We start from the raw sequence: 57,671 nt of genomic DNA, 5'->3' as shown, positions 1-57,671 counted from the left end.
AAGGACTCTCCGCGGTAGGAATACACGCCCGTAGCCAGCAGCATCAGGTTGGCACCGTGGCCAAAGGCCATCATGCCCAACACGATGCGTACCAGGCCGCGCTGCTGGATGAGATAGACAGCACTGCCGATGAGCAAAGCAATAGTCAATGCAAGGATCATTACTTCTCCCCTCCCCGGATAGCAGCGGAGCGCTTATTCTTCCTCTTCGTCTTTGCTTCCGAAGGCGTCAGCAAGGCCAACGGATCGGTCGAAGGGTTGATCGGGTCTGGGTACGGATCGTCGACGTCTTCAAGCGAAATGCGTGGAGTCGTCGGCAGCGCGGAATCATCATCATGAACCCATGGCAAGAATTCACGCTCCGTTCCTGGGCGCAGGTAGCCGCCCAATGCGTTAATCGCCATAGTCAACATACCCAGCACCGCTAAGTAGATGCCCAAGTCGAAGATGAGAGAGGTGGTCCAGTGTTGGCCAAAGGCTTCGGCATGGATTGCAGCCAGGAAGCCACCATTGCCAATGCCGTGGTGCAAGTAGCCTACAAAGCCGGCGATCAAGGCGGTGATGATGCCGATACCGGTCAGGCGAATCGGAGTCATGCGGCCGAAAACAATTTCATCAGAGCCACGGGACAGATAGATAAGCCCGATTGCTGCACCCATGATCAGCGCCGCGGGGAAGCCGCCGCCGGAGGCATTGTGCCCGCGGAAGAAAACGATGACGGACATAATGACCAACAGCGGGATGACAACGTGCACGCCCTTGCGCAATGGCACGGAGTTCAGCTGGGACTGGCCAAACGGTGCTGGGCGTGTACCCGACTTGAACGGGAATCGCGGCAACGTCGTAGTGATGGCTGCAATAACCACCGCAGCCATACCCAGAACGGAAAGCTCGCCCAAGGTATCGAGTGCACGGAATTCCACGATAATCGTAGCGACAACATTGTCGCCGCCGGTGATATCCGGAGCATTGTCCAGGTACCATATGGCCAAATCGGAGCGCTCGTGGCGGCCCATGAGTCCCCACACGCCCAGGAACGCAGCCACACCGGCCAAGACCGCAATGACGATGGAGCCGGTCTTGCGGGATTTGTTCTTCACCGGATGGAAGGTTTCTGGCAGGTAGCGCAGCACCATCATCATGACGATGACAGACAGGGCTTCCACCATAAACTGAGTGAGGGCCACGTCAGGTGCGCCTAGCAGGAACATCTGCAGCGTCACGCCCGAGCCGGCAATGCCAATCATGATGGCACCGGTCAAGCGGTTCTGGGTGCGCACCAGCCCAAACATCGCTAGGGCGATGATGCCCAGTGGCAGCAGGTCCCATGGGTTATCCAGACCATCCACCCGTGGCTGCAGTGCTACCCCGTCAACGCCATCGCGGATGAGAGTGGTAGCAGCCAGCACGATGATCAAAATGACAATCGGCAGCATGTGGCGGGATGGATTATGCGAGTCGGACATCTTGCCCAGAACGCGCCCCAACTGGGAGCAGCCCTTCATCAAGGAATACAGCAAATCATTGCCGCTGCGCGGCATGAACTCGTGAGCTTCAAAGCTTGCCCACATCTTCTTGCGGGCAAAGATACCGGCAATACCGAGGATGAGGACTACTAGCGAGATAAGGAAAGGAACGTTGAGCCCGTGCCAGAGGGCAAGGTGCGAATGATGCTCCAATCCCACGGCAGCCACTGCATCATCGATCGGGGCATCAAAGAGCCCGAGCACAAATACCAGCGGCAGAGACATAAAGCCCGGCAAAGCTGCGGGCAGCCACAGCGACACTGGGGCTTCATGGACATCTCCCATGTCGCGAGGTCCATCGAAGAAGGCGCCGAAGACAATCTTTGCGGAGTAAGTAAAGGTAAAGAAGGCACCGATACCAGCAACGATGAGTAGGATTACCTGGCCCGCGCCGCCAATCGGGGCGTCCTCAAACGCGGTGAGCATTCCTTCCTTGGACACAAAGCCCAGAAGCGGTGGCACCGCAGCCATCGAGGCTGCACCAATTACTACGGAACCAAAAGTCCACGGCATCTTATTCCACAGTGGTCCAAGGCGGCGAATATCGCGCGACCCAGCCTCGTGGTCGATAACGCCAATGAGCATAAACAGCGAGGACTTAAACAGCGCGTGGGCCAGAGTATGGACCAACGCGGCGGCGATAGCGAACGGGGTGCCCACACCGATGGTGGCAACGATCCAACCCAGATGGGAGACGGTGGAATAGGCCGTAAGCTTCTTCAAATCCGTCTTCTGCACTGCAAATACCGCGGACATCACCGCGGTGCCCATGCCTACGACGATGAGCAACCAATTCCACACCGCCACATCGTGGAAGATGGTGGAAAAACGAATAAGCAGGTACACACCGGCCTTGACCACTGCTGCTGCGTGAAGGAAGGCCGATACCGGGGTGGCGGCGGCCATAGCCTCTGGCAACCAGAAATGGAATGGGAACTGTGCCGCCTTAGTAAAGGCGGACACCGCAATCAACACTGCTACGGCTGCCGTTATCCCTGGGCGTTCCGTCCATACAGGGGACGCCAAGATATCAGAAACGGTAGTCGATCCGGTCACCGTCGCGGCAATACCCAAGCCGGTCAGCAGGGTCAATCCGCCAATGAAGGTCAGGATCAGTGTCCGCTGCGAACCAGCCTCGCCGCCGGAACCGGAGCGAGCGATCAACATAAACGAAGCCAAGGAGACTAGCTCCCAGGCAAGGAACAAAACCACAACGTCGTTGGCCAGAACCAGCAACAAGATGGACAGCGTGAACGCTGTCATCAAGGTATAAAAGCTGGTGTTGCCCTCATTCTTGGGCAGATAGGCCGCCGAATACGTGAAAACGACGGCGCCAATGACCAGCGCCAACATAGCGAAGAAGATGCTCAACGCGTCCCCGCGGAGAGCAAAACTTACGTCGACGCCTGGTGCGATGAAATCACGCACCCAAGTGGCGTGGAAACTTAATTCCTCCCCGGCTGCAATGGCAGGAAATTCCTTGGCGATAAGGACCGCTGCAATAAGAAAAAGGCCAGCTAGTGGATAGCCTGCCTTTCGGTCAATAACCTTTACGGTTACCGGTGCCAAGATCACTGCCAGCGCCGCGAGGAGGACTGCATAAAGTAGCGTCACGAAATACTTGCCTCACGAACCTTGATCTAGGTTTAATGCGAATCTCGCATTAAATACAGCCCTTTCAGGCTACCATTCCCGCCAAGGTCAAACCACATTGCAGCACTCCCCTACGCTTCATAAAAGGCAAGCACAACCGCCACAATTACGCTCACAAGCAGAGAATTCACAGACGCTCAGCAGGACTTATTCCCGCGCCAATTGCATACGCTTTTTGCATAGTCTGTGAAAAGACGGAGAGATGAAAGCGAAAAGAATTCCCGAGACTGCTGCACGCTGCACCGAGACTATGAAAACGACAAGCCCCCCAGCACACCGTGGCGCACGTACGTGGCACCCGGTATGCAGGGGGGAGTTTCAAGGTTAGCTACTACTTCTCACCCAACAGGGCGTCGACGAAGCCTTCAACCTCGAATGGTGCGAGATCATCGGCGCCTTCGCCCAAGCCCACAAGCTTGACTGGAACACCCAATTCTTCTTGTACCTGGAAGACGATTCCGCCCTTGGCGGTGCCGTCCAGCTTGGTGAGAACCACACCGGTGATATCTACTACCTCGCGGAAGATTCGTGCCTGCGTAAGGCCATTTTGCCCCACCGTGGCATCCAATACCAGCAGGACCTCGTCCACATCGGTCTTCTTTTCTACCACGCGCTTGACCTTGCCTAGCTGGTCCATCAAGTCCGTGGAGGTATGGAGGCGGCCTGCGGTGTCGACCAAGACCACATCTACTTGCTGTTCCACGCCGGTTGCTACCGCATCGAAGGCTACCGATGCGGGGTCTGCGCCTTCCTTGCCGCGCACGGTATCGGCGCCAACGCGGCGGCCCCACGTCTCAAGCTGATCAGCGGCCGCAGCTCGGAAAGTATCGGCCGCGCCCAAAAGGACCTTGTGGCCCATGGCTACCAGCACGCGAGCAAGCTTGCCGGTGGTTGTGGTCTTGCCGGTGCCATTGACACCGACGACCATTACGATTGCTGGCTTGCCCTCATTCGGCATGGCCTTAATGGAGCGATCCATCTCTGGGTGGCCAGCTTCAATCAGGCATTCGCGCAGCATGGCACGTGCCTCATCCTCGCTGGAAACGCCGCGCTCAGCGATCTTCTCGCGCAGGGAATCGGTCACCTTCATCGTGGACTTGGTACCCAAATCCGCCATGATGAGCGTGTCTTCGACTTCCTCCCAGGCGTCTTCATCCAGATCGCCTGCGGACAAAATTCCCATGAGCCCCTGGCCGATGGCATTTTGCGAGCGCGAAAGGCGCCCACGCAAACGGCCAAGACGCCCACCGGCGGGTGCAATATTATCCTGCGGAGCTGGCGCTGGAGCAGGTTCTCCCTCTGGAGCCTCGGTCTGTTCCTTGGCAGCTTCAGCTGCACCGGTTTGCGCCTCGGCAGCGGCTGCGGCTTCTTCGGCTTCCTCGCGGTCGTCCACCCGCTCCTCGATGTCTTCGGCATCATTGTCTTCAACAACCTCGTCGAAGACTGGGGACTCCTCTTCTACCTCAGCATTTTCCACGGAGACGACGTCTTCTGGCTCTTCTGCCTTGGGTGCAGCTTCTGGCTGCTCAGCCTTTTCTGGGGCACGGTCCGCGTGCGATTCTTCGCTTTCCGACGCCGCAGTTGCCGCGCCCGCTAATCCAGCCGCGCCAGCAGTCGCTGCCGCGGCGGCAGCGCCAGTTCCCTTGGACTGTGTTTTGTCTGCCTTATCAGCGGAAGATTCTGCCGCTTGCTTCTTCTCCTCCGCTGGCGCTTGGGCCTGGGCCTGCTTAGAAGGCTCTGCCGGTTTGTCGGTCTTCGCCGGCTTCCCCTGCTGTGGTGCCGGCTTAGTTTCTGGTTCCTCTGCCACAGGCTTGTCTGCCAAAGGCTTGTCGGCCACGGGCTTGTTTGCCGCGGCATCAGTCGTGGGCTGGGCAGGCTGTGGCTTATCAGCCTGCGCTTGCGGTTTAGCCTGCGCCTGCGGCTTTTCCTTCGACTGTGGGGTCTTGCCGCTGAGCTGCTCGTTGGCGATGTCGGTAGCATTCGGCTCTGCCTTAGCGGCCTGCTGCGGCTGAGCCTGCTTTTCTGGGGCTGGCTTGTTCGCAGCGGGTTTATCCGCCTGAACCGGGGCTTTCTGCGCTTCCTTAGCGCCGCCGGCAGGAGCGAAGTTAAAGCCGGACTTAGCTTGATAGTTGCCGGACTTTTGCTCCTGGGTCAGCTGCTTCGGTTCTTCCTCAGCGGGCTTATCAAAGGACACCTTCTTGGCGTCGCCGCGCTTTTTGCCGATTACCACGAGAAGAATAATCAGCACGATCACGACGATCGCAATGCCGATCCATAACCATAAAGAATTCATGCCTCTATAGTGCCAGTCTTCTCAGCTCGCGGCACGCCAAACCCCCTCCTATAGCGGAAGGCGTCCTGCGGGAAGTCGACGAACCCAGGCTACTTCCCCACCTCGTCACCGCGAGGAGCATCTACGCCCAAACGAGTGGCATCCTCGCTGGCTTGCTCCGTTCCAGGGGCGCTGCCTGCGGGATTCATGCGCTGCGAAATTACGCGAGTAACACCATCGCCGCGCATGGTTACGCCATAGAGGACGTTGGCGACATCCATCGTCGGCTTTTGGTGCGTAATCACGATGAGCTGCGAGTCTTTACGCAGCTCCTCAAAGAGGGCAATGAGGCGGCGCAGGTTGACGTCATCAAGCGCTGCCTCAACCTCGTCCATGACATAGAACGGGCTGGGGCGGGCGCGGAAGATAGCTACCAGCATCGCAAGCGCAGTAAGCGACTTCTCGCCACCAGATAGCAAGGAGAGTCGCTTGACCTTCTTGCCCGGTGGTCGCGCTTCCACCTCGATGCCGGTGGTGAGCATATCGTCCGGCTCTGTGAGGATAAGGCGCCCCTCGCCACCGGGGAAAAGGGTCTGGAAAACCTTGGGAAATTCTGCTTCGACGTCGTGCCATGCATCGGTAAACAGTTGCAAGATCTGCGCGTCTACATCCTCGATAACGCCCGCAAGATCCTTGCGGGCTTGAATGACATCCTCCAACTGGGTGGAAAGGAAGGAATAGCGCTCCTCCAAAGCCTTGTATTCCTCCAGTGCGAGCGGATTGACCTTGCCTAGTGAATTGAGGTCCTTTTCTGCTTGCTTCAAGCGCGCGTTTTCCGCCCCGCGGTCGAAATCTTCGCCTGGAGTGTAGTCCTGCAGGAGATCCGAAATCGCAATGCCCAGCTGTTCCACAATCTTGGCTTCTGCTTCGTCCACACGCACCTGCGCCTGGGAGCGAGCAATTTCCGAGTCATGGGCGCGGTTGGTCAGCCGGTCCAGCTGCTGCCGCGCGGCCGAGACGTGTTGCTTGACCTGCTGCAGCTGCGAGTTGAGGGAGGTGCGCTGCGCAAAGTAGTCATCGCGCTCAGAGGTAGCGCGCTCAAGCAGCTGCGTGGCGCGCGCGGCCAGATCGCGTGAATGCTTGGCTACCGCACCGGCCAAATCTCCCTGGGCCTTGCGCCGCGCCATGGCTTGCTCATGGCGGGCCTTGGCTTGGCGTTCATGCTGCGCTTGGCGACGCAACGCCTCCCCCTTCCCCGCTACCTGACCCACGTGGTCTTGGGCCGAGCGGGCCGCCACCTGCGCCTCCATTTCCATGGACTTGACCTGCTCTAATGCTGCGGAGGCCTCGTCGCGCTCTGCCGAAGATGGCTCGTCGGGCTGCTCGTCCGCATCGACGCGGGCGAGCCTATCGCGGGCGTCGGCAAGCTGCGTGCGGGCCTCGGTGAGCTTGACCTCGATCTCGGTCGCCCGCGCCGCGGCCTTCTCGTGCTCGTTCTTATTGGCCTCGTACTGCTTGAGAAGGCGCTGGTGATCGCGTTTCCACGCATCAACTTCAGTATCATGCTCGCGCAAGGCAGCCTTCGCCGAGGCTGCAGTCACCCGGGCATCCTCCGCCGCGATCTTCGCGCCCTCAAGCGTGCCGGAGAGTTCTTCCAGCTCCTGCGTGGCAGATTCCAACTGCTCCTCTGCCTCCGCGATGCGGGCGGAAACCTCGACGGTGGATGAGGCACCGGTGCCTACTTCTACCCAACCTTCACCCAACACCACGCCGGATTCGGTGACCGCACGCAGGCGGGGGTCCTCGGCCACCAACTTTTTCGCCTCCGCGACATCGGAGACGAGCACGACATCCGCAAGGAGGCGGTGCAGCGCTGCGGAAACTTCCGGGACCACCACAATGTGGTCGAGCAACCACGAGGTTCCTGCGGGCAAAGTCGCATCCACGCGCCAGGAAGTGGCGGGGGCAGCCGCGGAGACGTCGATAAGCGCGGAGCGCGTGCCCTTTTCTAAGTCCGCAATCAGCTGGGCAGAGATCTCGCCGGCCTGGGCCTCTGCAAAAGCACCCAACGCGGCTGCTACCGCGGTCTCGTACTTGGTGGTAATGAAATCGGCCAACGGTTGGAAATGCTCGCCTACCTCAATCTTTTCCGGCGCAGTCTGAGCCAAGGTATCGATGCGGGAACGCAAGGTATAGACAGCGCGCTCACGCTCGCGCTGCTCATCGCGGAGCTGCTCCAAACGCTTATCGGCCGCACCCGATTCACTGGCCGCCCGCACATGGGCTTCCTCCAGCGGCTCACGCTCGCCGGCCAAAGACTGCAACTTATCCGCTACCTCATCGGCCTCCGCCTGGGCAGCTTGGGTGCGCTGCTTGGTAGAAGTCAGGGTTTCCTCTTGGCGCGCCAGCTCCTCTTCTGCCGAAGTAACCTGGCCTGCCGCCTTTTCCTCTGCGGCGATGAGGCGGACGACACCCTCGCGCCTATCCGCAATGGCACGCAGCTGAGCCATGTGCTCGCGCTCAGCGGCCTCGAATGCCTCACGGCGCTCTGCTACCTCTTCACGAATCGCTTCCAAGCGCTCCGCAGCTTCCTCCGCTGCGGCGAGAAGCTCTGCATGTTCTTCGTCCGCGCGGGCAGCCCTTGCCTCTAGGTCATCCGGATCCTGGCCGGAATAGGCCACTTGCGCGCCGGCATTGGCCGCTCGTTCCTCCGCGATGCGCTGGGTCGCGGAAATGCGCTCGGACAGCGTGGACAGGTCGAACCACAGCTTTTGAGCCGACTCCGCCTTGGGGTTTACCTCTTCCAGCTGGGCTTCCACTTCTAACTGAGAAGCCGTTGCTTCTTCCAGCTGCGCGGTAACTTCTTCAACCTGCTCGGCCAAAACCTCGGCCGCGCGCTCGGCCTCCTGAAACTTGCTGCGCAGGCGCACCACCCTATCACCAGCCAGCCGCAGGCGGGCATCACGCAAATCAGCCTGCACAGTGGCGGCGCGCTGCGCGGCCTCAGCCTGGCGAGCCAAAGGCTTGAGCTGCTTGCCCAACTCATCAGTAAGGTCCTGCAGGCGATCCAAATTGGCCTGCATGCCGGTGAGCTTGCGCTGCGCTTTTTCCTTGCGGCGGCGGTGCTTAAGCACACCCGCGGCCTCTTCGATATACGAGCGCCGATCCTCGGGCCGCGATTCTAGGATCTCAGAAAGCTTGCCCTGGCCGACGATAATGTGCATCTCGCGGCCAATACCGGAATCAGAAAGCAGCTCCTGAATATCCATCAGGCGCGCTTTGGAGCCATTGATTTCGTATTCGCTGGCGCCATCGCGGAACATGCGGCGGGTGACCGATACTTCCGAGTATTCGATTGGCAGCGCACCGTCCGCATTATCGATGGTGAGGGTGACTTCGGCGCGCCCCAAAGCCTTGCGGTCGCCGGCGCCGGCGAAGATGACGTCCTGCATCTTTCCGCCGCGCAGCGTCTTGGCGCTTCCCTCACCCATAACCCAGGCCAGGGCGTCCACCACATTGGACTTGCCGGAGCCATTTGGCCCGACGACGGCGCAAATTCCTGGCTCAAATTTCAGAGACGTCGCCGACGCGAATGATTTGAAGCCTTTCAGCGTCAGCGATTTCAGGTGCATTTGGGTAAGTTTAGCAAGCCTTGAACGCAGCTGCCCAGCCGAGCCTCGGGGTTCGCTCGAGTGGGCTTGTGCTGCGAGTTAACGTTCGATGAAACCAGATTCGCCCTTAGGGGCAGCCCACTGTTCGACAACCAGATCCACCGTTCCCGGGCGGCGGGTCGTGCTCGGCTGCTCATTGAGGAGTCCCAGCAATTCTTCGCACTTCTCCCGCGGGCCTTCTGCTACCACCTGCACCCGGCCATCTCTCAGATTGGTGGCATGCCCGCTCAAACCGAGCTCCAAGGCACGGGAGCGCGTCCACCAACGAAAGCCCACGCCTTGGACGTTCCCGTGGACAAAAGCGGTCATTCTTTCCAGTGCCATGCTGCCTTCCTAATTTCTAATAGCGGTCGTGGTGTCCCTTATCGCGCAGCACGCGGCGATCCTCCTCGCTGCGGCGAGTGACAGGATCCGATCCGTCCCAGCACTCTACGCCCTTCAGCTCCGGCATCATATCGCGGTGGAATACCGGATCGATGCCGTGGCTGCGCTGCTCGTTGTAATTCTTGAGCAGCTTAATCGCCACACCGGATAGTGGCACGATGGCGATGATATTTAGGATCACCATGGTTGCCGCACCGGTATCGGCCAAAGCAAAGACCAGCGGCAGGGAACCCACTGCGCCGAACCAGACAAAGAAAAGCACGACGAGGCGGAAAATTACCAGCGCAGGCTTGCTTTGGGTGAGGTACTCCAGGTTAGATTCCGCCAAGTAATAATTGCCCAGGATAGAGGAGAAAGCCAGGAAAAAGAGGATGAAGCTGACGAAGTGGATTCCCCACTCGCCCACCTCAGAAGACAAAGCCGCCTGGGTCAAGGAGACGCCCTCTGCTTCAGCACCGTAGGCAATCTCCGGCCCCAGCAAGATGATGAAGGCGGTGATGGTACACACCACCAAGGTGTCAAAGTACACGCCGAGGGTCTGGACCAGCCCCTGCTTGACCGGGTGGGACACTGCCGCGGTAGCCGCTGCGTTCGGAGCAGAGCCTTCACCGGCCTCATTAGAGAACAGTCCGCGCTGAATGCCCTTCATCATGGCCGCGCCGAGACCCGCGCCTGCGATTTCCTTAATGCCTAGCGCGTGACCGACAATATCGCCAATCATTCCCGGCACCTTGTCAAAGTTGGTGATGACTACAAAGCCGCCGATAAGCAGGTAGGCCACCGCCATAAAAGGCACGATGATCTGGGTGATATTGGCAATGCGGTTCACGCCGCCAAAGATGATGAGGCCCGCAACCACGGCAATAACAACACCGATAATGGAGCGGAACATGGTGTCATCGCGGTCAAAGGAGAAGGACACCGCATCTGCAATGGCGTTGGTCTGAAAGGCGTTGTAGACCAAACCAAAGGTAAAGGCGATAGCGATGGAGAAAAGCGCGCCAAGCGGGCCCCAGCCCAAGCCGCGTTTCATGTAGTACGCCGGGCCGCCGCGGTACCCGTCGCCATCGCGCACTTTCCACAGCTGCGCCAGGGTGGACTCGATAAATGCAGTTGCACCACCAAGGATGGCGATGAGCCACATCCAAAAGACAGCACCTGGGCCGCCCACGGAAATAGCCACGGCCACGCCGGCCACGTTACCGGTGCCAACGCGGGAAGCGGCCGAAATAGTGAAGGCCTTGAAAGCAGAGATGCCGCCATAGTCCTCGTCCTCATCGCGCCCTTCCCCCTTGGGTCGCTCGACGACGGCGCGGAACATGTCCGGCACCATGCGCACCTGCACCAACGCGGTACGGATGCCGAAGAATAGGCCCGCAGCGATGAGCAGCCAGGGCAGAATCCACGACCAGACGCCGTCATTAAATGTCGTTACGACATTTTCAAGAAAATCCATGCAGAATAATTTACTGCCTTGAGGTTCACAACGTGAACCCCATGCGCCATAACTTATTGACAATGGGGGCAGAAATGGGTGGAACGTCCTGAAATTACGCAGCGCTCCAAGGGCGTTCCGCAGCGCTGACAGGGCTGGCCAGCCCGCCCATACGCGGCCAGGGAACGCGAGAAGTATCCCGATTCACCATTCACGTTGACGTACAAGGAATCAAAGCTCGTGCCACCCACTTTTAGGGCGGCGGCCATGACCTCCTGGGCCGCTTCGAGCAGGGCAACGGCATCCTTTTGCCGCAACGTCGATGCCCTTTTGCGGGGCGGAATCTGTGCCGCCCACAGGGATTCATCGGCATAGATATTGCCGATTCCAGAAGCCAAGGTTTGATCCAAGAGTGCGGTCTTTACTGCAGTCTTCTTTGTCCGCAGGCGCCGGGCGGTTGCCACAATGTCGAAATCTGGTTCCAACGGGTCAATGCCTATGTGCGAGATCTTCGCCCACGGTGCATAGAGCCAATATCCAAAGGTGCGCTGGTCTACAAAGCTAAGCTCTACCCTACCGCTTAGCTGAGCGCTAATGCGCAGATGCGGCGAATCGGTCGCACCGATTCGAACCTGGCCCGACATGCCTAAGTGGATGAAGAGGACGTCGCGGTGGGGATCCATGGAATCTTCGCCCACAAATTCCAGCCACATAAACTTTCCCCGCCGAGCCACAGCAGCGATCTCTTTACCGACAAGAAGACCGGGAAGTGGCTCATCTTGGCCACGGTTGGCACGCGGGTGCAGGACGTGCACAGACTCAAAAGTCCGCCCCACCACGTGGGGCTCAAGACCCCGGCGGACGGACTCGACTTCCGGCAGTTCCGGCATACTTAGCCTTCTTTATGCGCGGTGCCCTGCACCAAAAGCGGGGTTTCGCGGAGGGTCTGGCACGCCTCTTGAGCTGCTTGCTGCTCGGCCAGCTTCTTATTGTGTCCCACTCCATTGCCCACGGTCAGACCAGCAACGGTGGCTACCGCGTTAAAGGTCTGGTCATGTTCTGGGCCGGTGGAGGTAGCCGAGTAGACCGGCATTGGTGCCTTAAGCTCGGCGCACAGCTCCTGCAAAGTGGTCTTCCAATCTAGGTGGCGACCGCTCACAGTGGCGTTGTCGATCTTTTCTGCAAATAGGCGCAGGATGACATCTCGCGCAGTTTCGAATCCATGCTCGCGGTAGATAGCGCCAAAGATTGCCTCGGTGGTATCGGCAAGGATGGAATCCTTATCGCGGCCACCGGTCGACTGCTCGCCCTTGCCCAGCAAAATGTGCGGGCCGAGGTTTATCTCACGGGCGATATCCGATAGTCCGTAACGCGAGACGATCGAGGCACGCATCTTGGAAATATCCGATTCCGGACGAGAAGGATAAGTGATGTAGAGCTGAGAGGCCACCGACAGGCCCAGCACCGCATCGCCCAAAAACTCCAAGCGCTCGTTATTAGGCAAATGCCCATTCTCATTGGCAAAAGAGCGGTGAGTAAGCGCCAAACGCAGGTGCTCCGGCTTCAACTCCACGCCGAGCGATTCCAACAATGGGGTGTGGTCTACTGCAGCAAATTCGGCTGCCAGTGCCTCTTCCCCGGTTAGCTTCTTTTTGCGGCTCATAGGAACTTCTCCAAACCAGCCCAGCGGGGATCGACCTTATCTTCCTCTTCTTCGCCAGAGGTACCGGTGGTCACCCCTTCAGGCGTGTCAATCTCACAGCCGTCCTCACACACCGGCGCGAAGGGAAGGTTGAGGCCTGCCTCATCGATCACGGCCTGCAAAAGGTCCAGCTCATCATCCTCGATCTCCGGAATCTCATCTCCGGAACCTTCATCATCGGTTGCAGGATCATCGCCAGAGACGAAGGATTCATCGGCAGCAAAGACCTGCGTGACATGCAAGTCCAGCTCTGGGTGCAGTTCCTTCAAGCACCGAGAGCATTCCCCTGTCAGCCGTCCAGATACGTTGGCATCCACCAAGACACCTGCACCTAGAGGGGTCAAGGTGGCCTCTACAGTCAGCTCCTCGCCCTTCGGAATGGCGATCATCTCGACGCCGATCCTCTCAGGTGCGGGGCCGGTCTGGGTGCGTTGCTCCGGCAGTGCGTCAGCGCCTTGGGCGTTCAACAATTCGCCCACATCGAACTTCAATGGTGATGTCATAACACTAGGTAGTCTACCTTGCCCCGCAAACTCCGCCTAGCGGCCAGCACAGGCAAACTTTCTGTCAAGAGTCTGTCGTTTAAAGTAAAAGGGCCTATGCCTTTCCGGAGTAGCCTTTTCCCAAGCCAAAGCCGTCTTTAGTGTGGAGACATGACTTACCACTTGGCGCTAGCCTCCCCGGATCCACGCAGCATCGCACTCGGATTCGTCATGTTCAGCTGCCTTCCTGCCGCGGTATTAACCATTTCCGGCACGCTCGTACACGCCACTCCACAGCCGGACCGTTCAGGCATCTATGGCGCTAGTGGGATTCGCCTTTTTACTGCACTCATCTGCAGCATCGTTGCTGGTTTAATTGCTGGCACCATCCTGGTATTGCCCACTGGCATGGATCTTTCGGTGCTTACCGGCGCACTCATCTTTTCCCTAAGCGCAGGCGCCATTACCTGGTTCTCACGGGAGACCATTCCTACCGCGCTTATTTCTGTAGGCACCATGCTAGTTGCCACAGGTGCGCTAGTGAGTATGTGCGCGGTGTGCTTTCCGCAGAACTTTAGTGATAGTTCTTTGACGTCACTGTCTTCCTATTTCTTTACCGCACTCGTTGCATTCCTTTTCCCTGGCTTAGTGACCGCAGTCATTGCAGCATGTATGGCCGTCCAATCCGCCGCGCCTGCGCAACTCACCTCGGGGAAGGAAGGCGGCGCCATGTCCGCACACACGCCGTTAACAGCTGCTTCCTATGCAACGAATACGGCAGTGCCCACCGCACAGCCTCGCTCCCGCGCAACTTCCTGAACTGCCCGCACTGGTAGGAAAACATAAAGACCCTGGTGGGTGGGCAGACGGTGTACGACAAACCGTCTGCCCACCCACCAGGGTCTTTGGCCGTGCCTGATGTATGGGACTAAACCATCCCTCACCCCTTAAGTTCCCCAGCCCGGGTACCTCCGGGAAATGAAACTTGAGGGCAGAAAGAATTTAAAGGCTTAGCGCTCGTTATAGCGACGCTCGTAGGCCTCGCCTTCTGCGTAACGGGAGCCGCCCGCAACGCCACCGGCACGACCCGAGGACTGGTAGTCGCCGCCACGGGAACGGACTCCGGCACCGCCGCGCAGTGCAGAGCGGTCGGAGCTTACGGTGCGCAGTAGTCCATTGAGAGTGGTTTCAAATTCGCTTAGCTTGCCGTCTACAAACTCGTCGCATTCACTACGCAGACGGTTGGACTCGGTGTGGGCGGACTCCACGATGCGGTGTGCTTCCTCATCAGCGCGGCGCACAACTTCAGATTCCGAAACCATACGCTCTTGCTCGGCACGGCCTTCTGCCACGGAACGCTCATATTCATCATTGGCCTGAGCGATGGTGCGGTCTGCTTCCGCGCGGGCCTGTTCCACCATGGACTGAGCGCGAGCTTCAGCATCAGCCACTAGCTTGGCGGCATGCTGTTCTGCGTGGGACACCGTGGCATCCGCCTCCTCGCGAGCATGGCCCACGATGTCGTCGGCCTGCGCATTAGCATCATTGATGGTCTGGTCCGCGCGCTCTTCGGCGCCGTGGAGGATTTCATCCTGCTTATCCAAGACATCCTGCGCGTCATCAATTTCAACGGGCAGGGCGTTTCGGAGGTCGTCGAGAAGCGCGAGCATTTCATGGCGCGGAACCATGCAATTAGAGGTCATGGGGAGGCTATGGGCCTCTTCCAAGTGCTGGACTAGTTCATCTAGGGACTCAAAGACACGGTACATGCTGCGAATTTTACATGCCCTCACGCGCCAGACGTGGAGGCCACGCACCGAGTGTGTACTGCGGATTTACCCTCCAGTGCCGACAATCGCCTTGCAACCGCCCACTCACGCAATCTATGGCGCGTATTTACAGCACAAGCTCCCCTTCTCCACTACACAAAGGCAGCACAGAAGGGGGACTTGAAAGAAGAAGTGAGCAGCTAGATAACGCCCTGTGCCAGCATGGCGTCCGCTACCTTCTTGAAGCCAGCAATATTTGCACCGGCAACGTAATCGCCTTCACGGTCATATTCCTTAGCCGTGCTATCGATGTTTTTAAAGATATTGGACATGATCGCATGGAGGCGATCATCGGTGTACTCAAAGGACCAGGAGTCACGGGATGCGTTTTGCTGCATTTCTAGCGCGGAGGTAGCAACGCCACCAGCGTTGGCGGCCTTGCCCGGCGCGAAATTGATCTTAGATTCTTGGAAGATGTGGACCGCCTCTGGGGTAGACGGCATATTGGCACCTTCGGCTACGTAGCGCACGCCGCCGTCAACGAGCTTCTTTGCGGATTCGCCATCGAGCTCATTTTGGGTGGCACACGGCAGAGCCACGTCTGCCTGTACTTCCCAGATATTTCCGCCTTTGTGGAATTCCACTCCGTTTCCAGCCTCTTCGGCGTAGGTGGAAATACGTTCACGGCGGGTTTCCTTTACATCCTTGAGCAGTTCAATGTCCACTCCATTCGGGGTGGTGATGTAGCCGGAGGAATCAGACATCGCAACTACGGTGGCGCCGAGCTCTTGGGCCTTAGCGGCAGCGTAGATGGCCACATTGCCAGAACCGGAGACGATAACCTTGGCGCCGTCGAAAGACTCGCCGTGCGTCTTCATCATCTCATTGGTGAGGTAGACCGTGCCAAAGCCCGTGGCCTCAGTACGAACCAGGGAGCCACCCCAGGTCAACCCCTTGCCGGTGAGGATGCCGGATTCGTGCTGGGTGGTCAGGCGACGGTACTGACCAAAGAGAAAGCCGATCTCACGGCCGCCGACGCCAATGTCACCGGCCGGCACGTCGCGGTATTCACCGATGTGGCGGTGCAGCTCCGTCATAAAGGACTGGCAAAAGCGCATGACCTCTACCTCGGACTTGCCCTTAGGATCAAAGTCAGAACCGCCCTTGCCGCCACCAATGGGCAGGCCGGTCAGGGAGTTTTTGAAGATCTGCTCGAAGCCAAGGAACTTGATAATGCCCAGGTTGACCGAGGGGTGGAATCGCAGGCCACCCTTGTAGGGGCCGAGCGCGGAGTTGAACTGGACGCGGAAGCCGCGGTTGACCTGGATTTCGCCATTATCGTCGATCCATGGCACCCGAAAGATGAGCTGGCGTTCAGGCTCGCACAGGCGCTCCACCAGGCCGTAGTCCGCGTACTGCGGGTCTTTTTCTAGGACAATTTTCAGCGAATCCAGGACCTCAGAAACAGCTTGGTGGAATTCTGGTTCTCCCGCATTGCGCTTGAGCAATTTGTCGTAGTACTCAGAGATTTGGCTATCTACTGACATGGTGTGCATTCCATTCTGTGGACTTGTAAGAACAGATACCAGCTTCCTATCAAACTACCGATAATGCAAGCAGGTTCGAGGGTTCAGGTAGATACATACCCCCTTTACCAGCCACGTTAAAGATGGATATTTTCTGTAGTCCGTTCGAATCCTAAGCCGCGCCGTGCCCCAGCGCGGGCGGGCTTTATAATCACGGGCATGCATATTGTTGTCGCCCCAGACTCGTTTAAAGGCACCGCCTCCGCGCCCGAGGCCGCAGCCAGCATTGCTATGGGAGTGCGCCAGGCGCTTCCCGACGCCACGGTGACCACCCTGCCCATGGCTGATGGCGGCGAGGGCACCGCCGCTGTCCTTGCACAGGCGGCAGCGGCCGGTGGACAATCCGCCGAGACCATCACCCTGCCCACTACCGACGCCAATGGCCGCTTGACTCAGGCGAGCTATGTTCTCGCCGGAACCACGGCATTCATTGACGCCGCCTCTGCCACCGGGTTGCCCGCTGTGCAGGACAGCCTGGATCCGCTCCACGCCGATTCCTATGGCACCGGGGTGCTGATCGCGGACGCAGAAACACGTGGCGCTACCTCGATCGTGCTGGGATTAGGCGGCACCGCCAGCATTGACGCCGGGATGGGCATCCTCACCGCACTCGGCGCCGCCGCACACGACGCCCGCGGCTATGCCCTGCCCAAGGGCGGCGCTCCCCTCGTTCAGCTGGACCACATCGACACCGCGCAGCTCAATATCAAGGCGGGCATGCTCGACTTCACACTGCTGGCAGATACCCGCGCTACCCCAGTGCAGGCGGCAACCATGTACGGCCCCCAAAAGGGAGCTCAAGGCGAACAAGTAGCGCTGCTGGCCGGCGCCATGCTCCGAGCCTGCGAGGTTACCGGCACCGATGCAGATTCTGCCTACTATGGCGCCGCGGGTGGCCTTCCCATTGGCCTGTCCTGGCTCTCACGCACCCTTTGGGGTTCAGAGGAACACGTGCGCGTCCTGTCCGGCGGCACGCACGTGGCCGCAGCACTGGGCCTTCCGGAAAAGATCGCTTCGGCCGATCTCGTCCTTACCGGCGAGGGCCGCTTTGATGAACAGTCTCTGACCGGCAAGGCAGTCGGAACCATCACGGATCTCGCCCGGCAAGCCGGAACACCGGTGGGCATTGTCGCCGGCTCCTTCGAGCATGACACCGACGCCTACTGCGCTCCCCTTAGCCAAGAAGGCTCGTTGGCCCAGCAGCTAGCGGCGGCCGCCGGGGACATCGTCAAGCAGCTCTAAGGCCGAATGGACAGCGACCACGGGAAGATGGCGGGCCGCTCATGTGCCAGCTCATCTTCTAGCAATACGTGGTCCTTGGGCAGCACTGCATGCGGGGTTAGAAGGCGCGAGAGCACCATGCCCAGCTGGTTGACCGAGCCACTCACGCCCGCCACCGCAATGTCATAGCGGTGCACGCTCGCGTCCGCAAGGTCACGGTCCTCATGCTCGTCGCGATAATTTTTCCGCAGCTGCTCCTCCAGCCCCTCTGGAAACTGCGGTGCCTTGGGGTGAGTAACGTCAGCGGAAGAAAGCGAACCGCTCTCCACCAGCTTGTCGGTGGCGGTGGTAAAGATTTCCGCGACGCGCTCTGCTTGCCCGTTGGGAACCAAAACATCAAATTGAATAACCGGCATAGCGCCAACCCTACCCAATCCCTAAGGTGTGAAACCATGTCTGATTCTGCCCGCATCGCCCAGCTCGTCACGTCCCAGGAAGCCGACCTGGGGTGGCAGCAGGACTTTTACGAAGACCTGCACCGCCACCCCGAGCTTTCGCATGAAGAAGAGCGCACCGCCGGTCGTATCCGCGCCAAGCTCGCCGATTTTGACTGCGAGGTAGTAGAAAACATCGGCGGCTTTGGTATGGTCGCTATCTTCCGCAACGGCGATGGTCCCACTGCTTTGCTGCGCGCAGACTTCGATGGGTTGCCTGTCGAGGAAGCCACGGGCGTGTCCTATTCCGCCACTAATGGAAAGATGCACGCCTGCGGGCACGATATGCACACCACGGCGCTGCTGGGTGCCTGCGCGCTTCTCGACGCCTCCCGGAGCTCCTGGTCCGGCACCTTCCTCGCCCTTTTCCAACCGGCCGAAGAATCCTCCGTGGGGGCTAAGGACATGTTGGCCGATAACCTCATCGAGCGCGTGCCGCGTCCCGATATTTGCCTTGGCCAACACATCATGCCCGGCCGAGCTGGCACTGTGCGCCACACCGCAGGCCCCATCATGGCCGGCTGCGATTCCCTGCGCATTCGCGTCTTTGGAAAATCGGCCCACGCCTCCATGCCCCATAACTCCATCGACCCCACCTATATCGCGGCCATGATCGTCACCCGCCTCCAAGCTATCGTGGGCCGCGAAGTTGCCCCACACGAGTTCTTTGTCATCTCTGTAGGCGAGCTACACTCCGGCGATAAAAACAACATCATTCCCGAATCTGCCGAGCTCGTGCTCAATACGCGCTATTACGATCCCGCACTCGCGGGAAAGGTCTATGCCTCCCTCGAGCGCATGGTCAAGGCCGAATGTGTGGCGTCCGGAAGCGAGCAAGACCCGACCTTTGAGTACTACGCTCACGGCGAGGTCACTGATAACGACGCCACGGCCCACGCCCCAGTGGCCGAGGTTTTCGATGCCGCCTTCGGCTCCGATTCGGTCATCGCCGCCCCTTCTACCGCCTCTGAGGACTTTTGCTACCTACCCCAGGCATGGGGCGTACCTTATGTCTTTTGGCACATCGGCTGCACCCCGGAAGACGAGTTGCAAGACCCACCGGTCAACCACCAGGCGACCTTCCTGCCGGACTACGCCCCGACCGTCCATGCCTCCACCCGGGCGGCATATGGTGCGGCATTGACTTACTTGGCAAAGCCCTAGGTACCCGGCGCGCCTTTACCTATTCCCCCTGCAAGGCTGCGCCAATCCTATTAAGCTGGCAGGCGTTTCGTGACTTTCCACTAACTTAAGGTTTCACATGAGCCAGCCACGGCACTCTGTTTTCGAATCCACCGTTCCCTCCCATGTTCGTGCGGCCTCCGGTGTGAGCCCGCACAGCGCTTCCTACCGCAAGTTCTGGTCGGGCCTATCCGGCGCCGTCATGGAGCAGATTGCCGATAACTGGGAGCGCACCCGTTCCGCCTATGCCGCGACCCGCCAGCAGCATTACTTCTCTGCGGAGTTCCTGCAGGGCCGCGCGCTGCTCAATAACCTCACCAACCTGGGCTTGGTCGACGATGCCAAGGCAGCGGCCACCGCTGCCGACCACGAGCTGAGCGATGTCCTCGAAGCTGAGCACGATGCCGCGCTCGGCAACGGTGGCCTCGGCCGCCTTGCCGCCTGCTTCCTCGATTCCGCTGTCACCCAGGACTACCCCGTCACCGGTTATGGCCTGCTCTACCGTTACGGCCTTTTCCGCCAGTCCTTTGAGAATGGGTTCCAGAAGGAACAGCCTGATGAATGGATGGAAAACGGCTATGACTTCATCATCCGCCGCGCCTCCGAGCAACGTCGTGTCCACTTCGATGACATGGATGTGCGCGCCATTCCCTATGACATGCCTATCACCGGCTATGGAACCGATAACGTAGGCACGCTACGCCTGTGGAAGTCCGAGCCCATCGATGAATTCGATTACGACGCCTTCAACTCCCAGCGTTTTACGGAGGCCATTGTCGATCGCGAGCGCGTCATGGATATCTGCCGCGTGCTCTACCCCAACGACACCACCTACGAGGGCAAGGTACTGCGCGTTCGCCAACAGTATTTCTTTGTCTCCGCCTCCCTGCAAACCATGGTGGATAACTACATTGCCCAGCACGGCGAGGACCTCACCGGTTTTGCGCAGTACAACTCCATCCAGCTCAATGACACTCACCCAGTGCTCGCCATCCCAGAGCTCTTGCGCATATTGCTCGATGACCATGGTCTGAGCTGGGATGCGGCGTGGAAGATCGTCACCGAGACCTTCGCCTACACCAACCACACCGTGCTCGCAGAGGCACTGGAGAGCTGGGAAGTGTCCATCTTCCAAAAGCTGTTCTGGCGCATCTGGCAGTTGGTGGAAGAAATCGATCGCCGCTTCCGCGAAGATATGGCCCATCGCGGCCTGGATCAGGGTCGCATTGACTACATGGCGCCGGTGTCCAACGGACAGGTTCACATGGCCTGGATCGCCTGCTACGCCGCTTACTCCATTAACGGTGTCGCCGCCCTGCATACCGAAATCATCAAGGCCGATACGCTGTCCGAATGGCATGAGCTCTGGCCAGAAAAATTCAACAATAAGACCAATGGCGTCACCCCGCGCCGCTGGCTGAAGATGTGCAACCCCCGCCTGGCAGAACTGCTCACCCAGCAGGCTGGTTCCGATGCGTGGGTTACTGACCTCACCCAGCTGACCAGACTCGCCGATAAGGCCGACGATGCTGACCTACTACGAGAACTGATCGCCATCAAGCAGGCCAATAAACGCGACTTTGCGCAGTGGGTAAACGTCCACCAAGGCGCTGAAATCGACCCTGATTCCATCTTTGACGTGCAGATTAAGCGCCTGCACGAGTACAAGCGCCAGCTGATGAACGCCCTCTACGTCCTTGACCTCTACTTCCGCATCAAGGGAGAGGGCGAAACCGTGCCGAAGCGTACTTTCATCTTTGGTGCCAAGGCCGCACCGGGCTACGACCGCGCCAAGGCGATTATTAAGCTCATCAACACCATCGCAGACCTGGTCAATAACGACCCGGCCACCAAGGACATCATCCGCGTCGTCTTCGTAGAGAATTACAACGTCTCCCCCGCAGAGCACATCATCCCGGCCGCTGATATCTCCGAGCAGATTTCTGTGGCTGGCAAGGAAGCCTCCGGCACGTCCAATATGAAGTTCATGATGAATGGTGCCCTGACCTTGGGCACCATGGATGGAGCAAACGTAGAAATCGTCGAGGCGGTTGGCGAGAACAACGCTTATATCTTCGGCGCCCGCAATGAGGAGTTGCCGCAGCTGCGCGCCGAGTACAACCCGGGCGAGCTTTACCAGAGCGTGCCAGGCTTGGCCCGCGTACTGGATGCGCTTGTCGACGGCACCCTGGGCGCAGACAATGCCGGTATCTTCGGCGATCTGCGCGCCTCGCTTCTCGACGGCTTCGGGGAGCACGCCCAAGACCAGTACTACGTCCTAGGTGACTTCGCCGACTACCGCGAAACCCGTGACCGCATGGCTGCCGAATACGAGGCAGACCAACTTGCCTGGGCCAAGAAGGCGTGGCTCAATATTTGCTACTCTGGCCGCTTTTCTTCCGACCGGACCATCGCGGACTATGCCAACGAGGTCTGGAAGATCCAACCAACTCCGATTTCCCAGAGCTAAGAAAAGTCCTGCCCTCCGCTTCTGCAGCTGAGGGCAGGACTTTAACGTGGCGTTAGGCCTACTTCCGTTTGTTTAGCGCAGGCCGACGCGCTTTAGCTGCTCATAGATGGGCTTTAGGTCAATATTGAGCACACCCATCTGCGTGGCTAGGAAACCGAGTCCGCCAACGACAGCGCCCAAGATTCCTAGGCCTGTAGCTAGACCTGCGGCAAAGCCCTTGCTGCTGCCCTTCTTTCCTGCATCATCCGCCGGATTAGTAGTACTTCCCGGCTGCTCTGGCTCGTCGGCAGAGCCGGCGTCACCATTCCACCACTCATCAAAGACCAAGTTGGCCACCAAGGTGTTATCGATGAAATCGCCGCGCACCGAATCCGTACCGGAGGTATTAGCCATGATGTCCTCAGAGCCTGCACCCTTGAAGAAGAATGGCACCAATTGGTTGGTGTGCTGCCCGGAGTACCAACCGTGCCGAGCGACCTTGCCCTTTTCGCCTTCCATGGCGTTAAAGCGGTCTTCCGCATCAGGGTTGTCGTCCGTCGCTGCCTCATTCGCACCGGATAGATAACCGGTTTCGTGATCCGCGGTCACGACGAGCAAAGTGTCCTCCCACGAGGAGTTCTCCTCTACCTACTTGATGGCAGCATCAACCGACTTATTAAAGTCCTGAGTCTCCTCGATATCGCGCACTGGGTTATTTCCGTGGCCGGCCCAGTCGATGGCACCGCCCTCAATCATGATGGAAAAGCCATCCTCGTCCTGTCCCAGCGCATTGAGGGCGCCAGTCGTCATGGTGGGGAGATCGACGACGTCGTTAAGCTCGTCCGAGTATGGAGCCTTTGCCTCGCCCGAGCGGGAGTTCTGCAACGTGGAACCTACCTGCGCGATACCCCAATACTGCTGCTACGGCTTGACGTCACCTTGCGCCATCTTCTTGAAGTCATCGTTGGACTCGAAGTAATTCCAGTCGGTCTCGCCTCCGGAAAGCTTGGCGTAGTCGTCCTCGTACATGAAGCTATAGTCGGGAGTATCGACCTTCTGGTGGTCATTATCGTAGAACGGGTGGCCAGCGGCCATGACCAAGTCGAGGGCGCTGCCGAGCATCTCACGGCTAATGTCCTGCAGCTTATCGCGGTCCTTGTTGTGCGCGGCCCACGCCGCCGGAGTGGCTTCGGAATAGAGAGTGTCTGATGGTTTGTGTGTGGGTACCTAACCTGCATGAGGAGATGGACCAGAATGACTACTGTGGCGAGACGAGATCCGGCTGATAAGGCCAAGATTGATGCGATTGAAAAGAAGCTTCTTGCTAACCCTGACATCGCGCAACTGATTGATGACCTAGGCACGTCTACAACGGATGCCAACGACCTGGTTCGCGGCATGTTGCAAGCCTCGATTACCAGGGGGACTCAACGCTGAAATGGATGCCCACCTGGGCTACGAGTCTGGCGACAGGAGCGCTAAAGCTGCAGCTAGAACAGACAATCACCGCAACGGGTCGTATCCAAAGACTGTGGATTCTAACTACGGGCCAGTTACCGTTGATGTGCCGAGGGATAGGGCTGGCACATTCTTGCTGACTATGGTCCCTAAAGGTTCTAGGCGCTTGACTGATGTCGATGACATGACCGTTAGCTTGTACGCCGGTGGGATGACAATTAGGGACATCCAGCATCATATGGCAACGGCGATGCGTGTTGATATTTCCCATGAGACGATTTCCGCGGTTACCGATGCCGTCCTCGATGAGGTCATGGTCTGGCAAAACCGCCAGCTAGACGAGTTCTACCCGGTCATTTTCCTGGATGCGCTGCGCATTAAAGTCCGCGATGGCGGCCGAGTGGTCAATAAGTCCGCGTACATGGCAATCGGCGTGGCTCTCGACGGTATCAAGCACTTTTTGGAATCGTGGATTGCCAAAGAAGAAAGCGCTTCATCCTGGGCGCAAGTATGCGTCAATCTTTCTAACCGTGGGGTCAAGGACGTCTTTATCGTTTGCTGTGACGGGCTTAAAGGCTTGCCGGAAGAAGTAAAGGCAACGTGGCCGAACTCTATGGTGCAAACCTGTATCGTGCACCTGATTCGTGCCGCTAACCGGTGGGTAGCCTACGGGGATCGCCGGGGCGTATCGGCCGCGTTGAAAAAGATTTACACCGCCACGGACGAGTCCACAGCTAAGGCTGCCTTAGACGAATTTGAAGCCTCTGAATTGGGAGAAAAGTATCCACGCTCAGTCAAAGCCTGGCGAGATGCTTGGGCGCGTTTCGTACCGTTTCTGCAGTTCCCACCAGCAGCCAGCAAGGTCATTTACACGAAGAATTCGATTGAATCATTCAACAATGAACTGCGTAAAGCTACCCGCAACAGGGTGCAGTTCACTAACAATGAATCAGCGCTCAAGACGCTATGGTTGATGATCTGCAATATCGAAGACAGACGAGCTGCCAAGAGAGCGAAGCAGGGCAAACGAGTCTCAGCGACAGCCGGCAGACTCATGGAAGGGACCTGAGTTTCCGGCTGGAAACAAGCCATTAACCAAATGGCCGTGGCCTACCCCGACCGCTTCGATAAATACCTATAAACCTAGCCCCACACACAAACAACTTGACACCCTCCGAACAAGCAAGCATTGATAGATGCAGGTCTGCACTACATTTTGTCGGTGAAACCCCACCGTGCCTGAGGTGATTGAAACCTGGCGGCGGGAAATCTCTGGTGAAGCCTACGCCCACGGCCAGATCTGGACACAAGCCTCGGCAAGCGATGCGCGCAAACACACAACCCCGAATACGGTGACCCACTTCCAGTACTCCTATGATCGGGCCAGACGCGGCCTGCGCGGAATCAAAGAGCAAGTCGCAAAAGCCAAACGCGCTGTTGACGGCGAAATCGCCATTAAGCGCAACCGCTATTTCGATCTTTCCACCCCGAACAAGAAGGTCAACTACGCTCTTGCTGCCAAACACCGAGCCCTAGCCGGAATTAAAGGCTATGAAACCGACCTGACCGCTCTTCCCGCCCAGGAGGTTATCGGGCATTACCGCAGGCTATTCCACATTGAAAATGTCGTATCGGATGTCGAAATCAGACCTGAAAGCACGCCCAATCTATGCGAGGAACAAAACTCGATCACAGCACATCCCAATATTGTGATGGCAGCACTAGCCGTGACCCACCTGATGGAGACCCGCAGTGGTCACTTCATCAAACGCCTCGTGAGAACACTCAAGAAATACCGCAGCTTTCAACTCGTCGTTGGCGGCGAAACCATTCACGCCGCCGTACCATTCCCGCCCGACCTCACTGCCACCATCCAAGTAATCACCGGCCGCGAACTTCCGCACAAAATTGGCCTAAGTCAGGTTAGAAGGGAATCAGCACACCGTCTCGTGGGATTCGTGCTCTGGGTGCTCAATCTGGATGGTGGAGTGCTCGATACCGTGTTCGCGCAGGGCCTGCTGGGCGGCATCCAACAGCGGGCCGGTGCCGACGGTGCCGTCGCGCACGATATGCACGGTCGTGAGCACGTTCACGCCGTCCAGGCTCCACAGGTGCAGGTCGTGGATGTCAGCAACGCCCTCGACCTGCCGCAGCGCGGGCTCGATCGCACTGGCGTCGAAGTCCGCCGGGACTTGCTCGAGCAGCACGCTCGCCGAAAGCCGCATGAGCTGCCAGGCGCGCGGCAGCACCATCGCCGCGATCGCTAGGGAGGCGATCACGTCCGCCGCCACAAACCCCGTGGTCAGTACCACGATGCCGGCCACGATTACTGCGATCGAGCCGAGCATATCCACTAACACGTGCAAGAACGCGCCCTCCACGTTGATCGAGGATTTGCGGTGCCGGTGCAGAACCCACGCCGATAGCGCATTCGCCACCAGGCCGATCACCGCGATGATCAGCATCGTTTTTCCCTGCACTTCGGCCGGGCTCTGCAGGCGGCGCACCGCCTCGACGACAATCCACACCGAGATCGCCAGCACCATCACTGCGTTCGCCAGTGCAGCAAGCACCTCCACTCGTCGGTAGCCGTACGTGGCCTGAGCCGATGCTTGTCGGCGCCCAACCAACACCGCTAACACCGCGATGATCAACCCCGCAGCGTCGGAAAGCATGTGCATCGCATCCGCCATCAGCGCCATCGAACCCGCCAACCAGCCGCCGATCAGCTCCGCGAAGAAGACGGTGCCGGTAATGCCTAGTGCAATCAAGAGTGCGCGCAGCGGCGTGCTGGAGTGATCGTGGTCGTGGTGCTCGTGTGCCATGCACTCAGCCTACCCCCGTCGACGCTTATTGACAATTAAATGAAAATGAATGACGGTAAGCGCAGCCACTGAGGCCAAGTCGGCCTGATTTAGGTCATTGTGCAGTTGTCCTTTGAATGTGTAGAGAAGCTGAAACATGAACAACCAAAAAGTACTGCAGCCGCATGTCAGGAAAGCAACCGCTGAGTGTACACGAGGTAAATATAAATCTACATTTGTATAAATGTATATAGAAAAGCGCCGCGACCCGTGGAACATGTTAAAGGGTGGGTCGCGGCGCTCGTGCCAAAAATCTACTTCTTGGTTTCACCCAACAAGTGACACTGAATCATGTTGGTGTTGCCAGCAATTCCTGGAGGAGTACCAGCAATGACGACAATCATGTCACCTTCCTCGTACCTGTCCATCTCCAGCAATGCATCATCGATGGCTTCCATCATGTCATCGGTGGACTTAACGTGCGGGCTCAAGAAGGTCTCAGCACCCCACGTCAGAGCCAGCTGGGAACGAACCGCTGGGTCCGGCGTAAACGCCAACAGCGGAAGCTGGGAGTGCAGGCGAGCCACTCGCTTAGCGGTATCACCGGAGGTAGTAAAGGCTACGATAGCCTTTGCATTGAGGCGCTCGGCAATATCGCGGGCGGAATAGGACACCACACCACGCTTGGTGCGCGGAACGTGAGTCAGCGGTGGAACCTTGCCACCATCTTCAGCATTAGCCACGATCTTAGACATGGTGCGCACGACGTTCTGCGGGTCAATACCCACGGAAGTCTCACCAGAGAGCATAACGGCATCAGCGCCATCGAGAACGGCGTTAGCCACGTCGGAAGCCTCTGCACGGGTCGGGCGCAGGTTAGAAATCATGGAATCCAGCATCTGGGTAGCCACGATGACCGGCTTAGCGTTCTCGCGAGCAATCTGGATAGCGCGCTTCTGGAACAGCGGCACGCGCTCCAGCGGCACCTCAACACCGAGGTCACCACGGGCAATCATGATGGCATCGAATGCCAGCACGATAGACTCGAGTGCGTCTACCGCCTCAGGCTTTTCCAGCTTGGCAATGACCGGAACGCGGCGACCCTCTTCGTCCATAATCTCATGGACCTTATCCACATCTGCTGGGGAGCGGACAAAGGACAGTGCCACGAGGTCAACGCCGAGCTTCAAAGCGAAGCGCAGGTCAGCGATATCCTTTTCCGACAAAGCCGGCACGGAGATATCCATACCAGGGAGGGAAACGCCCTTGTTATTGGAAACCGGTCCACCTTCGGTGACCTCACAGACAACGTCGTTGCCGTCGACTTCCTTACAAACAACGGCAACCTTGCCGTCGTCGATCAGCAGGCGGTCACCTGGCTTGGCGTCCTTGGCCAAGCCCTTGTAGGTGGTGGAGACGCGGTCATGGGTGCCTTCGATATCGTCCACGGTAATGCGGACGATCTGGCCGTTATCCCACTGCTCCTCGCCATTGATAAAGCGGCCAAGGCGAATCTTGGGCCCCTGGAGGTCCGCCAAGATACCTACGGCGCGGCCGGTCTTATCGGTGGCCTGGCGCACCCAGTTGTAATTCGCCTCATGGTCTGCATGCTCGCCGTGAGACATATTCAGGCGGGCAACGTCCATGCCATCCTGTACGAGGCGCAAGATGCCATCCTCGCTAGCAACGGCGGGGCCGAGAGTACAAACAATCTTCGTTCTTCTATCCAGCATTATTGGCCTATTCCGTCGGGGGAAATTGAACACTCCCCAACCTACTCCTCCGAAAGGATTGGGGCCACAATTTCTCGGTTTCATTTTCCGAGCGGGCACCCCAAAATGCACCGTTTCCCACACGACCAAAACCAACCGGACACACTTGGGCAGTGTTTACGTCGATAAAGAACCCGGTTGCTGTCCATTAGATACCGCGTGCTCATCACTGTGCTCATCAGCATCCCGGCGCTCCGCCCAATATTTAGTATCCACCTCTTCGGGGGACTCTGGGCCCTGCCGGTGCCTATCAAGCACAAAGAAGACAATCGCGGCGATGATAAAAATCACAAGGGAGACGATGATATTTACGCGCACCCCAAAGATATGGGTTGCTTCATCGGAACGCATCCCTTCAATAAAGAAGCGCCCCAATGTATAGCCCATGACATAGAGGGCAAAGACGCGCCCGTGCCCCAACTTCCAGGCCTTGTGAGCCCACAAGAGGAAAAGGCAGACCAGGACATTCCACACGAGTTCATACAGGAAAGTCGGGTGTACCGAGGTCATGACCTCACCCGTGGAGTGTCCGGAAACGGGAGCATAGCCGCCATTTTCATTGACACGGTAATAGATATCTAAAGCCCACGGAACGTCGGTCGGGCGCCCATAGAGCTCCTGGTTAAACCAGTTACCTAGGCGTCCAATCGCCTGCGCGAGGACGAGGCCTGGCGCCACCGCGTCAGCAAAGGGGCCGAGCGGCACCTTCTTCACTTTGAAAAGCACCCACAAAGCTAGTGCGCCCAAGGCTACGGCGCCCCAAATACCCAGTCCGCCATTGGTGATCTTCAGCGCGTCCGCGGGATTGCAGCCATCGCAGAAGTACTTCTGGTTATCGGTAATGACGTGGTAGAGCCGCCCGCCAATGATGCCGGCTGGGATGACCACGATGGCGGCATCCCATACTGTGTCTGGGTTACCGCCGCGTGCGGTGTAGCGGCGTAAGGTCATTCGCAAGGCGACGATAATACCTACGATGATGCACAGCGCATAGGCACGAATGGGAATGGGCCCCAACTGCCACACGCCCTGCGGCGGAGACGGAATATTTGCAAGAATTTCTGTGTACACGTAGCCAGTGTGCCTTATCCCCCACCCCACCAGCTAGTTGGGGTCTTATTCTATCTTGCGCGCGGGGCACGCTGGATGCTGCCCGGCAGCCACCAAAGAGCGCGCCAGCGCCGTAGGATCCTGGGCAGCCATGACTGATTCGCCCACCAAAACTGCATCGGCGCCGCGTGAAGCATAGTGAAACAGGTTGCGCGCGTTATTTACCCCGCCTACTGCGATGCGCAGGATGGATTCGGGTAAGCCCGGGGCGATATCGTTAAACGCCTCGCGGTTAATGGCATCCGAAGCCAACGACCACGCATTGATGGCAATGACGCTACTTCCTGCCTTGATTGCGCGGTCAACCTCGGCGCAGTTGCGTACCTCTACGATGGCGGTCATACCGAGCGATTCCACCCGATCCAAAAGCGCCTCCAGGCGAGCTTGCTCTAAGAGTTCAACCTGCAACGGAATAGCATCGGCCCCAAAGCACCGGGCTTCATGAATTTGGTAAGGGTCCACGATGAGATCGCGTGACATCATGGGAATATCAATCGCAGCGCGGGCGACTGCCATGTCTTCCAAAGAACCATGAAAACGGCGGAAATCGGTCTGGCATGCCATGAGATGTACGCCGCAGTGTTCAAAGGTGCGGGCCCATTCCGCCATCTGCTCCGCAGAGCCAACATGTGCGATTTCACCACCGTAGGGTACGGCGCGCTTGAGCTCTGTGATGACCGAGCAGCCTGTGCGCAGCAAAGCCGCGCGGGCATCCCGGGGAGGCTCCATGTCACGCGAGCGGGCTTTCACCTCTTTGAAAGACACGCGAGCTTCCCGCGCAGCGACGTCCTCCAAGACTCCTGCAACAAGGTGGTCAACGGCAATGGGCGTAGGCATCAGCACCTCCCTCCACGGGCGATTAAAATCACATTTAGGTTAACCCGCTAGCATGCCGTTCCGGAAATTACACAGGAAACGGGGCTATTTTTTGTCCATATCGGTGGGATCGATATCACTATCAAGAGCGTCCCACATCACGCGGCCAGAGTCGGAAGAGGTTTCCAAATCCTCCTCCAACTTTGCCTGCCGTGCCGCTGGGGTTTCGTATTTGCTAGATGCCTTCGCCTTATCTACGCCCGGATTGCGTGCAAGCATGACTGCACCGAAGAGGGCTGTTGCCGCACCTATTAGGGCCAGAATTGGTCCCAGGGAATGCACCTCGGTGGAAACAACTGTGGCCCAGTCAGAGATCTGGGCAGAGTCAACGGCGTTTTCATTGGCTGAGGCCCCCTGCAGGATTTTCTGCGCGCGCTCGGCGTCCGCGCCCGCAGTCAGCAGGCTCACCGGGGTCCATGCACTGACCGCGGCCGCGAGGGCGCACACTACGCCCACCACTCGCCTACCGACGCGCCGCAGCGCCATCCCCGCGACGGCACCGGCTACTAGAACTAGGGTCAGGGCCATGATCTCCAGCGACCAGGCCGAGCCGATGATGTCATTGGCTGCGGAGCCGGCCTTGTCGTCCTCGCTGGCGGCTACCACCCACGTAGCACGAGAGGACAGCCACAATACGATGGCTCCTACAGCGATAAGTAGTGGTCCAAGGCGTCTAGCCTTCACGGTTGCCCTCCTAGGAGATCGGTGGCGTCAAAGCACGTGCGGTCACCGGTATGGCAGGCGCCGCCGCGCTGCCGCACGGTCAGCAGAATAGTATCTCCATCGCAGTCAAGGCGAACGCCCAGCACCTCTTGGGTATTTCCAGAAGTTTCTCCCTTGACCCAATATTCATTGCGCGAGCGCGAAAAATATGTTGCCTTGCGGGTAGCGAGGGTATGGGCCAAAGCGTGGTCATCCATCCAGGCCATCATCAGCACCTCACCAGACTCAGCTTGGGCAATGGCCGGCACCAAGCCTTGGTCATTGCGCTTGAGCTGCTTGGCGATGTCCCCGTTAAGTTCATAGTTGCCCGGGGTACTCATCAGCGCACCTCGTAGCCCGCAGCATCAAGTGCGTCTTTCACGTCGCTGATTTCTACTTCACCGAAGTGAAAAATGCTTGCTGCCAAGACGGCATCGGCGCCAGCAGCGACGGCCGGTGGAAAATCTGCGGCGTTTCCCGCGCCGCCAGAGGCGATAACGGGAATGGTCACCGCTGCGCGCACGGCGCGCAGCAACTCAAGGTCAAACCCTTCCTTTGTGCCGTCGCCATCCATCGAGTTAAGAAGGATCTCCCCTACGCCGAGTTCCTCGCCGCGGCGTGCCCATTCGATGGCGTCGATCCCGGCCGATTCCGTACCGCCGTGCGTGGTGACCTCAAAGCCGGATGGCGCATACTCTTCGCGGCACCGGCGGGCATCAACGGACAGCACGATGCATTGAGCCCCGAAAATCTCAGCCATGTCGCGCAGCAGTTCCGGATTATTAATGGCCGCGGTATTTACAGAGACCTTATCTGCCCCGGCGCGCAATAATTCTCGGACGTCATCAACGCTGCGAACTCCGCCGCCCACCGTCAATGGAATAAATACCTGGTCTGCGGTGCGGCGCACGACCTCGAGCATGGTGGAGCGCCCTTGTGTAGAAGCAGAGACATCCAAGAAGGTAAGTTCATCGGCTCCTAGGTGGTCATAACGCGCGGCCAGCTCCACTGGGTCGCCCGCATCGCGCAGGTTGTCAAAGTTAATGCCCTTGACCACGCGGCCTTGGTCCACGTCTAGGCAGGGGATCACGCGTACGGCTACAGCCATGGCGGCCGCCTCCTTCTTTGGGTGTTTAGTCTTAGCGGTGAAATGAACCGGTGTGACGAGACAAGATATCCACGATGGTGGCATGAACTTGCGGGGTACCTGCCACCATGCCGCGCGACTGCGCGGTCCACGGATTTCCTTCCGGATCGGTGACAACGCCACCAGCGGCCTGAATCTGCAGTGCTCCCGCGGCGTTATCCCATGGGTGCGGAGAGAAGTTAATCGCGCCATCGAACACACCCTGCGCGACGAAGGCATTATCAAGCCCCACAGAACCGGTCATCCGCGGGCGCAGTCCGGTCTCGCGCAGCTCGTGGAAAATGTCGGTGGGCAGGTGGGAAGAGCAGCCCACGTGACCGCGTGCTTCATCAAAACCCATTGCTTCGTCCCCTCCACCAAAACCAGTGGCAGGCCCACCTACTGAGCGCAGCGGGGAGCCATCGCAGGTGACCAGACGGCGCCCCAGAAGCGGGAAGTCAGATACCGCAGCAACGGGCGTACCCTCATGAATGAGCGCCACCAGGATGCCGGCCATGGGGTTTCCGGCAGAGTAGTTTGCGGTGCCATCGATCGGATCTACCACCCACACGGTATCGAGCACGCTGCCGCCTGATTCTTCTCCATAGACCGGGATGCCAGTCATCTGGGTCAAAATATCGCGCAGCTGTTGCTCAATGACGAGATCTACCTCGGTGGCGAAATCTCCCTGCCCCTTAAAACGGGCGGGCGCAGCTCCGAGGCCGGAGCGAAAAATGGGTTCTACTTGGTCTACGGCCGCCTCCGCGAAGGCCACCAACTCGCGGGGTTCCATCATGACTTAGTTGTCCTCAGGGTCGAAAGGGTCAATGGCTTCTTCCGCCGGCAGCGGCTCTACCTCGGCCACCGCAGCGAGAGCTTCGTCGAGGGTGAAATTCCCCTCGTACAGGGCCTTGCCAATAATGGCGGAATCGATGCCCTCATTTGCATAAAGCGCCAGCTCGCGCAGGTCTTCCACACTGGAAATGCCACCAGAGGCGGTGATCTTTGCTTCCGTCGCCATCGCTACCTCGCGCAGGAGCTCAATATTAGGTCCGGTGAGCGTGCCGTCTTTAGACACATCTGTCACCACAAAGCGCTGGCAGCCGGCGGCATCGAGGCGCTCGAGTACCTCCCACAGATCGCCGCCATCGGAGACCCAACCATTGCCGGCGGTCCGCCATTCGCCGCCCTCTTCGCGCACGGCGAGATCCACGGCGACCTTATCGCCAAAGCGCGCGAGGATGTCCTCGATCCATTCCGGCTGCTCTAGAGCAGCCGTGCCGATACTAATGCGCTGCGCACCGGTAGCCAGCGCGCGCTCTACCGCGGCATCATCCCGGATGCCTCCGCTAAGCTCCACATTTACACCCAGCTCGCGGGTAATCATCGCCATTTCTTCGTGGTTGGAGCCCCGACCAAATGCCGCATCCAAATCCACAAAGTGCAGCCAGTTCGCGCCTTGGGACTGCCACTTTTGCGCGGCATCGCGCGGGGAACCATACGAGGTTTCGGTGCCTGCTTCGCCTTTATCCAAGCGCACGGCTTGGCCTTGAGATACATCGACTGCGGGCAAAAGCGTAAAAGTCATATCCATCATCCTACCTAGAGCGTGCGCATCCAGTTTTCCAAAAGCTGTGCACCGGCGTCCCCGGATTTTTCAGGGTGGAATTGGGTCGCCCACAGCGCACCGTTTTCTACCGCCGCGACAAACCTATCTCCTGCGTGCTCGGCCCAGCTCACCAGCGGCGGGCGGGTAATTTCCGTTTCCAATTCCCAACGGTGAACGCCATAGGAATGCACAAAATAAAAGCGCTCGTCTTCGGCCACTCCAGCAAACATATCGCTGCCGACGGGTACCTCTACGGTATTCCACCCCATATGCGGCAACACCGTAGAGTGCAGCTTTTCGACGGTACCGGGCCACTCGCCGCAACCGGTGGAGTTGATGTTGTGTTCTACTCCGGCGTCGAAAAGCACCTGCATGCCTACGCAAATACCCAACACCGGACGCTCCCCCGCCAAGCGCTGGCCGATGACCCTCGGGCCCTGGACCGCCCGTAGCCCGCGCATGCAGGCAGCAAAGGCACCCACGCCGGGGACAAGCAGACCGTCCGCTTCCACCGCTTCCTTGGGGTCCGCGGTAACGGTGACGTCCGCGCCCACTCGTTCTAGTGCGCGCTGTGCCGAGCGCACGTTGCCCGCTCCATAATCCAATAATGCGACCGTCTTTGCCATGGGCTACACCTTACGCATACGGCGCAGACGCGTCCGGATATCGTTGGTTTCGCTCACCCGGGTGCGCCCGAGTACGAAGTCTGCCACCGTCATAAGCAAACCAGCAACGAGGATGGCCACGCCGGCCCCAAACGCCCCCGCATAGCCGTAGCCGGCGACCAAGGCGCCCAAAAGGGTCGAGCCCAAACCGGTGCCGCCGTCATAGAAGATATTCCAGATGGCCGAAGCCTCCGAAACTCGCTCACGCGGCAGGCGATCAAACATCGACAGCAAGGCCTCATTTTGCGCAATACCAAAGGCACCGCCGAAGAGGAAGGCGCCCAACACGAGCCACCATACAGAGCCGTCGAGATAGAGAGGAACGGCAATGGCAAGCACACCCACGATGGCCATGATCTGGCTGGGGATGTAGAGCCGGCCAGGAGTGCCCACGCGGTCTGCCACCATGCCGGCAAAGTAGCGGAAAATCATGGCGGCGCCGCCCACGATGGATAACATGATGCCGGCCAGGCTGGCGCCGCGCTCGGCATCAAGTTCTTGCACCGCCGGCGGCAGGAAGGATGATACGGCGCCATAGCTCATAGAAAACGTCGTCAGCGCCAACGCAGGGACGAGCACCAGCTTCCACGTAGGAACGCGGATAAGGTTCGGCTCCTCTTCGGTATCGGAGGCGAGCGTGACCTTGATCTTGGGAATGCGCAAACACATGCCAAAACCCACGAAACCAATGATGCCGGCGGTGATATACGTCGAGGCATACCCCAGCTTTTCCGCCATGATCAATCCCAAGGGCAAAAAGACCATCTGGCCCAGGCCAGTAAAGACACCAATCATGCCGGTAGCCTTGCCCAGCAGGCGTACGGGCGCTAGTTCCGCAATGAGCGCGGACTCAGAAACGGTCAGCGCACCAAAGCCCACGCCGCGCAGAGCGGAAAAGAGCAGGACAACCCAAGCATCGGTGCCCAAGAGGTGGCCGAAGGCAGGTACACCCAAGGTAAAGGCAGAAAGCGCCATCACGCGGCGGTAGCCCCACCGGCGCAAGAGCCACGGGGAAATGATCTGGGTCAGCACGGTAAAGGCCATGAAGATGCCCGTGGATGATCCCGCCAAGGTAGCTGAACCGCCGGAGTCAATGACAGCTAGCGGCACTACGGGAAGGAGGATGGACCAAGCACCGAACGCCGCGGCAATGGCCACCATGGTGGCGGTGTAGCCTGGGATCTTCCAGATATTGGTTTCTTGGGTTGTACTCATTTACCAAACGCTCCTACCATCCACGAGATAGCTGCTACCACAGTGATTGCGGCCAAAAGTGAGGCTACGACTGTCATCGCCTTCGACCCCTGTTGGTAGGCAGACCATGCGCCTCCTACCAACATGCCGGCTACGAGGAAGAGGACCAAGATCATAAAGTGCATGCGTTCTAGAGTGCTCCCTTCGTCGATGGAATTCCAGTTTGGCGTGGGTCTAATTCCACCGCACCGCGCAGCGCACGCGCTACGGCTTTATACTCCGCCTCCGTAATGTGATGCGGATCGCGCCCATAGCGCACGTTGAGGTGGAGCGTTACCGCAGCGTGGGTGGCGAGCGTTTCAAAGAAGTGGCGGTTGATCACGGTGGCGTAATGCCCACCGATGGTCTGCCACTGCAGGTGCTCTGGTTCGCCGTTCATGACGAAATAGGCGCGCCCAGAAAAATCCACCACCGCTTCCACTAAGGCCTCGTCCATGGGCAAAAGCTGGGAGCCAAAGCGGCGAATGCCGGCCTTATCCCCCACCGCCTCACGCAGCGCGGTGCCGAGCACGATGGCGGTATCTTCCACAGTGTGGTGGGCATCTACCTCCACATCGCCCTCAGCCTGCACGGTGAGATCCAAGCTGCCATGAGTAGCAAAGGCCGTGAGCATGTGATCGAAAAAAGGCAGTCCGGTGGAAATATCGCTGCGTCCCGTGCCATCGAGGTCAATGTCCACAGAAATCTGCGATTCCGACGTTGCCCGGTGGGCGCGTCCTACGCGGTTGCTCATGCTTCGCTCCTTTCTCCTGCGAGCGGGGAATCCGCCACTACTGTATCCGCAAGGTCCTCAGCTACGGCCAAAAAGGCCGAATTTTCTTCTGGCAGCCCCACCGTCATGCGCAGGTGGCCTGCGATGCCAACATCGCGAATGAGCACTTCCTTATCCAAGAACTGTTGCCACACGCGGTGTTGGTCAGCAAAGCGCCCGAAGAAGAGGAAGTTGGATTCGCTCGGCAGGACGGTATAGCCCAATTCGCGCAGGCGAGCGGCCACCCGCTCGCGTTCGGTGGCAATCTTTTCCACGGTGGCGAGCGTATCCGCGCTATGGCGCAGCGCCACCGTCGCCGCTGCTTGGGAAAGCACGGACAGGTGGTACGGCAAGCGCACCAACATTACGGCCTCCACAAAGGCCGGGTCCGCCACAAAGTATCCGAGACGGCCGCCGGCAAAATCGAAAGCCTTAGACATGGTGCGCGAGACCACCAGCTTCGTGGGGTATTTATCCAGCAGCGTCACCGCAGAAGGCGAGGAAGAGAATTCGCCATAAGCTTCATCGACGATGAGGATGCCCGGGGCGGCGTCGGCAAGCGCGGCAATATCGTCCACGCTGGTCACCCCGCCAGTGGGGTTATTCGGCGTAGTCACAAAGATGATATCCGGCTGGTGCTGCGCCACGGCTGCCAGCGCCCGGTCCATATCGATGCGGAAATTCTCATCGCGCGGGCACTCCACAAACTGCGTATGGGTCCCATCCGCGAGGATAGGGTGCATGGAATAAGACGGGGTGAAACCGAGCACGCTGCGGCCTGGACCGCCGAATGCCTGCAACAGCTGCTGCAAAATCTCATTCGAGCCATTGGCCGCCCACACCTGCGCATAGCCCACGCGCACCCCGGTTTGTTCAGAAACGTAGTCCGCCAAGGCCTGGCGCAGCTCCACCGCATCGCGCTCCGGATAGCGATTGAGCGTGGTGGCAAGGCGCTGGGTCTCCGCCACCAAGTCATCCACCAGCGCCTGCGAGGGAGGATAAGGATTTTCGTTGGTATTGAGCTGGTAGGCCACGTGGAGCTGCGGCGCCCCATAGGCAGACTTGCCGCGCAGCTCCTCGCGCAGGGGAAGATCATTCAAGTGCGTCATTTAATTCTCCTCGAATCGGGCGCGGATAGCCTCGCCGTGGGCGGGCAGCCCCTCGGCCTCCGCAAAAGCGATTACGTGCGGGGCAATCTCTTCCAGCGCAGCTCGGTCATATTCAATGAGGTTGACCGGCCGCATAAAGGTATGGGTAGAAAGACCGGCAGAAAAGCGCGCCGTACCGGAGGTGGGCAATACGTGATTGGAACCAGCCGCGTAATCTCCGAGCGGCACTGGAGCAAAGTCCCCTACAAAGATGGCACCGGCGTGCTTAATCCGCTCGGCCACCGCGCCGGGCTCTGCGGTGTGGATCTCCAGGTGCTCAGCAGCGTAGGCATTGGCCACCGCCACCGCTGCATCCAGGGAATCGACCAACACAATTCCGGATTGCTCGCCGCCTAGAGCTTCGGCCGCTCGCTCCGCATTAGCGGTGGCACCGTAGCGCGCCTCTACCTCCGCCTTCACACGCTGAGCCAGGCTTGGCGATGCCGTAATGAGCACGCTCGCGGCCATCGGATCATGCTCGGCCTGGGAGATAAGGTCATAGGCCACATACACCGGATTCGCGGTGTCATCAGCGATAATGGCGATTTCGGTCGGCCCAGCCTCGGCATCCGTGCCCACCACGCCGCGCACCAGCCGTTTGGCCGCGGTGACGAAGATATTTCCAGGGCCGGTAATCATATCCACAGGGGCTAGTTCGGCGTCATCATCGCCGTAGGCCATCAGCGCGATGGCCTGGCCGCCTCCTACCGCCCAGACCTCATCCACGCCCAGCATCTGGCACACGGCCAACACCGTGGGGTGAGGCAGGCCACCGCACTCTTTTTGTGGCGGCGAGGCTACCACCAAGCTTTCCGCGCCGGCCGCCTGCGCTGGCACGGCATTCATAATCACCGAGGACGGATAGACCGCCTTGCCTCCCGGCACGTATAGTCCAACGCGCTCGACGGGGCGAAAGACCTCGGTCACCGTGGCACCTGGCGCCAGCTCGGTGGCGTGCGCGGCCGGTTTCTGCTCGGCGTGAACCTTGCGGACCCGCTCAATGGAGGCCGCAATCGCTTGGCGCACCTGCGGGTCTAGTCCGGAGGCGGCCTTCTCCAGCTCCGCTTGGGGCACCCGCAGGTGGGTTGGGCGCACGCCATCGAATTGCTCGCCATAGTCCAAGGCGGCCGCAGCGCCTTCTTGACGTACTCGATGAACCAGCGGCGCCACCTTGTCCACCACGGCGGCGACGTCGGTGCCACCGCGCGGCAAAACTCGCCGCAGCTGGGCGGGGCGCAGCTCTTGGCCGCGCAGATCGATGGTGCGAAGCATTCCCGACTCCTCTTCTCCCTATCGGATTTCTGTTATTAAACCAATATCCTAATGGTCAAACGCCAGCGAGGGGGCCGGTTTGGGCTATAGACTCGATGTCAACACAGCTTTAAGGTGGTGGCAGCGATGAGCGAAATTGAACCCTCTCTTCTGCTCGCGCATGCCCACACCATTGCCCGCGATAATGACGTGACCTGCTGGGCCTTGCCTACTGGCGAGCTTCTCGTTCCGCATGCAGCAGGCGGCTCCACCTTCATCTTTATAGACCAGCTGGAAGAACCGGTGCTCCACCTGCACACCAGCCCCCGCGGCGGCGTCGATCTCAGCGAGATCTCCGAGCTCGCACACCTAGCCAACGAGTGGAACCACGATTGCCTCTCCCCGGCCGTCGTGGTTGATTATGATCAGCCTGACTGCGTGAGCGTTTCCGGTCATAGCTATCTGCCGGCCGATACCTCCCCCAGCCGCGAACAGCTCGCGGCATTCCTCCTACCGGCGCTGCGCAATGCGGAGGTCCTCATGGATCTGCTCGCCCAATCCCATCCCGGCCTCGTGCGCGAAGCCTCACCGGAGCTTGCCCCGCTTGCCGACGCCCCCTTGGAACCCTTCACCCTCGATAGCCTGGCCGAGATCCTGCCGCTTATTGGCATCCAGCGCTTCCAAAGCGACGGCGCCACGGCGATCTACGCGTGGGTCAATGACGTTCTTTTCGCCTTCGCACTGGACAACGGGCCCAGCCTCATTATCAAAGGGCATTGGGACCCCAGCCTGGACGAGGCGGAATTTACCCGGCTATTCCTCATTTGCAATGACTGGAATCGCGCCCACCACGGCGCCGTAGCATTTTGCCACCACACCGCCGAGGGCCTGCAAGTGCGGATGGATGCCGCCACCATTACCGCCGCGGGCCTTACCCGCCCGCAACTATTTAGCACCATCGGCCGCGGGCTCAAGCACATCCTGCACGGCATCGATGACATCGCACACGAAGTAACAGGTGCCTCGCCCGTCGAATGGCCCTAGGCGCGCACATCACCAATCTTCATCGGCGCTGACAAAGGCCGTGGACCAATAAGCAAACATCGCCATAAAGGGCGCCACCGCCCACGAGATGGCTGGGGAAAAATTCGGGGCGAACTCTACAACTTCCCCTGGGTTTTCTGGCGGATGCGTGGCGGTGACCCCGCCAAAGACATAAAAGGACGCTGCCCCAGCCAGGGCACACACGCCGACCCACAGGAGCATCGACAAGCCCCGCCCTTGCCGGCGCAGGTACGCGCCCAGCCCCAAGAACAAACCAAGCAGGCCGGTAATGAGGGCAAAGGTAATAAAGGCGATGAACTGAACGCTTCCCATCGCATCGATGGCATAGCCACCATCGTCTACCTCATGGCCGGTAAGCGTCGGGCGGAAAAGCCCCCACAGCGCACCGGCCACGCCATAAACCAGGAGCGCACACGCGAGTAACCCCGCACCAAAACCTAGGGTGCGGGGTAACCGGCGCTTTAACAGAGACAACTTAGTTACAGAAGGTCCAGTTACCATTCTCGCGGCGGAAGCGGACCGTGGAGGTCTCGGTGCCCTCAGAGTTGGACACGCTCACGGTTGCAGAAGCATCGTCGCCGTTGACCACAACGTCATTGACGGACTGCAGCTTGGTCGACTGCGGGATGGACTCCAACTGGCTAGCGAACTTCTCTACCTCGGCGTTGCCACCGCCCTGCTGGCGCATGGTGTTGGCGTACTCGGCAAAGGACTGGTTCGGCAGGCTATCGACGTACTGCTGGTACTGGCCAAACTCCTGGGACTGCTCATCGCGGACTGCCTGGCAGGCGTGCTGCGGCATGTAGTTGAAGTATTCCTTCACATTATCGATCTCGTGCTGGCCGCGAACCAGCTGCTCGATGGCCTGCTTATCGGCATCATTAGCGTTCTGGCCACCTTCAATCGGCTTGATGTCCTTCGCGCCAGCGAAAGGATCCTCACCATTGTTCAGCGGGTTAGCCAGCTGATCTGGCCCCTCGCCAGCGCCGTCCTCGCCCTCCTGGCCTTTTGCACCTGCAGCGGCGTCCTTCTTTTCACCGTCCTTATTCTGATCCTTTTCTTTATCCTTGTCCTTGTCCTTGGACTTATCGGCGTCCTTGTCCTCGGACTTATCTGCAGACTTATCCTCAGAAGACTTGGATGCCGTGGTGGCGGAAGCCTTCTTGGAATCGTCATTGTCATCCGAACCACACGCAGCCAAAGCCAGCGGGGTGACCAGCGCAACTGCGATGAGGGACTTCTTTGCAGGGGTCAAAAAGGACAAGGGAAAGCTCCTGAATCAATCTTGCGAATGTGAAGCCACCCCAAGAGCGGCCTCTTATTTGTCTTCGCAATACTAACAACCCGACGATGGAAATGACATTGAGACTCCGTTAAAAGAACCTGTGAACTACCGTCCCGCCCGGCCAAGTCCGTACAATTGCCAAGGTGCACATAAATCGCGAGAGTATTATCGGCGCCGCGCTTTCCCTGCTTGATTCCTATGGGCTTGGGGACGTCACCATGCGCCGCGTTGCTTCCTCCCTCGGCGTTGCCCCCAGCGCACTCTACTGGCACATTGCCAATAAGCAAGCGCTCATTGCAGCCCTAGCAGAGGAGATTATCTCCCCCGTTTCTGGGGAGTCTCTCGAAGACATCAGCCTCAACCTCCGTGATTTGCTGCTCGCCCGCCGCGACGGCGCCGAGGTAGTCATTGCCGGCCTCTCCCTCCCGCAGGCCCCTGCCTGGGACCGCCTCTTGACGGCCTTCACCGCTGCCGCCACGCGCAGCACCCTTGCTGCCGACAGCGCCCACCGCGCCGCCGCGCTCTCCGCCATTCACCTCGTGCTCGGCGCCACCTTAATGGAACAGTCCCAACGCCAGCTTGCAGAAACCACCGGTGAGTCTCCGGTCACAGATTATCGCGCAGACCTTATACGCGGCGTACGCATTATTAACGCTGGACTTACGCACGGCGCCGGCGCCTAGAAAGTGGTTATGCTCGTGGGCATGAACACTCCCGCCATGGACGCAGTCCCCACGCCCACCGAGCGCTACGGCCGCCAAATCTGGCCCGGCAAACCCACCCCACTGGGATCCACCTTTGATGGATCCGGCACCAACTTCGCCCTTTTTTCGGAAGTAGCGGACAAGGTCGAGCTCTGCCTCATTGATAAGGAAGGCAACGAAGACCGCATCGAAATGTCGGAGGTCACCGCCCATGTGTGGCATATTTACCTCCCCAATGTCACCCCTGGCCAGCGCTACGGCTACCGCGTCTATGGCCCCTATGAACCAGAAAACGGCCTGCGCTGCGACCCTTCCAAGCTCCTTGTCGATCCTTATGCCCGCGCCTTCGACGGCGAATTCGACGGCGATGCCTCCCTCTACTCCTATGACATCCACGCCGAGGAACCCGGCACCGGCCGCAACGAAGAAGACTCGCTGGGCCACACCATGTTGTCTGTGGTGATTAACCCCTTCTTTGACTGGCGCAGCGACCACCGCCCCCATATTCCCGATAACGAAAAGGTCATCTACGAAACCCACGTTAAGGGCATGACCATGACCCACCCCGACGTGCCGGAAGAGCTCCGCGGTACCTACGCGGGCATGGCACACCCGGCCGTCATTAACTACTTCAAAGAGCTTGGCGTTACCACCGTTGAGCTCATGCCCGTCCACCAATTCCTGCAGGACGATCGCCTGCGCAACCTAGGCCTGCGTAACTACTGGGGCTATAACACCTTCGGCTTTTTCGCCCCACACCATGACTATGCCTTTGCTAAGAAGCCAGGCGAGGTGGTCTCCGAGTTCAAGACCATGGTCCGCGCCTTCCACGAGGCCGGCATCGAGGTCATCCTCGATGTGGTTTATAACCACACCGCCGAGGGCAACCACATGGGCCCGACCATTGCCTTTCGCGGCATCGATAATGGCGCCTACTATCGCCTCGTCGAGGGCGATGAGGCCCATTACATGGATTACACCGGAACCGGCAATTCCCTCAATGTCCGCCACCCGCACTCGCTGCAGCTGATTATGGACTCACTGCGCTACTGGGTTACGGAGATGCGCGTCGATGGCTTCCGCTTCGACCTGGCGGCGACCTTGGCGCGGGAGCTTGACGACGTCGACAAGCTCGCCACCTTCTTCGACCTAGTCCAGCAAGACCCTATTGTCAGCCAGGTCAAGCTCATCGCCGAACCCTGGGACATCGGCCACGATGGCTACCAAGTGGGCAACTTCCCGCCCATTTGGAGCGAATGGAATGGCAAGTACCGCGATACCGTGCGCGACTTCTGGCGCGGCGAGCCCGCCACCCTGGGTGAATTCGCCTCCCGCCTGACCGGCTCTTCGGATCTCTATGCCGATAATGACCGCCGCCCCACCGCCTCCATCAACTTCATCACCGCCCACGATGGCTTTACCCTGCGCGACCTTGTTTCCTATAACGACAAGCACAACGAGGCCAACGGCGAGGACAACCGCGACGGCGAATCCTTCAACCGCTCCTGGAACTGTGGCGAGGAAGGCCCCACCGATAACGACGATATCCGCAAGCTGCGCCGCCGCCAGACCCGCAACTTCCTGACCACTCTCCTGCTTTCCCAAGGCACTCCCATGCTCTCGCATGGCGATGAATTTGGCCGCACGCAAGACGGCAATAACAACGTCTATTGCCAGGACAACGAGCTGTCATGGATGGACTGGTCCATGCTGGAGGAGGAAAAATCCGCCGCGATGCTGGGCTTTACCAAGCGCGTCCTGGCCATCCGCAACCACCACCCCGTCTTCCGCCGCAAGCGCTTCCTCGCCGGCGGCCCGCTCGGCGCGGATGTGAAGGAACGCGATATCGCCTGGCTGGTTCCTTCGGGCCGCCTGATGACCCAGGACGACTGGGACCACGACTTCGGCCGCGCCCTTATGGTCTACCTCAATGGCAATGCCATCACGGAAACCACCTCCCGCGGCGAGCGCATCACCGATGATTCCTTCATCATGATTTTTAACTCCCACGACGGCGAAATCGAGTTCACCCTGCCCACCAAGGATCTCGGCGCTACGTGGCGGCTGATGGTCGATACCGCCGATTCCGGCGGTTACCCCGCGGAGGAAACCCTTATTGAGGCAGAGGGTACGATCACGGTGCAGCCGCGTTCTACGCTGATCTTGCGTCAGGTTGAACCGCCCGTTTTCGATTCCTAGAGAAAGGCCCCTCGTGTCATTTCCCGCGCACGGCGTACTCATCGATGTCACAGCGGATAAACTCGTGCTCCACCGCACCCTGCTGGCTACCAGCCTCGGTGCCCCCGCCACTGAAGATATCCCGCTTGAGTCCATCGACACCGTGCACGTGAGTGAACCGACCCCCACCGGCTTCGGCGCCCTAGACTTGGGCGCCGCCGGCACTATCGCCTTCGCCCCGCACCAAGACCCGCAGGCCGTCGCCCGCGCCATTTCCGCCGCACAGCGCGGCGAAGCACCCTCTTCCGCCGCCACCATCCCCGGCCTTGATTTCACTGCCGTGGACGTGGAAACGGCCAACGACAACTGGGGTTCTATCTGCCAAATAGGCGCGGTGCGCTTCCGCGATGGCCAGGAGACCGCCTCCCGGTCCTGGCTGTGCACCCCTCCACCAGGCCTCGAGCACTTCGCGGATATCAACGTCTCCATCCACGGCATTACCGCGGACAATGTGGAAGGGGCGCCGGCTTTTGCCGACGTCGCCAAGGAGCTCTTCGATTTCCTCGGCGGCGACGTGCTTGTCGCGCACAACGCCCAGTTTGATTCCACCGCACTGCGCTCCGGCCTGCTTACTGCTGGCGCCGAGGTGCCCACCGTGCCGCTGGCCTGCTCCCTCGCGCTGTCCCGCGATGCCTCCAAGGCCAAGGTCATTTCGGTACGCAACCATAAACTGCCCACCGTCGCCGCCCACCTGTCTGCGCCGGACTTCAGCCACCACGACGCCACCGAGGATGCCCGTGCGGCCGGCGAAATCATCGCCCGCTTGGCCGAGCGCTTCGGGCACACAGGCAGCATCCGCGACCTATTCACCGCACGCGAATTCACCTTGGGCCGCCTCGATTCCGAGGCCATCCTGCCTGTCTTACGTGCCCACACCGCCCCCACCTCCGGCGCGGATCTCGGCGCTGGGACCGACTTCCGCGACCAGACCCGTGCGGCCGGCTCCGCACAGAAGAAGTCCCGCGGGCCCGCCCCGTGGCAGTCCGTCGCCACCCCGGACACAATCCCAGAGCCCAACCCCGACGCCGACCCGGAAGGCGCACTCTACGGCCAGCACGTCACCCTCACCGGCGATTTCGAGCCCTTTGATAAGGGCGTGCTGTGGCAGGGCATCGCCGAGCGTGGCGGCCAAGTGGCAAAGAACGTCACCAAAAAGTCCACCCTGCTCATCGTGGGCGAATGGGCCAAGAAAACCTCCAAGGAAAAGCGCGCGGAGGAGCTGCAGGCCAAGGGCCAAGAAATCGACATCTGGCCGGCCGATAAGCTCTTTGCTGAGCTGCAACTCGACGCCGAGCCGCCCTTCTAGGCCCCCGGGGAACCAAACGGCGGTTTCTCCAGTCCAATAAAGGCGACCGCACCCTACCGCCACACTGGAGAAACCGCCGTGACCGTCGCCCTGCGCCCGCCTCGTCCCACCACCGCAAACCTTCTGCCTGCGCTCTTTGCCCGCTCGTGGCTGAAAGAACAGCGGCTTTCTGACGACGGCTTCTGCGACTCCCTCGCCACCATCCAGCTCTCCCCCAGCCTGTCCATGGCTCTGGTCTTTCCTGGCAAGCAGACCTTTCGCCGGCTCAGCCACCGCGGCCTCGCGGACATGGATATCTCCGCGCGCCGAGCATGGAACCACGCCTCCCATAACCTGCAGCGCGCCGCACTCGATTCGCAAGGGCTGCGCTTTTGGACCCGCCCCGCCGCCTGCGAGCTTCCTTCCGCCGCCCGTTTCGGTGGCTTGCAGGTCCGCTCCCACGGCGCACCGATTTCCTCCTGGATTGCCCACCCAGAGACCTTTACCGTGCTGGACAAGCACATGCGCCGCCTCTTGCGATCGCACTCCCTGACCTACCTCGTTCCGGACTCCGCTACGCTCTTTGCCTTTGCCCACCTGCCGGACACCTATGCCCGCCAGCTGGCCGCCGATGCCGTCGCGCGCGTGCCCCGCCATCGCACCGTGCTCCACCCACGCCCGCTAGTATGGTCTAACGGATTCCCGCGGGAGTTATGAAAGGAGCACCATGCCGGAAAGTAGGATGTCGCGGCTGAGCAATCAGTACCACGACTGGGCGCGCAGCCACCCCACCGCCGCGGTGGACTTCCGCACCGCCATCGAGGACCTCCTCAATGACGCCGGCATCATCTTCGACCGCGTCTCTACCCGCGTCAAAACCTGGCCCTCACTGAAGGCGAAGGCCAAAAAGCGCCGCGAGAACGGCGATTTTGTCTATCCCCAGCCCTGGCAAGAGATCCACGATGTGATGGGCGTGCGTGTGACGTTGTATCACTCCACCGCTATTCCAGAAGCGCTAGGCGTTTTTGGTGAATCCTTTAAGGTTGAACGCTCCGTTGACAAGGCGGCCGAAACTCGCATTTCCGGCGGCTTTGGCTACGGCTCCCACCACCTGGTGCTTACCGTGACCGAAGATAGCGCGGCTGCGATGGAAGAGCTCGCCGCCTACGTGGGATGGACCTTTGAGGTGCAAATTCGCACCGTCCTGCAGCACGCGTGGGCGGAGTTTGAGCACGATATCCGCTATAAACAGGGACCGAACCCGCCCTCGCCGGAAGTTGACCGCCTGTTTACCCTGGCCGCGGGGCTTATCGAGCTTGCAGACCAGCAATTCGATGAGATCGCCGCGCTCAAGGCCCCCGATACAGAAACCGACAAGGACGTCGAGCTTACCGCCGAAACCCTGCCGGGCGTGCTCGCCATCATTTTGGGTAACCGCTTCCCGCTCTCACGCTCGGAGCACTACCGCTTCTTGGCGGAGCTCCTAGAGCAAAACGGCGTGCGCCACCTGGGCCAGCTTGAGCAGTTGCTGGATGACACCGCCATTGCCCACGTCCACGACGCCATGCGCTACCGTTTCCGCCCCGGCCAGGTGCGGCTTATCGACGACCTCCTGCTCAACAAATTTGGCAAGCAACACATCGAGGCCACCGCCGAATCCGGCGACCGCCCGGGCCGCAAGCGGCGGCTTACTGCGCGCCTGAAAGCGCTACGCGCTGTCCACTAGCCGCGCGGTAATTTTCGACAACTTACCGGAAACCGCCGCGGAATTTCTCCATGTCGCGGCGTTCCTTCTTCGTCGGCCGGCCAGCACCGCGCGGGCGCACGGGAACCGACGGCATAAACTCCTTGGGCGGCGGCGGTGGCGCATGGTCCGTGTAGCAGGTGCGCGCGACGGGCGCGCCGACGCGCTTGGCGACGGTCGCTAAAACCTCGAGGTCATGCTCGTGGTGGTTGCGCCATACGCGCACGCGGTCGCCCGGCACCACCTGTTGGGAGGGCTTGACGGCCTCGCCGTTGATCTTTACGTGCCCGGCGCGCACGGCGGTCGCGGCCGCAGACCGGGTTTTAAACATGCGAACGGCCCACACCCAGGCATCGATCCTGACGGGGCGGCCGCTAGGTTGCGGTGCCGGCATCTAGTACTGGTTGTGGTTCTCGTTGACGATTTTCTGGATCTTTAGCCAGTTATAGCCGCCACCTGCGACGGCGACGATGGCACCAATTAGCATCCAGGCCCAGAAGTTAACCGAAAGCACGCCGAGCACTACGCCCACACCGATGCCGCCGGCCACGCATACGACAGCGTTGCGGGAGTGCTTGCGCACCTGCTGCTTGCGCTGCGCAATGGGGTTATTCGGTCGTTGCTGCATACTCATGGTCAGGATCCTACCTCAACCCACGCGCTGCCGGCCTCTGCCGCCTCGAGCTGGCCCTGCGAGATCGCTGCCAGCGTTGCTTCCAGCTCGTCCAGCCCGCCTGGGTGCACGGCCACGGTAAAGGTGACCGCGGCCGCATAGGCGGTATCGGTTATCTCATAACCGCGCCCACGCAGGTCCGCCTCTACCCGCCCGGCCGTCGCATGTGGGCACTCCACGGCATAAAGCTCCCGGCGCGCCCTGGTTACCGACCGCACCTTCTCCATGGCCTCGCTCACCGCACCACCATAGGCATGCACCAGCCCGCCGGCGCCCAGCTTGATGCCGCCGAAGTAGCGCACGACTACCGCACACACATCGAGCATGCCGGAGCCCTTCACCACGTCTAGCATCGGCTTTCCGGCCGTACCGGAGGGCTCGCCATCATCAGAGGATCGCTCCACTGGGTTCGCGCCATCAACGTGATAGACATAGGCGGAGCAATGGTGGCGGGCGTCGGGAAAGCGGCTGCGGGCGGCGTCGATAAACGCGCGGGCCTCTTCCTCATTGGTAACGCGACCAATCAAGGTAATGAACCGGGAGCGCTTAATTTCAATTTCGTGTTCGACCTGGCCTACTGGGCGACGATAAGAATCTTGCATTAGGCCACGAGGAATTCGTACTCGGGGGTGCCGGGCTTGAGGTACTGCACCGAAATCTTGGATTCTCCCATGCGCTCTAGCAGGCCCTCGAGATCCTCGGCACGGCTAAGCTGCAGGCCCACCAGCGCAGCGCCCGTCTCGCGGTTATTGCGCTTGAGATATTCAAAGAGCGTGATGTCATCGGTCGGGCCCAAAATCTCATGCAAGAAGTGGCGCAACTGGCCCGGCTCCTGCGGGAAATTCACCAGGAAATAATGCTTCAGGCCGCGGTGGACCAGGGAGCGCTCCATGATTTCGGCGTAGCGCAGCACATCGTTATTGCCGCCGGAAATTACGCACACCACCGTCGAGCCTGGTTCCAGGTCCAATTGGTGCAGGCCCGCCACCGACAGTGCGCCGGCCGGCTCCGCAATGATGCCCTCATTTTGATACAGATTGAGCAAGTCCGTGCACACTGCGCCCTCGGACACGGTGTCGAAGCTCAGGCGCTCGCGATTGGCCTGCAAAATCTCATAGGGCAGCGCACCTAGGCGCTTGACGGCCGCGCCATCCACGAAGGGGTCGACCTCCTCCAGCGTCACCGGGCCGCCGTGGTCAAACGCCGCTCTTAGCGACGCCGCCCCTTCCGGCTCCATACCCACCACCCGGGTCTGCGGCGCCATATCCGCCACGTAGGAGGTAATGCCAGAAATCAGGCCGCCGCCGCCCACAGGAACGACGATGGTATCGAGCGACTTGCCCTTGGCTGAAAGCTGTGCCACAACCTCCGCCGCGACGGTGCCTTGTCCGGTGATGGTGTCGCGGGCGTCGAAGGGCTCGATGAAGGTGGCGTCGCGCTCGGCGGCGTCGGCATGCGCGGCGGCAGCTGCCTCATCGAAGTTGGCGCCGACCACCACCAGTTCCACCTGGTCGCCGCCGTGGACCAGGATGCGGTCGCGCTTTTGCATCGGCGTGGGTTCCGGCACGAAAATCTTGCCGGCAATGCCCATCGTGCGGCAGGCATAGGCCACGCCCTGCGCATGATTGCCGGCCGACGCCGTAACAATTCCCCGGCCGCGCTCTTCCTGGGGAACATTCGACATACCGTTTAATGCGCCGCGAATCTTATAGGAACGCACGTCCTGCAGATCCTCGCGCTTGAGATAGACCTCGCAGCCCGTCTCGGCCGACAGCCGGGCGCAGTACTGCAGCGGAGTCGGGGCGATTTCCGAGCTAATCCGTGCCTGCGCCTGCTGGATATCGGATGCGTGGATGGTCGAATCAGTCATGTCTTGACAGTCTACCCATTCACTGGAAATTCACTGTCCTTTAGTTGCACCGTTACCTCCATCAGCAATAGTGGACATAACCACAAGAAAGGAAAATTTATGCTCAAGCGCATCGCTCTCTGCGTTACCTCCTCCCTCGTCCTCGCCTGTGCCCCGGCCGCACACGCCCACATCGTGGATAACGTGCTGGAACACTCCGCCCCCAACGCCGCACTACAGCTGACTCCCATCGGTTCCCATGAATCCGGCGTCCTAGGCAAATCCACCGCCGAAATCGTCACCTACTACGCTGCGTCCCAGCGCATCCTCACCGTCAATGCGCGCTCCGGCGAGGTCGATATCCTCGACGCCTCCGATCCCACCCAGCCGCGCAAGATCGGCGCCATATCCGCCGGCGGGGACAAGGAAATCAACTCCGTGGCCGTGCGCCCCGATGGCCTGGCCGTCGCCGCGGTACAGCAGGCGGACAAAACCGACAACGGCGAGGCGCTGTTCTTCAATGCCGAAACCGGCGAGGAGCTTGGACGCGTAGGCGTTGGCGCCCTGCCCGATAACGTGCACCTCACCGCCGACGGCCGCCACGCACTGGTTGCCAACGAAGGCGAGCCTTCCGACGCCCTCAACGCCGAGGGCACGGCCTACCTCAAGGACCCAGAGGGCTCCATTTCCGTCATCAGCCTGCCCGAGCACGTCGCGGCGCCCGCGCTTAGCGACGTCCGCACTGCCGACTTCACCGCCTTTGACGCCGCTGACCTCGACCCCTCAATCCGCGTCTTTGGCCCCTCCGCGCACCATAACCTGCCTTCGCGGGACTTCGAACCGGAATACCTTTCTTCCGCGGGCGGCAAGGCCTATGCCACGCTGCAGGAAAACAACGCCATCGCGGTCATCGATATCGAATCCGCCACCGTGGAAAAGGTAATCCCCGCTCATATTGCAGACCACTCCCAAGTGCCGGTGGATCCGTCCAATAAGGATGACGTGGCGGAGCTGCGCACCATCCCGGTCAAGGGCCTGTCCATGCCGGACTCCATCGGCGCTTTCGAGGCAGAAGGTCAGACCTATTTCGCCACCGCCAACGAGGGCGATGCCCGCGAGTGGGGAGGCTATACCGACGAAGTAGAGCTCAAGGACCTAGTAAAGGACGGCAAGGTCTGCGACGGCCTCGAGCTCCCCGAGGGCATTGAGGATAAGAAGTTTGCCGGCAACCTCAAGCTCACCAACGCTTCTGGCTGGAACGAAGAAAAGGAGTGTTTCGACGGCCTGTATTCCTATGGTTCGCGCTCCTTTAGCATCTACGACGCCGAGGGAAACGTCGTCTTCGATTCCGGTGCGGACTTTGAAAACATCACCAAGGATATGCCCGGCCTTAACTTCAACGCCGATAACGAGGATCCGGATTTCGATGACCGCTCCGATAACAAGGGACCAGAGCCGGAAGCCTTGACCATCGGCAAGGTTGGCGATCGCACCTACGCCTTCATCGGCGCAGAGCGCGTGGGCGGCATCTTTGTCTACGACGTAACCACCCCCGCCGAGGCACAGTTTGTCACCTACGTCAATAATCGCGATTTCTCCGTTGGCTACGACGAGGACGATGTCGCTGCCACCACCAAGGCCGGCGACCTCGGACCAGAGGGGCTAGCCTTCGTTCCCGCTGCAGATTCCCCTACCGATGACGCACTCCTCATCGCCGGCAACGAGGTCTCCGGCACCACCACCGTGTTCTCCGTCAAGGACCTGCTTGCCGACGCCCCCGACGACGCCGACTCCCCTGCCGCATCCAGCAGCTCCAACGGTTCCAGCAACGGCAGCAGCGGCAGCAGCGTCGCTGCCGGCGTGGGCATCGTGGCCGGTTTGGTAGGTCTTGGCGCCCTGATTGGCGGGGCGCTGGGCTTCCTGCCGAAGACCGTTGACGAGTTCTATGCGCTGTTGCCGGCGCAGGTGCGCAAGCTTTTGCCATAGACCTTCCGGGGTTTACCTGCTAAATTATTTGAGGCTAATACCTCTCACTCTAAAGGAGAACCATGCGCAACCGTCTCAGCACCTCGCTCGTCGCCGCCACCGCCGTGGCAGCGGGCCTCGTTGCACCAGCTACCGCTTCTGCCGCAGAAGATAAGGCGAAGGAGATTTCGGCTGAATGCCAGGCCGAGGTCGACAACGCCAAGGAAGAACACCTCGAGAAGATCAAGAACGGCGAGCTCGGATCTTCCGCCCGCACGCCGCAGGAGCTCATGCAGGGCCTGGCCAACGGCTACGGCTCTTCCGGAATGCCAAAGGAACCGGACTGTGTGGCCGAGGAGGCAGAGGCGCAACAGATCGAGGCACTCAAGAAGCTTCCTATCTGGGGTTCTTCCTCCCCAGAGAAGTTCCTCGAGGTCATGAGCTGGGTTACCGTGGCCGCCAGCCTCGTTGCTGCGCTGCTGCAGGCCTTCACCATGGTTGCCAAGGTGAACCCGGCTGTGCTGGAGCCGATGAAGAATGCCCTCAAGCAGCTGGGCGTGCGCTTCTAAGCACTGAATAATCTAGCCGCTCCGGAACTCCGGAGCGGCTTTATGCGTTTTAGAAGAGTTCTCGGGTAGCAATCTCCGCGCCCTCGACCAAGGACTGCAACTTCGCCCAAGCAATCTGGGGGTGCAGGCGGCCGCCCAGGCCGCAGTCGGTCGACGCGATGACGTTTTCTGGGCCGACTACTTCAGCGAATTGGATGATGCGATCGGCCACGAGGCGCGGATGCTCTACCGCGTTGGTGGAGTGCGAGACCACGCCCGGGTAAATCACGGTACCCTCCGGCAGCGCGTGATCCTGCCACACGCGCCACTCATGCGCGTGGCGCGGCGAAGCGGCCTCGAAGGAGAATCCGCCGACCTCGGCACGCAGGATTTCCTCGACAATATCCGCAAAGGGCACGTCGGTAACGTGCGGGCCGTGCCAGGAGCCCCAGCAGATATGCAGGCGCGTTTGTTCCTTGGGCAGGCCAGAGATGGAATCATTGAGGACGTCGATACGCTCGCGAATAAAACCGCGGAAGTCCTCGACCGACGGCTCCGGATTGATTTGGTCCCAAGCCTCGGCCAGGTCGGGCGCGTCGAACTGCACAGTAAGCCCAGCATCGGTGATGGCCTGGTATTCGGTGCGCATGGCACGGCCGACGTCGGCAAGCAGCTCATGCTCATCGTCGTAGTAGCGGTTGGTCAGGCGCGCTGCCGAGCCGGGCGAAAGGGCGGCGATGAAGCCGGGGGTGCCGGTTGGGAGGGCGTCGGCAAGCAGGCGAACATCGGCGGCAACCTCGTCCTGGCCGATGTAGGTTACAGGGCCGGTGAACTCTGGGTTCGCCACCTTGGCGCGGCCGGTGAAGATGCCAGAATCCGGATCATTATAGGCCTCCGAGAACAACGCGCGGTCGCGGCGATCAATAAACGACGTCAGCCGCGGCTCACCCGGCTTAGATCGCACCACCTCGGCCGATTCCCAGCGGTCGGTATCCGTCATCGTCAGCCCGCCCAAGCGGCTAAACGAATAGTTCCACCACGCGCCATAATCCACCGCGCCAGAGGTGATATGGCCGTACTCGCCCTCGTTAATGATATCGAGGCCGAGATCGAGCTGCCGCTTGACGACGTCCGCCACCGCAGCCTCCAAAATCCCCTGAAACTCCGCGGCCGGCAGCTCCCCGCGCTGCAGGTTGGCTTCCAACAGCTCCGGGGTGCGCGGCAGTGAGCCGACGTGGGTGGTACGAATCTTGTTAACCATCAGGTTTCCTCCATCGATATAGACTGTGCTGTCTAGATTAGTGGAGGGCGCCTGCCGCCGCCGAGTTTAAATTCAGCCTAAAATGCCCGCGCCCATTGTGGCCTTGAGGTCGCCCATGAGGTTGCCGGATCGCTCCACGCGCAGGTGGTCGCCGAGGATCATGGTGGTGGACTCGGAGCCGTCGACAAGCTCGAGGTACACGTCTGACTCGCCCTGGTTTTTGAGCAGGACCTGCTTGAGCCGGGCAATGTTTTCCATGGTGCACTGATCCGTGCGCAAAGTCAGGCGCAGCGGCAGACCGGCGCCACCGCCAGGACCGAGGTCTGGGACGCGGATATCAGAGCAGAACAGGGAGCGACGCTCATCGCGCACCTTGACGTTCACGCGCGCGAGGATGATATTGTCCTCCACAATCTGCGGGGCGACGAGCGAGTACACCTTGTTGAAGACCAGGATTTCCACCTGCGCGCCGTTGTGGTCTTCCACCGTGACAATGGCCCACGGCGAACCATCACGCTTAGAGAAGCGGCGGTCCACGCCCGAAATAATGCCACCGATAATGAGCTCTTGGCCGTTATGGACCTCGTCGTTGAGGATCTTGGTCAGCGGCGTATCCGTCTGCGCGGCCAGCGCCTCCTCGAAGCCATCGAGCGGGTGGCCGGAAACGTAAAGGCCCAGCATCTCGCGCTCGAGGGCAAGTTCGTGTTTACGATCCCAGTTGTCTTCTGGAATATCCAAGGCAAAGGCGTTGGAGGCCGCATCGTCCTCTCCCCCGCCAATTCCAGCGAAGAGATCGAACTGTCCCTTATCCGCGGCCTTCTTGGTGGTTTGCACCGCGTCAACAGCGTCCTCATGGATGAGCATGAGGCCCTTGCGCGGGTGGTTCAAGTCATCGAAGGCGCCGGCCTTAATGAGCGCTTCTGTCACGCGCTTGGTGCAGGCGGCGAGCTCGATCTTGTCCAGGTAGTCACTAAACGAGGTAAACGCGCCCTTGTCGTGGCGGGATTTGATGATGGATTCCACCACTTCCGAGCCAACGTTGCGGATAGCGCCCATGCCGAAGCGGATATCCTCTCCCACCGCCTGGAAGTCCTCTTCGGACTCATTGACGGACGGCGGCAGCACCTTGATGCCCAGGTGGCGGCAGTCCGACAGGTAAATGGCGGACTTATCCTTTTTATCGCCCACCGAGGTCAACAGCGCAGCCATGTACTCCGGTGCATAGTAGGCCTTGAGGTAGGCCGTCCAGAAGGACACCAAGCCGTAGCCCGCGGCGTGGGACTTATTAAACGCGTAGGACGCGAAGGGCTCGATGGTGCCCCACAGCGCATCCATGGCGGACTTGGAGTAGCCGTTTTCTTGCATACCGCCCCAGAACTTGTCGTACTGCTGGGCCAGCACTTCGGGCTTCTTCTTACCCATTGCTTTACGGAAGCCATCTGCCTCGCCGGCCGTGTAGTTGGCGACCTTTTGCGAGATACGCATGATCTGCTCCTGGTAGACGATGAGGCCGTAGGTCTCATCCAGGATTTCCTTGAGCGGCTCTTCCAACTCCGGGTGAATTGGAGTGATTTCCTTACGGCCGTTCTTACGGTCCGCGTAGTCCCAGTGGGCGTTCACGCCCATCGGGCCAGGGCGGTAGAGCGCAAGGGAGGCCACAATATCCTTAAAACCGGTCGGCTTCATGCGCTTGAGCAGCTCTTGCATGCCGCCGGAGTCGAGCTGGAAGACGCCCAGCGTATCGCCGCGCGAGAGCAGGTCATAGACCTTGGAGACCTTGGGGTCGTCAGCATGCAGCTGCTCTAGGTGGATTTCTTCGCCGCGGTTGCGCTTGATGTTTTCAATCGCATCGCCGATAACGGTGAGGTTGCGCAGGCCCAAAAAGTCCATCTTCAGCAGGCCGATGGCCTCGCAGGCCGGGTAATCCCAGCCGGTGATATAGGCACCGTCGGCCGGGCGCTTCCACATGGGGATGTGGTCCATGAGGCGAACCGAGGCCATAATCACCGCACAGGCGTGCACGCCCGCCTGCCTGACGACGCCCTCCAACCCCCGCGCCGTGTCATAAATCTTCTTCACATCTGGGTCGGATTCCACCATCTGGCGGACCTCGGCGGCCTCGGAGTAGCGCTCGTGGTCCGGGTCCGTGATGCCCTTGAGCGGAATGTCCTTGGCCATGATGGCAGGCGGCAGCGCGCCGTTGATGCGGTCGGCCATCTGGAAGCCGGGCTGGCCAAAGTGCACCTTGGCCGAGTCCTTAATGGCCTGCTTGGTCTTCACCGTGCCGAAGGTAATCACCTGCGCCACCTTGTCCTCACCCCAGCGCTCGGCCGCATAGGTGATCATTTCGCCGCGACGGCGGTCATCGAAGTCGATATCGATATCGGGTGCGGACGGGCGTTCTGGATTCAAGAATCGCTCGAAGAGGAGATCGTGTTCCAGCGGGTCGATATTGGTAATGGTCAGCGCGTAGGCGACGAGCGCGCCGGCCGCCGAGCCACGGCCCGGCCCCACACGAATGCCCACGGAGCGCGCGTGCTTAATGAGCTCGGCCACGATGAGGAAGTAGGACGGGTAGCCCTTCATCTCAATCACGGAGATCTCATACTTGGCGCGCTCGATATACTCCTCCGGAACATCACGGCCGGGGAAGCGCGCTTGCAGACCCTCCATCACCTCATGGGTGAGCCAGGAGGTTGGGGTGTGGCCCTCGGGGACGTCGGCAATAGGCATGCGATCGTGGGTGTGTTCTTCCCAGATTTCGCCGTAGTCTTGCACACGCTCGGCAATCCACAGGGTGTTATCGCAGCCGTCTGGAATCATATCGTCCCAGGTCTCGCGCATCTGCGCGGCCGACTTAATGTAGTAGCCGGTGCCGCCGAACTTGAAGCGGTCCGGGTCCATGAAAGTTTTGCCAGTCTGCACGCACAGCATCGCCTCGTGCGCAGGCGCCTGGGACTCCAACACGTAGTGGCAGTCATTGGTCACCAGCGGCGGCAAGTCCAGCTTGCGTCCGATTTCTAGCAGGCCATCGCGCGTGCGCTTTTCGATGTCCAGCCCATGGTCCATCAACTCCAAAAAGAAGTTGTCCTTGCCGTAGATGTCCTGCCACATGGCCGCGGCCTCCAGCGCCTCGTTGAACTGGCCGAGGCGCAGGCGGGTCTGGACATCGCCAGAAGGGCAACCGGTGGTGGCGATGATGCCGTCGGCATGTTCGGCGATGAGCTCGGCGTCCATGCGCGGCCACTTGCCCAACTGACCCTCGTAGGAAGCAAGCGAGGACAAGGTAAAGAGATTGCGCAGGCCGGTGGCATTCTCCGCAATCATAGTTTGGTGGAGGTAGGCACCGGAGGCGGAGACGTCATCGCGCTTTTGATCCGGCGTGCCCCACAGCACGCGCTTTTTATTGAAGCGGGATTCGGGCGCCATATACGCCTCGATGCCGATGATGGGCTTGACGCCGGCGCCGGTCATGCGGCGGTAGAAGGCATCAGAGCCATACATATTGCCGTGGTCGGTCATGCCGACGGCCGGCATTTCTTGGCGGACCACCTCGTCTGCCAGCATATCGACCTTGGCCATGCCGTCCAGCATGGAAAACTCGGTGTGGTTGTGCAGGTGGACGAAGGAGGAGTTTTTGGCCATGCGGCTCATCATAGCGGGGCGGTCAAAATGGGCTATTATTTTGTGATGCTCTACACGCTCGCCGCCTACATCATGTGGGGATTTTTCCCCGCGTTCTTCCCTCTGTTGCTGCCGGCATCGCCGCTGGAAATCTTGGCCCACCGCGTGCTGTGGACCGCGGTTTTAGTCACCGGATTTTTGCTCCTCGGCGGCCGGTGGCGCGAAATGGCGCGCATGGACAAGCGCACGTGGGGTTGGCTCGCGGCCGCAGGTGTATTCATCACGGTTAATTGGGGTACCTACGTGGTGGCGATTAATAGCAACCACGTGGCCGATGCGGCGCTGGGGTATTTCATCAATCCCTTGGTGTCGGTCGCCCTCGGCATGGTGTTTTTGAAAGAGCGGCTCCGCCCGTGGCAGGCCGGCGCGGTGGGCGTTGGAGAGTGTCTGATGGTTTGTGTGTGGGTACCTAACCCGCATGAGGAGATGGACCAGAATGACTACTGTGGCACGACGAGATCCGGCTGATAAGGCCAAGATTGATGCGATTGAAAAGAAGCTGCTTGCTAACCCTGAAATCGCGAAGCTGATTGATGACCTAGGCACATCCACAACGGATGCCAATGACCTGGTTCGCGGCATGTTGCAAGCCTCGATTACCAGGGGACTCAACGCTGAAATGGATGCCCACCTGGGCTACGAGTCTGGCGACAGGAGCGCTAAAGCTGCTGCTGGAACAGACAATCACCGCAACGGGTCATATCCAAAGACCGTGGATTCTAACTACGGGCCAGTCACCGTTGATGTCCCACGCGATCGGGCTGGAACATTCTTGCCGACTATGGTTCCTAAAGGTTCTAGGCGCTTGACTGATGTCGATGACATGATAGTCAGCTTGTACGCCGGTGGGATGACAATTAGGGACATCCAGCACCATATGGCAACGGCGATGCGTGTTGATATTTCCCATGAGACGATTTCCGCGGTTACCGATGCCGTCCTCGATGAGGTCATGGTCTGGCAAAACCGCCAGCTAGACGAGTTCTACCCGGTCATTTTCCTGGATGCGCTGCGCATTA

General features: G+C 59.8%; 52 protein-coding genes and 2 pseudogenes (1 of these 54 running past the window's edge). 15 read left to right on the top strand and 39 right to left on the bottom strand.

All coding sequences use genetic code 11. From position 1 onward, the window contains the following. From MHY22_RS00270 to MHY22_RS00230, 9 genes are all read right to left on the bottom strand, one after another. Positions 1-161, bottom strand: the beginning of a protein-coding gene (locus MHY22_RS00270; protein WP_005325274.1) for a sodium:proton antiporter. It extends 316 nt beyond the left edge of the window; only the first 161 of its 477 coding nucleotides appear in the window; it begins with the start codon at positions 159-161; its stop codon lies beyond the left edge, outside the window. Further along, positions 161-3,139 (bottom strand): DUF4040 family protein, encoded by a 2,979-nt coding sequence (locus tag MHY22_RS00265; RefSeq protein ID WP_239277415.1) that lies wholly within the window; start codon positions 3,137-3,139, stop codon positions 161-163. The genes MHY22_RS00270 and MHY22_RS00265 overlap by 1 nt, the downstream gene beginning before the upstream one ends. Positions 3,140-3,509: 370 nt before the next feature. Beyond that, positions 3,510-5,471, bottom strand: coding sequence for a signal recognition particle-docking protein FtsY (gene ftsY / locus MHY22_RS00260; protein WP_239277414.1), 1,962 nt, complete (start codon positions 5,469-5,471; stop codon positions 3,510-3,512). 89 nt (positions 5,472-5,560) lie between these two features. Beyond that, on the bottom strand, positions 5,561-9,082 hold the full coding sequence (smc, locus tag MHY22_RS00255; RefSeq protein ID WP_239277412.1) for a chromosome segregation protein SMC: 3,522 nt from the start codon (positions 9,080-9,082) through the stop codon (positions 5,561-5,563). Between the two features lie 78 nt (positions 9,083-9,160). Further along, a complete protein-coding gene (locus tag MHY22_RS00250) occupies positions 9,161-9,445 on the bottom strand; it encodes an acylphosphatase (protein WP_239277411.1) in 285 nt (94 codons plus the stop codon). Positions 9,446-9,461: 16 nt separating this feature from the next. Next, a complete protein-coding gene (locus tag MHY22_RS00245) occupies positions 9,462-10,961 on the bottom strand; it encodes a sodium:alanine symporter family protein (protein ID WP_239234713.1) in 1,500 nt (499 codons plus the stop codon). A gap of 53 nt (positions 10,962-11,014) precedes the next feature. Continuing rightward, positions 11,015-11,830 (bottom strand): bifunctional DNA-formamidopyrimidine glycosylase/DNA-(apurinic or apyrimidinic site) lyase, encoded by an 816-nt coding sequence (mutM, locus tag MHY22_RS00240; RefSeq protein WP_239277410.1) that lies wholly within the window; start codon positions 11,828-11,830, stop codon positions 11,015-11,017. 2 nt (positions 11,831-11,832) lie between these two features. After that, positions 11,833-12,603, bottom strand: coding sequence for a ribonuclease III (gene rnc, locus MHY22_RS00235; protein ID WP_239277409.1), 771 nt, complete (start codon positions 12,601-12,603; stop codon positions 11,833-11,835). Beyond that, positions 12,600-13,145: a DUF177 domain-containing protein gene (locus MHY22_RS00230; RefSeq protein ID WP_239277407.1), complete on the bottom strand. Its 546-nt coding sequence runs from the start codon at positions 13,143-13,145 to the stop codon at positions 12,600-12,602. The genes rnc and MHY22_RS00230 overlap by 4 nt, the downstream gene beginning before the upstream one ends. Before the next feature lie 150 nt (positions 13,146-13,295). On the opposite strand from MHY22_RS00230, the gene MHY22_RS00225 reads away from it, so the two are divergent. Further along, entirely contained in the window at positions 13,296-13,943 is a 648-nt protein-coding gene (locus MHY22_RS00225) for a hypothetical protein (RefSeq protein ID WP_239277405.1), read from the top strand. A 191-nt stretch (positions 13,944-14,134) separates the two neighbouring features. Here the strand turns inward: MHY22_RS00225 and MHY22_RS00220 are convergent, their stop codons facing one another. After that, on the bottom strand, positions 14,135-14,893 hold the full coding sequence (locus tag MHY22_RS00220; RefSeq protein WP_239277404.1) for a DivIVA domain-containing protein: 759 nt from the start codon (positions 14,891-14,893) through the stop codon (positions 14,135-14,137). Between the two features lie 200 nt (positions 14,894-15,093). Continuing rightward, positions 15,094-16,440 carry an NADP-specific glutamate dehydrogenase gene (gene gdhA / locus MHY22_RS00215; RefSeq protein WP_239277402.1) on the bottom strand — a complete coding sequence of 449 codons (1,347 nt, stop codon included), beginning with the start codon at positions 16,438-16,440 and terminating at the stop codon, positions 15,094-15,096. Positions 16,441-16,638: 198 nt separating this feature from the next. On the opposite strand from gdhA, the gene MHY22_RS00210 reads away from it, so the two are divergent. Next, positions 16,639-17,721, top strand: a complete 1,083-nt coding sequence (locus MHY22_RS00210; RefSeq protein WP_239277401.1) for a glycerate kinase — start codon at positions 16,639-16,641, stop codon at positions 17,719-17,721. Here the strand turns inward: MHY22_RS00210 and MHY22_RS00205 are convergent. Further along, complete coding sequence (locus tag MHY22_RS00205; RefSeq protein WP_239277400.1) at positions 17,718-18,116, bottom strand: hypothetical protein; 399 nt, start codon at positions 18,114-18,116, stop codon at positions 17,718-17,720. The two genes, MHY22_RS00210 and MHY22_RS00205, sit on opposite strands and share 4 nt — an antisense overlap. A gap of 36 nt (positions 18,117-18,152) precedes the next feature. Between MHY22_RS00205 and MHY22_RS00200 the strand changes: the two genes are divergently transcribed. Both MHY22_RS00200 and MHY22_RS00195 read left to right on the top strand, forming a co-directional pair. Next, on the top strand, positions 18,153-19,358 hold the full coding sequence (locus MHY22_RS00200; RefSeq protein ID WP_239277398.1) for an amidohydrolase: 1,206 nt from the start codon (positions 18,153-18,155) through the stop codon (positions 19,356-19,358). Between the two features lie 97 nt (positions 19,359-19,455). Further along, positions 19,456-21,846, top strand: coding sequence for a glycogen/starch/alpha-glucan phosphorylase (locus tag MHY22_RS00195; RefSeq protein ID WP_239277395.1), 2,391 nt, complete (start codon positions 19,456-19,458; stop codon positions 21,844-21,846). Positions 21,847-21,918: 72 nt separating this feature from the next. On the opposite strand, the gene MHY22_RS00190 is transcribed toward MHY22_RS00195, so the two are convergent. From MHY22_RS00190 to MHY22_RS00180, 3 genes are read right to left on the bottom strand one after another with little or no spacing between them, the layout of a single operon-like run. Continuing rightward, a complete protein-coding gene (locus MHY22_RS00190; RefSeq protein ID WP_239234725.1) occupies positions 21,919-22,434 on the bottom strand; it encodes a hypothetical protein in 516 nt (171 codons plus the stop codon). Between the two features lie 39 nt (positions 22,435-22,473). After that, positions 22,474-22,710, bottom strand: a complete 237-nt coding sequence (locus MHY22_RS00185; RefSeq protein ID WP_239234727.1) for an alkaline phosphatase — start codon at positions 22,708-22,710, stop codon at positions 22,474-22,476. Positions 22,711-22,746: 36 nt separating this feature from the next. Continuing rightward, positions 22,747-22,947 (bottom strand): hypothetical protein, encoded by a 201-nt coding sequence (locus MHY22_RS00180; protein ID WP_239234729.1) that lies wholly within the window; start codon positions 22,945-22,947, stop codon positions 22,747-22,749. A 132-nt stretch (positions 22,948-23,079) separates the two neighbouring features. Between MHY22_RS00180 and MHY22_RS00175 the strand changes: the two are divergent. Further along, positions 23,080-24,424: pseudogene (locus tag MHY22_RS00175) on the top strand (IS256 family transposase). 580 nt (positions 24,425-25,004) lie between these two features. Here the strand turns inward: MHY22_RS00175 and MHY22_RS00170 are convergent. From MHY22_RS00170 to hisD, 16 genes are all read right to left on the bottom strand, one after another. Further along, positions 25,005-25,187 carry a hypothetical protein gene (locus MHY22_RS00170; RefSeq protein ID WP_005324624.1) on the bottom strand — a complete coding sequence of 61 codons (183 nt, stop codon included), beginning with the start codon at positions 25,185-25,187 and terminating at the stop codon, positions 25,005-25,007. A 30-nt stretch (positions 25,188-25,217) separates the two neighbouring features. After that, a complete protein-coding gene (locus MHY22_RS00165) occupies positions 25,218-26,108 on the bottom strand; it encodes a cation diffusion facilitator family transporter (RefSeq protein ID WP_005324622.1) in 891 nt (296 codons plus the stop codon). A gap of 293 nt (positions 26,109-26,401) precedes the next feature. Beyond that, a complete protein-coding gene (gene pyk / locus MHY22_RS00160) occupies positions 26,402-27,817 on the bottom strand; it encodes a pyruvate kinase (RefSeq protein WP_065419714.1) in 1,416 nt (471 codons plus the stop codon). Between the two features lie 159 nt (positions 27,818-27,976). Further along, the gene (gene lgt / locus MHY22_RS00155) at positions 27,977-28,930 is read right to left on the bottom strand and encodes a prolipoprotein diacylglyceryl transferase (protein ID WP_239277394.1); all 954 of its coding nucleotides are present in this window, start codon (positions 28,928-28,930) and stop codon (positions 27,977-27,979) included. Positions 28,931-28,975: 45 nt separating this feature from the next. Then, positions 28,976-29,806, bottom strand: a complete 831-nt coding sequence (locus MHY22_RS00150) for an indole-3-glycerol-phosphate synthase (protein ID WP_239277391.1) — start codon at positions 29,804-29,806, stop codon at positions 28,976-28,978. A gap of 84 nt (positions 29,807-29,890) precedes the next feature. Continuing rightward, positions 29,891-30,529, bottom strand: a complete 639-nt coding sequence (locus MHY22_RS00145) for a TIGR02234 family membrane protein (RefSeq protein WP_239277390.1) — start codon at positions 30,527-30,529, stop codon at positions 29,891-29,893. Next, positions 30,526-30,888 (bottom strand): phosphoribosyl-AMP cyclohydrolase, encoded by a 363-nt coding sequence (gene hisI / locus MHY22_RS00140; protein WP_150851219.1) that lies wholly within the window; start codon positions 30,886-30,888, stop codon positions 30,526-30,528. Before hisI ends, MHY22_RS00145 begins: the two co-directional genes overlap by 4 nt. Further along, positions 30,888-31,655, bottom strand: a complete 768-nt coding sequence (hisF, locus tag MHY22_RS00135; RefSeq protein ID WP_239277389.1) for an imidazole glycerol phosphate synthase subunit HisF — start codon at positions 31,653-31,655, stop codon at positions 30,888-30,890. Before hisF ends, hisI begins: the two co-directional genes overlap by 1 nt. 31 nt (positions 31,656-31,686) lie before the next feature. Then, positions 31,687-32,469, bottom strand: a complete 783-nt coding sequence (locus MHY22_RS00130; protein ID WP_239277387.1) for an inositol monophosphatase — start codon at positions 32,467-32,469, stop codon at positions 31,687-31,689. 3 nt (positions 32,470-32,472) lie between these two features. Beyond that, positions 32,473-33,261 carry a bifunctional 1-(5-phosphoribosyl)-5-((5-phosphoribosylamino)methylideneamino)imidazole-4-carboxamide isomerase/phosphoribosylanthranilate isomerase PriA gene (priA, locus tag MHY22_RS00125; RefSeq protein WP_239277386.1) on the bottom strand — a complete coding sequence of 263 codons (789 nt, stop codon included), beginning with the start codon at positions 33,259-33,261 and terminating at the stop codon, positions 32,473-32,475. A gap of 14 nt (positions 33,262-33,275) precedes the next feature. After that, a complete protein-coding gene (gene hisH / locus MHY22_RS00120) occupies positions 33,276-33,908 on the bottom strand; it encodes an imidazole glycerol phosphate synthase subunit HisH (RefSeq protein ID WP_239277385.1) in 633 nt (210 codons plus the stop codon). Positions 33,909-33,911: 3 nt separating this feature from the next. Then, complete coding sequence (locus tag MHY22_RS00115; protein WP_225746757.1) at positions 33,912-35,162, bottom strand: MFS transporter; 1,251 nt, start codon at positions 35,160-35,162, stop codon at positions 33,912-33,914. Next, positions 35,159-35,326, bottom strand: a complete 168-nt coding sequence (locus MHY22_RS00110; RefSeq protein ID WP_005324605.1) for a hypothetical protein — start codon at positions 35,324-35,326, stop codon at positions 35,159-35,161. Before MHY22_RS00110 ends, MHY22_RS00115 begins: the two co-directional genes overlap by 4 nt. A gap of 5 nt (positions 35,327-35,331) precedes the next feature. After that, on the bottom strand, positions 35,332-35,934 hold the full coding sequence (gene hisB, locus MHY22_RS00105; RefSeq protein WP_239277384.1) for an imidazoleglycerol-phosphate dehydratase HisB: 603 nt from the start codon (positions 35,932-35,934) through the stop codon (positions 35,332-35,334). Continuing rightward, positions 35,931-37,061: a histidinol-phosphate transaminase gene (locus tag MHY22_RS00100; protein ID WP_239277383.1), complete on the bottom strand. Its 1,131-nt coding sequence runs from the start codon at positions 37,059-37,061 to the stop codon at positions 35,931-35,933. Before MHY22_RS00100 ends, hisB begins: the two co-directional genes overlap by 4 nt. Continuing rightward, on the bottom strand, positions 37,062-38,372 hold the full coding sequence (gene hisD, locus MHY22_RS00095; protein ID WP_239277382.1) for a histidinol dehydrogenase: 1,311 nt from the start codon (positions 38,370-38,372) through the stop codon (positions 37,062-37,064). Between the two features lie 126 nt (positions 38,373-38,498). Here hisD and MHY22_RS00090 point away from each other — a divergent pair, with 126 nt between their 5' ends. Further along, complete coding sequence (locus tag MHY22_RS00090; protein ID WP_239277380.1) at positions 38,499-39,395, top strand: YbjN domain-containing protein; 897 nt, start codon at positions 38,499-38,501, stop codon at positions 39,393-39,395. 9 nt (positions 39,396-39,404) lie between these two features. On the opposite strand, the gene MHY22_RS00085 is transcribed toward MHY22_RS00090, so the two are convergent. Both MHY22_RS00085 and MHY22_RS00080 read right to left on the bottom strand, forming a co-directional pair. Continuing rightward, positions 39,405-39,809, bottom strand: coding sequence for a hypothetical protein (locus MHY22_RS00085; protein WP_225746752.1), 405 nt, complete (start codon positions 39,807-39,809; stop codon positions 39,405-39,407). Between the two features lie 82 nt (positions 39,810-39,891). Then, on the bottom strand, positions 39,892-40,680 hold the full coding sequence (locus MHY22_RS00080) for a hypothetical protein (protein ID WP_239277379.1): 789 nt from the start codon (positions 40,678-40,680) through the stop codon (positions 39,892-39,894). Positions 40,681-40,844: 164 nt separating this feature from the next. Between MHY22_RS00080 and MHY22_RS00075 the strand changes: the two genes are divergently transcribed. From MHY22_RS00075 to MHY22_RS00055, 5 genes are all read left to right on the top strand, one after another. After that, the gene (locus MHY22_RS00075; protein ID WP_239277377.1) at positions 40,845-41,384 is read left to right on the top strand and encodes a TetR family transcriptional regulator; all 540 of its coding nucleotides are present in this window, start codon (positions 40,845-40,847) and stop codon (positions 41,382-41,384) included. Between the two features lie 21 nt (positions 41,385-41,405). Continuing rightward, the gene (gene glgX, locus MHY22_RS00070) at positions 41,406-43,604 is read left to right on the top strand and encodes a glycogen debranching protein GlgX (protein WP_239277376.1); all 2,199 of its coding nucleotides are present in this window, start codon (positions 41,406-41,408) and stop codon (positions 43,602-43,604) included. A gap of 13 nt (positions 43,605-43,617) precedes the next feature. Beyond that, the gene (locus tag MHY22_RS00065; protein ID WP_239277375.1) at positions 43,618-44,949 is read left to right on the top strand and encodes an exonuclease domain-containing protein; all 1,332 of its coding nucleotides are present in this window, start codon (positions 43,618-43,620) and stop codon (positions 44,947-44,949) included. 78 nt (positions 44,950-45,027) lie between these two features. Beyond that, a complete protein-coding gene (locus tag MHY22_RS00060) occupies positions 45,028-45,645 on the top strand; it encodes a hypothetical protein (protein WP_005328828.1) in 618 nt (205 codons plus the stop codon). Between the two features lie 10 nt (positions 45,646-45,655). Then, complete coding sequence (locus MHY22_RS00055) at positions 45,656-46,654, top strand: GTP pyrophosphokinase family protein (protein ID WP_239277373.1); 999 nt, start codon at positions 45,656-45,658, stop codon at positions 46,652-46,654. Between the two features lie 22 nt (positions 46,655-46,676). Here MHY22_RS00055 and MHY22_RS00050 read toward each other — a convergent pair whose 3' ends face one another. The 4 genes from MHY22_RS00050 to ilvA are packed head-to-tail and all read right to left on the bottom strand — an operon-like array spanning position 46,677 to position 49,215. Then, complete coding sequence (locus tag MHY22_RS00050) at positions 46,677-47,066, bottom strand: RNA-binding S4 domain-containing protein (RefSeq protein WP_023021235.1); 390 nt, start codon at positions 47,064-47,066, stop codon at positions 46,677-46,679. Next, positions 47,067-47,306 carry a hypothetical protein gene (locus MHY22_RS00045; protein WP_239277372.1) on the bottom strand — a complete coding sequence of 80 codons (240 nt, stop codon included), beginning with the start codon at positions 47,304-47,306 and terminating at the stop codon, positions 47,067-47,069. 2 nt (positions 47,307-47,308) lie between these two features. Continuing rightward, entirely contained in the window at positions 47,309-47,947 is a 639-nt protein-coding gene (locus MHY22_RS00040; protein WP_239277369.1) for a YigZ family protein, read from the bottom strand. Further along, positions 47,947-49,215, bottom strand: a complete 1,269-nt coding sequence (ilvA, locus tag MHY22_RS00035; RefSeq protein WP_239277367.1) for a threonine ammonia-lyase IlvA — start codon at positions 49,213-49,215, stop codon at positions 47,947-47,949. The genes MHY22_RS00040 and ilvA overlap by 1 nt, the downstream gene beginning before the upstream one ends. Before the next feature lie 99 nt (positions 49,216-49,314). Here ilvA and MHY22_RS00030 point away from each other — a divergent pair, with 99 nt between their 5' ends. Together MHY22_RS00030 and MHY22_RS00025 are read left to right on the top strand one after the other, a co-directional pair. Beyond that, a complete protein-coding gene (locus MHY22_RS00030; protein ID WP_239277366.1) occupies positions 49,315-51,180 on the top strand; it encodes a choice-of-anchor I family protein in 1,866 nt (621 codons plus the stop codon). A 62-nt stretch (positions 51,181-51,242) separates the two neighbouring features. After that, the gene (locus MHY22_RS00025) at positions 51,243-51,728 is read left to right on the top strand and encodes a hypothetical protein (protein ID WP_239277365.1); all 486 of its coding nucleotides are present in this window, start codon (positions 51,243-51,245) and stop codon (positions 51,726-51,728) included. A gap of 49 nt (positions 51,729-51,777) precedes the next feature. Here the strand turns inward: MHY22_RS00025 and MHY22_RS00020 are convergent, their stop codons facing one another. Together MHY22_RS00020 and dnaE are read right to left on the bottom strand one after the other, a co-directional pair. Continuing rightward, positions 51,778-52,968, bottom strand: coding sequence for a cobalamin-independent methionine synthase II family protein (locus MHY22_RS00020; protein WP_239193209.1), 1,191 nt, complete (start codon positions 52,966-52,968; stop codon positions 51,778-51,780). Between the two features lie 72 nt (positions 52,969-53,040). Beyond that, complete coding sequence (gene dnaE / locus MHY22_RS00015) at positions 53,041-56,613, bottom strand: DNA polymerase III subunit alpha (protein WP_239277363.1); 3,573 nt, start codon at positions 56,611-56,613, stop codon at positions 53,041-53,043. 45 nt (positions 56,614-56,658) lie between these two features. Here dnaE and MHY22_RS00010 point away from each other — a divergent pair. Together MHY22_RS00010 and MHY22_RS00005 are read left to right on the top strand one after the other, a co-directional pair. Continuing rightward, a pseudogene (locus tag MHY22_RS00010) lies at positions 56,659-57,030 on the top strand (EamA family transporter); the annotation flags it as partial. Positions 57,031-57,088: 58 nt separating this feature from the next. After that, positions 57,089-57,671: transposase (locus MHY22_RS00005; protein WP_239277362.1), on the top strand; the 583-nt coding region annotated here is incomplete at its 3' end.

Origin of the sequence: Corynebacterium sp. ACRPO (assembly GCF_022347205.1) — a bacterium.
Classification (GTDB): domain Bacteria; phylum Actinomycetota; class Actinomycetes; order Mycobacteriales; family Mycobacteriaceae; genus Corynebacterium.
Note: the sequence above shows the minus strand (reverse complement) of the source record. Positions and strands in the feature narration are given on the sequence as shown.

Excerpts from the sequence above, each read along its gene's own strand:
- ftsY (WP_239277414.1), bottom strand. The coding sequence starts at position 5,471 with ATGAATTCTTTATGGTTATGGATCGGCATTGCGATCGTCGTGATCGTG.
- smc (WP_239277412.1), bottom strand. The coding sequence starts at position 9,082 with ATGCACCTGAAATCGCTGACGCTGAAAGGCTTCAAATCATTCGCGTCG.
- MHY22_RS00250 (WP_239277411.1), bottom strand. The coding sequence starts at position 9,445 with ATGGCACTGGAAAGAATGACCGCTTTTGTCCACGGGAACGTCCAAGGC.
- MHY22_RS00245 (WP_239234713.1), bottom strand. The coding sequence starts at position 10,961 with ATGGATTTTCTTGAAAATGTCGTAACGACATTTAATGACGGCGTCTGG.
- mutM (WP_239277410.1), bottom strand. The coding sequence starts at position 11,830 with ATGCCGGAACTGCCGGAAGTCGAGTCCGTCCGCCGGGGTCTTGAGCCC.
- rnc (WP_239277409.1), bottom strand. The coding sequence starts at position 12,603 with ATGAGCCGCAAAAAGAAGCTAACCGGGGAAGAGGCACTGGCAGCCGAA.
- MHY22_RS00230 (WP_239277407.1), bottom strand. The coding sequence starts at position 13,145 with ATGACATCACCATTGAAGTTCGATGTGGGCGAATTGTTGAACGCCCAA.
- MHY22_RS00225 (WP_239277405.1), top strand. The coding sequence starts at position 13,296 with ATGACTTACCACTTGGCGCTAGCCTCCCCGGATCCACGCAGCATCGCA.
- MHY22_RS00220 (WP_239277404.1), bottom strand. The coding sequence starts at position 14,893 with ATGTACCGTGTCTTTGAGTCCCTAGATGAACTAGTCCAGCACTTGGAA.
- gdhA (WP_239277402.1), bottom strand. The coding sequence starts at position 16,440 with ATGTCAGTAGATAGCCAAATCTCTGAGTACTACGACAAATTGCTCAAG.
- MHY22_RS00210 (WP_239277401.1), top strand. The coding sequence starts at position 16,639 with ATGCATATTGTTGTCGCCCCAGACTCGTTTAAAGGCACCGCCTCCGCG.
- MHY22_RS00205 (WP_239277400.1), bottom strand. The coding sequence starts at position 18,116 with ATGCCGGTTATTCAATTTGATGTTTTGGTTCCCAACGGGCAAGCAGAG.
- MHY22_RS00200 (WP_239277398.1), top strand. The coding sequence starts at position 18,153 with ATGTCTGATTCTGCCCGCATCGCCCAGCTCGTCACGTCCCAGGAAGCC.
- MHY22_RS00195 (WP_239277395.1), top strand. The coding sequence starts at position 19,456 with ATGAGCCAGCCACGGCACTCTGTTTTCGAATCCACCGTTCCCTCCCAT.
- MHY22_RS00180 (WP_239234729.1), bottom strand. The coding sequence starts at position 22,947 with ATGCTCGGCAGCGCCCTCGACTTGGTCATGGCCGCTGGCCACCCGTTC.
- MHY22_RS00165 (WP_005324622.1), bottom strand. The coding sequence starts at position 26,108 with ATGGCACACGAGCACCACGACCACGATCACTCCAGCACGCCGCTGCGC.
- MHY22_RS00150 (WP_239277391.1), bottom strand. The coding sequence starts at position 29,806 with ATGCCTACGCCCATTGCCGTTGACCACCTTGTTGCAGGAGTCTTGGAG.
- hisI (WP_150851219.1), bottom strand. The coding sequence starts at position 30,888 with ATGAGTACCCCGGGCAACTATGAACTTAACGGGGACATCGCCAAGCAG.
- hisF (WP_239277389.1), bottom strand. The coding sequence starts at position 31,655 with ATGGCTGTAGCCGTACGCGTGATCCCCTGCCTAGACGTGGACCAAGGC.
- MHY22_RS00130 (WP_239277387.1), bottom strand. The coding sequence starts at position 32,469 with ATGATGGAACCCCGCGAGTTGGTGGCCTTCGCGGAGGCGGCCGTAGAC.
- priA (WP_239277386.1), bottom strand. The coding sequence starts at position 33,261 with ATGACTTTTACGCTTTTGCCCGCAGTCGATGTATCTCAAGGCCAAGCC.
- hisH (WP_239277385.1), bottom strand. The coding sequence starts at position 33,908 with ATGGCAAAGACGGTCGCATTATTGGATTATGGAGCGGGCAACGTGCGC.
- MHY22_RS00115 (WP_225746757.1), bottom strand. The coding sequence starts at position 35,162 with ATGAGTACAACCCAAGAAACCAATATCTGGAAGATCCCAGGCTACACC.
- MHY22_RS00110 (WP_005324605.1), bottom strand. The coding sequence starts at position 35,326 with ATGCACTTTATGATCTTGGTCCTCTTCCTCGTAGCCGGCATGTTGGTA.
- hisB (WP_239277384.1), bottom strand. The coding sequence starts at position 35,934 with ATGAGCAACCGCGTAGGACGCGCCCACCGGGCAACGTCGGAATCGCAG.
- MHY22_RS00100 (WP_239277383.1), bottom strand. The coding sequence starts at position 37,061 with ATGACGCACTTGAATGATCTTCCCCTGCGCGAGGAGCTGCGCGGCAAG.
- hisD (WP_239277382.1), bottom strand. The coding sequence starts at position 38,372 with ATGCTTCGCACCATCGATCTGCGCGGCCAAGAGCTGCGCCCCGCCCAG.
- MHY22_RS00090 (WP_239277380.1), top strand. The coding sequence starts at position 38,499 with ATGAGCGAAATTGAACCCTCTCTTCTGCTCGCGCATGCCCACACCATT.
- glgX (WP_239277376.1), top strand. The coding sequence starts at position 41,406 with ATGAACACTCCCGCCATGGACGCAGTCCCCACGCCCACCGAGCGCTAC.
- MHY22_RS00055 (WP_239277373.1), top strand. The coding sequence starts at position 45,656 with ATGCCGGAAAGTAGGATGTCGCGGCTGAGCAATCAGTACCACGACTGG.
- MHY22_RS00050 (WP_023021235.1), bottom strand. The coding sequence starts at position 47,066 with ATGCCGGCACCGCAACCTAGCGGCCGCCCCGTCAGGATCGATGCCTGG.
- MHY22_RS00045 (WP_239277372.1), bottom strand. The coding sequence starts at position 47,306 with ATGAGTATGCAGCAACGACCGAATAACCCCATTGCGCAGCGCAAGCAG.
- MHY22_RS00040 (WP_239277369.1), bottom strand. The coding sequence starts at position 47,947 with ATGCAAGATTCTTATCGTCGCCCAGTAGGCCAGGTCGAACACGAAATT.
- ilvA (WP_239277367.1), bottom strand. The coding sequence starts at position 49,215 with ATGACTGATTCGACCATCCACGCATCCGATATCCAGCAGGCGCAGGCA.
- MHY22_RS00030 (WP_239277366.1), top strand. The coding sequence starts at position 49,315 with ATGCTCAAGCGCATCGCTCTCTGCGTTACCTCCTCCCTCGTCCTCGCC.
- MHY22_RS00025 (WP_239277365.1), top strand. The coding sequence starts at position 51,243 with ATGCGCAACCGTCTCAGCACCTCGCTCGTCGCCGCCACCGCCGTGGCA.
- MHY22_RS00020 (WP_239193209.1), bottom strand. The coding sequence starts at position 52,968 with ATGGTTAACAAGATTCGTACCACCCACGTCGGCTCACTGCCGCGCACC.
- dnaE (WP_239277363.1), bottom strand. The coding sequence starts at position 56,613 with ATGGCCAAAAACTCCTCCTTCGTCCACCTGCACAACCACACCGAGTTT.